Consider the following 56,482-nt stretch of genomic DNA (forward strand, 5'->3'; position numbering starts at 1 on the left):
AGAATACCAAGATAGAGCCAGGCCCAGACATTCCAGCTAATCAGTAACCGCTGCATCTGCCCGGGATGATCAGAGAGCAGAAAATAACAGATCAGTCCGGCAGTGATGGAGATCAGCAGTCTCAAACGAGCATAAAGCGTGGAGGTTAAAGATGTCGGCATCGTAAAACCATGGTGGTTTAATCGGAGTGATAACAACTGTAGTTAAAATCAGGTGAAAATCATGCACTAAGCATTAATTCTTACACTTTTAATGTACCGGTGTGGGTTCAATGCTGAATCATGAAAAGTGTCAAACAGGTCAGCGCAAAGTGTTATGCAGACAGTCGTCACCTGATGCTGAGATCAATAAATTATAGCGTTGTCTCTGACGCGCTTTTTAAGCGACTCTTTCAGGCTATTTGCATAGTTACACAACAATTAATAATCCGGAATCAGTGAGTCAACTCGCAAATAAAATACTGAATGCTTTAACAGTCATCTCTGAAACATTATTTCTGTGAAGCCAGCTGGCTCAGCAGAAGCTATTAATATTTTCCTCTAATGGAAGTAAGTAAGAAATGGCGGGCTCAGGCGTACTGTTTCCTGATAATTCTGAAAGTCAGTGTAAGATGTTGGAAATATAGCGCTGTGATTAAGTATGAGTCTGATTTGCTGTATAATTACGTATTCGTTTACACAAACGCGTTCTCTGTACATAACGGTTTGTGTTTTAATCCTTGAAAGTTGATGAGGCTCTGAAATTTTATGGATGATGTTGATCTGGCCCAGGAGCGCGAAGAAGCGCATCTCGCCGCTTCTCTGGCAGCCCGTAAGACCAAACTTATAAGTCCCAACGGTTTATGCGTCTGGTGCAAAGATGAAGCTGTCGTGGCCGAAACGGCTTTTTGCTCAGCTGAATGCGACGAGGATTATCATAAGTATCGCCGTGAGCAGAGTCAGCGTATTAGCTGATATTCCTGAGTGAGACATGCTCAAATTAGCACTGATCACATCTCTGTCCTTAACCCGACAGGGTGCCTTGCCCGTTATCCGTAAGGTCATCGTTGTCATGTCAGGCTGCATGTTTTTGCCGTAACTGTCGGCAGGACCTTTTCAGAGGGCAGAAAAGAGACCGGTGTTGATGCTAATTCCCGGTGGTGAAGGCATGCAGACACTGCATGCCTCACTGATTACTTACTCAGGTATTGATTGAAGAAGTCGGTCATCTTCGCAAATGGAATTTTACCCATACGATCGTATAAATCGACATGCGTTGCATCCTTCACGATCAGCAATTCTTTTGGCCGGCGTAACACCGCCTGTAACACTTTCCGGCCGGGGATCCGGACAAAAACAAAATGTCTGTAACACGGAAGAACTTAACCGGCAGGGACTGAATCGAGAGCGGCCTGCAGCCGGTCAGCGCTTGCCTGCTCGTCATTCTCCATAAAGAAAGCCACCAGTTCAGCAAGCTGAGACGGCGTGACTCCGACATTCATGCTCATATTCAGGTGCGCTTTCAGCTGCGGCTCAGTGCCGGACATGGCGGCCAGCATCCCTACGGTAGCCAGCTCGCGGCTTTTCAAGTCCAGGTTGTTGCGATTGAAAATATCACCGAAAAGATACGTCTTCAGATACGCGTCGGCAGCCGGAGCAAACCCGAACAGGGGGCCGCTGACCGCCTTTCCAGCCAGCGCAGCGCACAGCACGACAACGGAGCAGAGACCCCGTTTCATCAGGTTACGTTCATGACCTGTCTGCTGAGGCGTACTGCTCATCCGTGACCTGCTCCATCCAGTCAACGCCCTTGCCGTCCTGGGCTTCGGCGATGGCAATATGGGTCATGGCAGTCTCCGGTGCGGCCCCGTGCCAGTGCTTAACGCCGGTCGGTATCCACACCACGTCGCCGGGCCGGATTTCACGCACGGGACCACCCCACTCCTGCACCAGGCCAGCACCAGCCGTCACGATCAGCGTCTGACCAAGCGGATGCGTATGCCAGGCCGTGCGGGCAGAAGGCTCGAACGTCACGGTAGCCCCGCCGATACGCGCAGGCTCAGTGCCCTGAAAAGGGGAATCGATACGAACCGTTCCGGTGAAATAGTCTGGCGAACCTTTTACGGAGGGTTTTGCTCCGCTTTGCATAATCGTAATCATCGGGGTGATCTCCTTTGCGTAGGTGACTGAAACAGACAGTGCCAGGGACACTGCAGCAACGGCAAGTCTCTTCATGCAGGATCCGTTTTCCAGAGCTGGAAAAGCCGGACGCGGACATCACGCCCGGCACTTTTTAAGTGTAGGCCTGGCAGGATTGGTTGATAAGCCAGGTAAAACTGAATGCTTATGTGCAGGGCATGCAACAATGACAGCTCAAATCCTGACCGCGCACGATCACGCTATTGATTCCATTCTCTGGCCCCGACTAAAGCCTCTGCTGAAACGCTTTCCGGACATTCAGATAGAACTGAGTGTCGATTATTCGCTGACGGATATTGTGGCAGCAGTTTGATGCCGGCATCCGACCGCGTGATGCTCCAGCAGCGAGCTGCATAATCTGATGACAGCCTCTGCGGTGATCACCGCATGCGCCGTCTGTACGGCGGATTCACTGATGATTTGTACTTTATTCTGCACATTCAGCGCAGCCAGTGCCTGCGGCAATAAACCAGCAGCCAGTGCGGGCGTCGCAGCAATGCTGAGTGGACGATGCTGCTGATGCGCGATCGCCTGTGCGCGTAAGCGAATCTGGTGCAATGACAGCCGCGCTTTCTGCACATACTGATGCAGTTGCAACGCCTCTTCTGACGGATGGATACGCGGGCCATTGCGAATAAACAGCGGATAACCCAGCGACTGCTCTAATTCCTGAATCAGGCGAGAGACGGCGGGCTGCGAGCGGTTTCGTGCTTTGGCCGCCGCAGTGACGCTGTCCGCAGAAATTACGGCCGGGAAGGCTTCCAGCTGACGCAGATCGAGGTCATTTAATAAGGTCATAGCAAGAGTACTTCCCTAAGTCGTTGATCGTTCCCGATAATCACCCGGGAAAAATCCATCATAAAGAGAGTCAGGCAAATCAGCCACAGTGAAAAATCGCGAAGCCCCTGGCATTAATGACGGCATAACGTGACCGTCGGGTGGCCTTGCGTCTCCTGACTCCCACCCGTTTTTACACTCCAGATCGCGACACGCTAATCCAATGAGCTCAGTGGCATTTTCAGTCCAGGCTAGAATTCAATAGGTAAGCGTCAGTATAAAACCGAGTTAACGGCGCGACTCATCATAAAGAGGACGGAAATATGAAATTCGGTGTGATATTTGAAGATACTGGCGTCGAAGAGGAACATGATTTTGATTCCAAACCTGTTGCCGGCGATTTAGTGACGTTAACGCGCGACGGGGTTGGCAAAGATTATATTGTTATCATTGAGCCTGACCCGGACCACACCCATGATGACGGGCGTGACGGGCATCCAACAAAGGCCAGAGTCCGGCCCGCTTAGCGCACGGTAAGACGCTATTAACCGCCCTCTGAGGCGGTTTTTAGCCTGCTTGCATGGAATAAGGACGACTTGCTTACCTTAGCGGCTTTAGCGCTACATCAGCACGATACCACAGCGTTTCAGAAGCAAAGCCCAGAGTGCGAAAAGCAGGAGAGTGATAGCGCAGGAGATGAGCAGCGTCAGCCAGAAGCCGGTGCGCTGATAGAGAAAAGGGAACAGAATAAACATGGGCAGTATCGGCACCACATACCAGAAGGTGTACCAGGCATGAGCACTAATTTTTGCCTGGGTCTGTCCTTCTACCTTCATCCAGATAAGCATTAGCACGGTAACCAGAGGTCAGGCCGCAAGTAAGCCGCCCAGGCGATCGCTACGTTTAGCCGCTTCTGAAATCAGCACGACCATAAAAGCCGTGATAGCATATTTCGATATCAGCCAGAGCCTGATTGTTCTCAATATTCCTGTTCATCCGACACCTGAGTGCCGGACCGTTTACAATCGTCCCGCTCCGGGATGTCAGCAGACGCAGTTACGGCACCATCCTGCGCAGCGTGTCATCTTTCAGAAAATAGTGATGGAACAGCGCCGCCAGCGCATGCAGACCGATTAACCAGTATCCCAGCCGGGCAAGAGTCTCGTGCCAGCCAATCAGCATACTGGCCGTGGCAGGATCGGGCGATGTCGCCACAGGCATATTGATCCCAAACAGGGCCCACTCTTTGCCACGCAGGTAACGCGAGCTCAGCCCGAGAATCGGTAAGACCACAAACAGCGCATAAATCAGTGTGTGCACCAGATGTGAAAGACCGATCTGCCAGCGTGCCACGGGCGGCGTAATCGGCGGCGTTACAGCACGGGTACGCAGCCAGAGGCGGGCTATCATCAGGATCATGACACAGAAGCCTGCGGAAAAGTGGGTGATCATCACTGCATTTCGCTGCCAGGTTCCCTTCTCTGCCATCCAGCGCAGTTCGATGGTGGCATAGGCGACGATAATCAGTAAAACCGTCAGCCAGTGGAAAAGAATTTGCGAACCCCGGTATTTCTTCAGCATAGATAAACTTCCGTCACTATTTTTTTGCATCACTATACCAGTTATTTATTAGATGTTTATTAAGCGATTACTGGCGCGTTATGACAGGCCACACGGCTTAATGATACAGGCTGATAAGGACCAATCTGCCTCAAACGCAACGCAGGATCAGCTACGTGCCACAGAGATAGCCTGTGGTTAAGAGTGCCTGCCGCTGACATATTGCCTGCGGCGCTCAGCATTCGATTTCCTCTTGTCCTGCAGGCCCACTGAGCAATTTCATGCGTATGAATATCCCGTTAATCCCTAAGGCTAATCAGGCTTTTTAGTTCATTACGCCTTTAACATTCAGCGCTGTGGGTATAAGAAGTTTATGATTTAACACAGCGATAAATCTTAAACTTAACCTGATGTTCATCCTGTAAAATGGCGAAAGCATGCAGCTGACGCGCTGCGTGCCGCCATAAATACACTCCGCACTGGAACGATTAGCCCGCCCTGTGCGAATGTTTCTTTAAGTCAAATCCGCGCCCTGCCGCCATGACCCGCTTGCGCCTCGCTTAACTTTAGTACCAGCGTAAATAAGAGTAAAAATAACGCGCGTTACCGTAACCTTAGAACTCTACATTTCTCATGCAAAAACAGTAACTTCTCCTCTCATTAGAGTTCGCCTATGCTGGCTGCTCACGACATTTTGCGTCAGAGGGATTTGCTATGTTTAACGTACCCGCAACCTACAGTGCAGAGGCTGTTGAGTGCCTTTACGAAGTTATCGACATACTCAACCTGAACGGCGCACGATGCCACGTTATCTTTGATAGTCAGGCGTCCCGCGCCGCGGTGATCGAGGCAGATACAACAGAGCAACTTGGCGAAATGCGCTACCCTGTGCTGGCTGTGCTTGAGATGGAGCGCGTCACCAGCATTAATACCCTACTGCGTATTAAATCATTCTGGACCGATTCAGACGGTGCTCACCCTGAAATAGCGTCAGGCAGCCTGGCGAACGCGTTATATAAAGCGCTGACACTGAAAAAACATATTACGCTGGTGGGATTGTAAATCAGGCTAATAAGGAGCGCGCGCGTTGAGTTCCCCTGGAGCTCAGGCTGTTCAGACACGCGGCAAGAATGTCCTGGGCTGTTGAAGCACTGTGGGAAATATTCATAGAAGACCAAATCTGATCAGCAATGCTATCAGAGATAAATAAGTGCAAATAAATACGGGAACCGCAAACAAAGACTATATGCGCGCTTATTACAATCCGTTTTCCCCCATTTTACTGAAAGCGTTCTGAACTCGCGCGCATCATGATTTTGGTTATAAAGAGTGATTAAGTTCTCGTCAGCACCAAAGGTGTACAGCTACGTTGGATGAAAAACTACCCGGCATGCTCAGCAGAAAACGTCAGGTAATTTTCGGGTGTAATCAGCTGATAAGGCACCCAGTTAAGCGTCTCAACTTTCTTCTTATCCAGCAGCGCTTTGGTCACCTGGACCGCACCTGTGGCCTGTCCTCTGGCATCCTGAAAAATAGTCAGCGCCATCTTGCCGTTTTTAATGAACTGCTGACCGTCCGGTGTTCCGTCGATACCGGCCACGAGAATTTTTTCATTCTTCGCCTGGTTTAACGCCATGATGGCACCGATTGCCATCTCATCGTTATTTGCGGCGATGGCATCAATCGGACGCTGATTCAGCAGCCAGCCTGACACGACATCTACCGCTTCATTGCGCTGCCATTTCGCCGTCTGCTTCTCAATGACTTTCATGTTCTTATATTTGCTGATAACGGCTTCTACCGCGCGGGTACGTTCCCGAGCCTCTTCATTCGACAGCGCCCCCATAAGAATGGCCACATTGCCTGTGTAGTTCATTTTTTTTGCCAGTGCTTCCATCTGCATTTCGCCGCCCAGCGCCGAATCAGAGCCGACATACGCCATGTTTTCGGGCAATTTCACTTCCGGTTTTCGGTTCACAAAAACCAGCGGAATACCGGCCTTTTTTGCCGCATTAATCATCGGCAAGACGCCCTGGGTATCGACCGGATTAAGAATAATGGCGTCTACGCCCTGGTTGATAAAGTCATCTACCTGCTGCACCTGCAGCGCGACATCACCTTTGGCATCGACAAACTGGCTGTTGAGCTGGCTGGCTTTCAGCTCCTGTTGCATGCGGGTACGAAGTATAGAGACAAAGTTAAGGTCGAAGTTAGCCAGTGCGACGCCAACGGTAAGGGTTTTGGCGTTGCCACTGACACTAAACAGCAGGACGCATAGGCAAAGAAGGAGGTTTCTGATGTTCATAGTGTGTTCCTGTAGGGTTGAGGTTGTTATTGTTTTCATTAACTTTATTTTGCGTCGGGCAACAGGCAGATATCCGACGCACTGCGCTTACAACGTAAAGTGATCGCGGAACTGCTGGATAGCCGCTGTACTATCGCCACTGGCCCAGCCCTCCATAGCCACTGTGCCGCTGTAACCCATCTCCTGCAGCGTTCGGGCGATAGCACGGTAATTGATCTCCCCGGTGCCCGGCTGCTGGCGGCCAGGTACATCGGCAACCTGAATTTCTCCGATGGCGGAACCGCAGCGCCGCAGCAGTTCAATCAGATTGCCTTCGCCAATTTGCGCATGGTAGAGATCCAGATTCATCTTCAGCGCCGGGCTATTGATCGCCTCGACCAGCGCCAGCGTCTCAGACGCCAGGGCAAAGGGTGTGCCTGGATGATCGACCGGCAGGTTAAGGTTCTCGAGTGTGAAAACCCGTCCGGCTCGTTCGCCAAGAAGCGCAACCTGCCGCAGCGTATCGGCGGCCTTCAGCCACATTGCGCCGGTTACCGTTGTCACGGGTTTTACCGGCAGACCGCGATCGTCAAGCCCGGTGCCATGCAGATTCAGTACCGGACAGCCGAGACGTGCTGCTACGGCCAGCGACGCTTCAGCGCTTTGCAGCAGTTGCTGGATTTCCGTCTCATCCGTCAGATTACCGCTCAGATAACCGGTCATAGAGGTAAAGCGCGCACCGGTCGCGACCAGCGCATCGATATCCTTGCTGGCCCATCCCCAGATTTCGACGCCAAAACCCAGTTCGTGAATGCGTTTTACGCGCTCAACAAACGGCAGTTCCAGAAATACCATTTCAGCGCATACGGAAAGTTGATAAACGGCCATCAGCGAGCTCCCAGCTTAACCGGCAGGTTGCGCTGCACAGATTCGATACAGGCCAGCGCGATTTCCAGCGCGTTTCGCGCGTCTTCACCGGTGGCGCGGGGCGTTTCACCGCTGCGGATACAGTGAGCAAACTCACTCATTTCTGCCACGTACGCTTCGCGCAGCAGATCTGAATCCAGTCTTGACGTATCGACCGAAATTCCGCTGGCGGTATAACGCACGCAGTGATTGGCATTGATGTGGCCCGCCTGAAGCATGCCTTTGCTGCCAAAAACCTCGCCACGCACGTCGTAGCCGTACACCGCCTGAAAGTTTGCCTCAGCAATCGCGATGGCGCCGTTGTCGAAGCGAATAGTGACAACCGAGGTATCCAGCAGGCCTTTATCTTTAAAGTCTGGCCGCACCAGTGCATCGGCCAGCGCATAGACTTCAACCGGCTTCGCGCCGTGATTGAAGTGCAGCAGGGTGTCAAAATCGTGAATGAGGGTTTCAAGGAAAATTGTCCACTGCGGAATCGGGGCGGGATCGTTCAGGCCCGGGTCACGGGTTACCGATCGGCTGAGCTGCGTCGTACCATTCTCGCCGTTTTTCACCGCCGCAATCGCCGCAGCAAAGCCGGAATCAAAGCGGCGATTAAAGCCTACCTGTAACACCACGCTGGCCTGTTTTGCCGCCGCGATAGCGCGATCGGCCTCCTCCAGCGTCACTGCCATTGGCTTTTCACAGAACACATGTTTGCCGGCATTAGCCGCAGCGATCACCCACTCTGCATGTGTCCGGGCAGGAGCCGCAATCGCGATAGCGTCAATTTCATCATCCTGCAGCAGCGCATGCAGATCGCTGTACGCTTTGCTGACCCCAAGTCGGCTGGCGAGCTTTTCCGCCGCGCCAGGAAACGGATCGGCCACGGCTGCCAGGGTGGCGCCAGGCACGCGCCAGGCCAGATTTTCGGCATGAAAACTGCCCATGCGGCCTGCGCCAATTAAACCCACACGCACTGTTTGATGGTTCATAAAAACTCCTTATTATTTCGCTTTAGCCCAGGCGGGCGAGGACAGGTGTTGATGAGATCGTTGCGCATCAGCGGCGAAACGACGGGATTTGGAGAGCATCAGCGGCTCAATATGCTCAAGTGAAACGCCGCGGGTTTCCGGTAAAAAACGACGGACAAACCAGAACGCGATAAGACATCCCACCGCACACAGCATCAGCGGGAAGGCACCATGAAAGTGTTCCATCAGCACCCGGCTGCGGTTCATCATCGGGAAGCTTTGCGTAACGATAAAATTCGCGACGTACATTGAGGCAAACGCAAAGCCCATCGCTACGGCGCGGATACGATTAGGAAAGATTTCAGAGATCAACAGCCAGGCACCCAGGCTCCATGACAGGCCAAATATCAGCACAAAGGCTAATAGCCCCATCACTGGCAACATCCCTCCAGCATCGGCGATAAATGCCCAGGCGGTGAAGACCATAGAGAGCGCACATCCCAGTGCCCCCCAGCGCAGCAGCAGCGTCCGGCCCAGACGATCGATGGTACTCAGACAAACGGCCACGCCAGCCAGCAGCGCAAGTCCAGGGAAAATGCTGTGAAACAGGGAAGACTGGGTACTGCCGGTGATGTTTTGTAAGGGTGACGGCGCGTAATAGAGCAGGATGTTGATACCGGAGATCTGCTGCAAAATGGCAATGGCACAGCCAATCAGCAGGATATAGCGTGCCCGTGCATCCCGCAGAATGCCGGGCTGGCTGGCCCGGGCGTTGTCATGCTGATGTGACGTCAGGATCTCCTGTAACAGTCGCTCGGCGTGCCGGGCATTTGAAAGACGGGTCAGCACGTCGAGGGCGCGATCTTTTTTACCGTTCAGCGTCAGCCAGCGCGGCGACTCCGGCATAAATGGCACCAGCAGCAGGAATAGCGCACAGGGCACCACGCCGGAGGCCAGCATCCAGCGCCAGCCTTCACTGACAATCCACTGATGCGGCATACCGCGTGCAATCAGGTAATTCACGATATAGACCGTTACCTGTCCACCGATCATCAGCATCTGCTGCAGGCCGAGCATGCGGCCCCGCCAGTCTTTCGGTGAAACCTCCGCGATATAAAGCGGCGTAATCGCTGATGCCATCCCGACTGCCAGCCCACCTGTCAGCCGCCAGAGAACAAACCCGGTCAGAGAACTCGCCAGCGCAGCACCTACTGCGAAGAGCAAAAAAAGTATGGCGGTGAGGATCAGTGTTGATTTGCGGCCAATACGATCTGAAATGAAGCCCACGCCCCATGCGCCAACGATGCAGCCAGTAATGACATTCGATACTGCCCAGCCACTCTCCCACGGGGTTAAGTACAGATGTTCTGTCAGCGGCTCGATAACGCCGGAGATAACGGAAGCGTCATAACCCAGAATGACGCCACTGAGTGAAGCAATGGCGCAGATAAACAGAATCAGCCGTAAATTATGTTTGCACATAACAACTTATTTCCCTTCGCTTGTTTGGTTCAGGTAACTGCATCCACAGTTGCAAAGGTGATGCCAACCGAAATCCGGGAAATTTTGTGAGCGCTGCCACAGCCCCACCTCACAAATTGGCAACAAAATTTACATGTCAACTTAACATGTCCATAAAATGGGCATTTGATCCCGTGAGGTGGCGTGTGAGTCAGCAACTGTTATTACGCGATGAGAGCGAAGCAATTTTCAGCCTGCCGGACAGGGAAGACGCTGACGGCTGGGATGCGCTGTTATGGCAGAGCTGGCAGCGTTTCATTCAAGGCGAACAGCCACCTGCGCTGCGACAAACTATTCTGCATTCCTGGCAGCGTTCGCAGCAGTACGCTATCGATCCGCACTGCTTTATCTATACCGCCCCGCCAGCCAGTGAGCTGACGGCAATTCTCGAAAACAATGCAGAACTGATTCTTGTTGCGCGCAGCATCATGGAAAATTTGCTCGCCTATAATCCGGATGGGCACATTAACCTCACCGACGCACAGGGGGTAACGCTCCATTTTTGCGGGGCCGACCTGACACCGGTCGGCAGTATTCTGCGTGAAGAGGTATTGGGCACTAACTGTACCGCGCGCTGCCTCATTGAACAGCGGCTGGTGTACGTGCTGAGCGGTGAGAACTGGAAGTTTGATCTGCGCAAACGTCGCCGACAGTGCGCTGCGGCACCGGTCCGCAATGAAAATGGAGAGTTGATTGGTGTGCTGACCCTGACCGCCACGCCGGATAATTTTAACGCCCACACGCTGGGTACGGTTCAGGCGGCGGCGGAAGCTGTCGGGCAGCAACTGATGTTACGACGCCTGCTGGCTGAACAACAGTCCATTCTGGAGACGCTGAATGAAGGCGTTATTGTCTGTGATAAACAGGGACGCATCAAAACGCTTAACCGCTATGCGCGCCAGATTTTCAGCGGGCTGGAACCACGCGATACTCCGATTGATGAACTGCTGCGACCGCAGGCCGGATCGCTGCTGACCATGCCTTTCTGTAATGACCTTGAGCTGCAGTTCAGGCCAGCAGGCCTCGCTCCCCTCTCCTGCCTGATATCGTTAATGCCCGCTCCGGATGGCGGACGCGTGCTGTCACTGCGTGAAAATCAGCGTATCCGCGCGATTACACGACGTGTAATGGGTGTGAACGCCAGTTACACGTTTGAAATGATCCGCGGCCACTCATCACGCCTGCAGCAGGCGATCCATAAGGCACGCGTCAGCAGCCGTACCGACAGCACAGTGCTGCTCAGCGGCGAAAGCGGCACCGGTAAAGAGTTGTTTGCTCAGGCCATTCATAATGCGAGTCCACGCCATCAGGAAGCCTTTATCGCTCTGAACTGCGGCGCACTCCCGCGTGATCTGGTGCAAAGCGAGCTGTTTGGCTATGCCGATGGCGCCTTTACCGGTTCACGTCGTGGCGGTTCACCGGGCAAATTTGAACTGGCTGACGGCGGAACCCTTTTTTTGGATGAGATTGGTGAGATGCCACTTGAAGCGCAAACCAGCTTATTGCGTGTTTTACAGGAGAGCGAAGTGCTGCGTATTGGCGCTGCGCAGCCGGTGAAAGTTAATGTGCGCATTATCGTAGCAACCCACTGCAACTTACCTGAAGCCGTAGAGAAAAACGCGTTCCGGCGCGATCTCTATTATCGTCTGAATGTGATTTCACTGGAAATCCCACCATTGCGCGATCGTCGTGAAGACATTCCGGAACTGGTGAACATTTTCATTCAGGCACTCTGCACGCGTCTGAAGCGTATTCCACCGGTGGTCGCGCCCGAGGCAATGACATGTCTGCAATCCTGGGATTGGCCTGGAAATGTGCGCGAACTCGAAAATGTCATTGAGCGTGTCGTTAACCTGAGTGAAGGATTTGAAATTACCCGATCCGATTTGCCGGAATCGCTGCAGGAGAATTTACCCAGTGATGTGTCCGAAGATATGCCATCCTCACTGCAAAATCTTGAGCGTATGCATATTTTACAGGTTGTAAGTGATCAACACGGGAATCTGCGTCAGTCGGCCCAGTTGCTGGGCATTTCACGAACAGCGTTATACAACAAGCTGAATGGCTGGGAAATCGATTACCGTGCTTTCAGAAAAAACATGCCTTAATCTCTGCAATGGCCTGACTGATTAGCGGCATAAAATCGTACCCGCTGCTGGCCAGCAAAATGCCGCAAATCACCCAAATCACGATAAATACTCCCGCCGTTATGCGACTGACAGGACCTCTGCTGGCCGGCACTGCGCTTTCCCGATGCTCATGCATGACTTCGGCTGGAATGAGATGCACCACCAGCATGATGCCTGATGGCACGATGCTCAGGTCATCGAGATAGCCAATAATCGGAATGAAGTGGAGATCAAGTCGATGGGGGAAACGGCTTTACGCATCTGTATAGCTGCACCTTTTACACGCGTGCTGCGTGCTAAAAACGATCTTACTCATCAATTCTTAGCATCAGAGATATTCGCATCCCAGACTTTCATCACGGCGGATACTGCCGCATCCAGTTCTTTACCGCTTGCCCCATCCCGGGCTTCCGTTGACAGGCCGAGTTCAAAACTGTGGAGCGTTACCGCCAGCGCCCGCACGTCTGTACTGGCAGCCAGCTGTCCCGCCTCTTTCGCTCTCGTGACACATCGCAAAAATCCCGCCCTTGTCCGTTCGCGCTGCACAGTCAGAATTTCACGGATGTGATCATTAGCGGGTGAACAGGTATTCACGGACAGCGCAATCAGGCAGCCGCTGGGATGCCCCGGTTCTGTCTGCATTTTTGCCGAACGGCGCAATGCCAGTTCGACAGCTTCGCGAGGCTCAAACGTGTCATCCCACAGGCAATCGTTAACCTGGCCGTAAGTCGACGCATAGCATTCAACCACCTCCTCAAACAGCGCCTCTTTTGATCCAAACGCAGCGTAAAAACTCGGTGCGGTAATACCGTTACCAAGGTTCGACTTAAGCATGGCAAGCGAGGTGGACTCGTAGCCATACTGCCAGAAAAGGGTCATCGCCTGACGAATTGCCTCATCACGATCAAATGTCCGTGGACGTCCCATCTGAGCCATATCCGCTCCTGTTTTTACCTGTCAGATTTAAATACTAATCGATACATATGTGCTTGACAAGGCTCAGGCCGGTCTATAGCTTCAGATATATACCAATCGATACATTAATCAGAAAATTTTTTGCCACAAGGGTTTTCACGCTATCAACAATTTAAAAAGGGGCTCACGTGCACACCACTTCAGAATTCCATGAAACCACCCCCCAGCGGGGTCTGCCTCTGGCTTCCCTGCTGGCCTTTGCCATGACGGGCTTTATTGCCATCCTGACAGAGACACTACCGGCAGGTCTGCTTCCGGAAATCGGCGAAGGCCTGGGTGTTACTCAGGTGATGGCGGGCCAGCTGGTCAGTATTTATGCGCTGGGATCGCTGCTTGCGGCGATCCCGTTAACGGTGCTGACCGGTGCATGGCGGCGTAAAAAAGTTCTGCTGCTTGCCGTCGGCACCTTTCTGATTTTCAATACCATGACCACCCTTTCGTCCAGTTACTGGCTGACGATGGCGGCCCGTTTTATGTCGGGTGTGGCAGCCGGACTGGCATGGGGGATCCTGGCAGGCTATGCACGCCGCCTCGTTCCTGCTGCGTTACAGGGTCGCGCACTGGCTATTGCTATGGTTGGCATACCGGTGGCTCTGTCGCTAGGTACGCCGGCAGGCGCATGGCTGGGCAGCCTGATAGGATGGAGAGTGCCCTTTGGGATCATGGCAGCCCTGGCCGTGATTCTGTTCATCTGGACATGGATCGTGGTTCCTGATCTGCCGGGGCAGCAGTCAGGCCGTGGCCTCCCTGTGTGGAACGTTTTCCTGATGCCCGGCGTCACACCCGTTCTGGCGGTTATCTTTCTGTGGATGACGGCACACAACATTCTTTACACCTTTATTGGCCCGTTCCTGCAGCTGTCGGGACTGGCTGCAAACGTCGGACTTATCCTGCTGGTTTTTGGCATTGCGGCACTTATCGGCATCTGGATTACCGGAATGCTGGTAGATCGCTATCTGCGCAATCTGGTTCTGCTCAGCCTTGCGGCCCTGGCGGTTGTCTCTGTGGTGCTCGCCGCAGGCATGCGGCAACAGGTTCTCGTCTTTCTGGCCGTCATCGTCTGGGGATGGTCGTTTGGCGGCGCGTCAACTCAGATGCAGACGGCCGCTGCCGACTCGGCGGGCAATTATGTCGATGTCGTTCAGGCGATGGTGACTACCGCATGGAATCTGGCCATTGCCAGCGGCGGAGTCGTTGGCGGGCTGCTGCTCAATAATGCCGGTGCTGAGTCATTCCCCTGGGCGCTTCTGGCCTTTATGGCTGTTGCGTTTGTCATCGCGTGGCGTGCGAAAAAGCACGCCTTCAGGCCTGGTGTCAGAGGCAGTTCAGGGAAGTCGTAGCCGCGTAAATTGTCTGAAACCACACATTTCTCTAATTTGCTTTGCAATCTGCGACACGGATGTCCGCCTGAAGATGCTGAGCAAAATGGCGTTCCTGCATCGCATTGCGATGAGGAACCTTGCCTGAAACGGACTAACAAAACAGGTCACTTTTATTTCAGGAAAAGTTCTAAGGACATCACCTTTTGGCTGTCATCGGTGACGCTCACTTTTTGACGTCCGAAGATCGGGTTACTGAAGTGCTGGTTTTTATGAAATCTGACAACTTAGTACCTCGCGCGGCTACTACTCAGTCGTGGAAAAGCCGCGGGCGGCGGCAACGCTTCCGGGTCAGCAGGCACGTTGTTCAGCATCCGCAAAAATGACGCAGCCCAGTGATGGCTGTTGTGCATATGCAGGCCTTTCATCAGACGGGCGTGCAGACAGCGCCGTTCGTGTAACGGCATCTGCAGGGCGCGATGGACCGCACTGGCCATGGCATCAGGATCATAAGGATTGACGATGATGGCACCTTCCATCTGCCCGGCGGCACCGGCAAACTGCGACAGGATAAGTACCCCTGGATTTTTCGGGTCCTGCAGCGCGACGTACATTTTGGCCATCAGGCTCATGCCCGCCATGAGCGGCGTAACCAGCGCAACGCGTGAGGCACGATAGATACCGGCCTGCTCTTCCCGGCTGTAAGCGTGAGTCAGATAGTTCACCGGATACCAGTTCATGGTGCCATGCACACCATTGAGTTCTCCACATTGCGCTTCCAGAGCGTGACCGAGTTGTGACGCATCATGTGCGTGTCCGGCTGCCGGCGGCGCAAGCTGCAACAGCGTGATATTTTTCTGGTAGCAATCATGCCTCCGCAGCAGCACCTCCAGCGTGCTGATTCGATAAGGCAGTCCTGAACTCTCATCAAGATGGCCGCCGCTCAATACGCTATTTTCGGGCAGACTTTCGCGGCACTGCATTTCCATATAGGCGCAGCTGTTACTCTCACGCAGAGACTCAACATCGTCGAGGTCGATCCCGACCGGGAACACACCAACGTTGATGATCCGGCCATGAATGCGAAAGCTGTGCGCTTCCAGCCATTCCAGCCGGAATTCGCTCTCCAGCCAGACGAGGAAGTTATTCATATCCTGCACGGTCTGAAAGCCAATCAGGTCACAACACAACAGCGACTCTGTAAACCAGCGCCACTCGGGTATGGTTTCAAACATTCTGCCAGCCGGGAAAGGCTGATGCAGAAAGATGCCGACTGAATTGGGCAGGCCCTCTTCGCGGATGTAGCGGGCACAGCCCAGCAGGTGATAATCCTGAATCCAGATAACATCGTCTGGTGTGGCATTTTCACAGATGGCCCGCGCATAGGCTTTATTAATGTTTTTATATTCCTGAAAACCATTGGTGGAAAAACGGGCCATGTCCGGACGCTGGTGGAAAACAGGCCATAGCCCTTTATGAATGTAATTATGGTATCCCTCATTAAGCTCGCCCGGCGTATAGGGGAAGGTCACGGTTTCATACCGATCGTGCTGCTTCGCAACATCGGCTCTTGACGCATCCTGAGAGATAACCGTGCTTTCACCATTCCAGCTAATCCAGAGGCCGCCCAGCCGGGAGAGTATCCCGTCATAAACTGCAGTAAGCGTCGAGCGTTGCGATTGATTATGAGAAACAAGGATAAGGCCTGACATGGTGTGTTCCCTGATTGAAGGCTGTGGACAGGCGATCAAGCCTGGCAGCCTGCGGCTGTTAAGCTGAGGTCGGAGGATAAACTGGAGAAAACCGCTCATGAGTGCGCGCCCTGTCCGCTTAATGCCTGCTGGCGCTTCTGGCGCAGATTGAATCATTAATCCCATCGTGCAGAGTCGTCACCCAGACGCCAGGCAGTGAGGGAAAGGCGATGAATCCGTTACGCTCAAAAAAATCCGGCACGGGTTCACCCATTGCAATAATACGGCGGCAGCCTCTGGTGCCCGGATGAGAAACACAGCAGTGCAGCAGCCAGGATCCAAGCCCGACAAAGCGATACTCCGGCGAGATAAACAGATTCCGGATTACCCAGGTTTCAGCCATGTCAGTTACAACCCGGGCAAAACCGATTTGTCGGCCATTACGATAAAGCCCGAAGCACAGGCTGTTGTTGAGGGCCAGAATCAGCGCGCGGCTGTCGGGTATCGTTGTGCCCAGCCATTGCGCAACCAGGCGATAGTTCAGCAGTGACGGATCGGTACTGGCCTCAATAGCATCCCGGAACCACTTGCGGGGCGAAATGAGGCGAAGGCGCTGCTGCTCAGCAAGATCGGCTAATGCCGCCTCGCGGCAGCCCGGTATGGACCAGGGCTTATTAATGCATTTCATTCACGGCTTTCCGATAAGAGGCGCACAAGCGCCCGGTGCCGTCAATTAAACCGGGAGGCCCGTAAAAATGGCGTAAAAAGAGGCTGGTGAAGTGTAAAAACGCTGCAAAACAACTGCCGCCATGGCATTAGCGGGCGAGTACGGCGTGAAAGTCAGCGCTGGATGGTGGTGAGCTAACCGGGAACTGGCCTGGATCTGCCTCTCTCAGCAAAAGTATTGTTCAGAGAAACCTGTTTAAACGGGCATAAACAAAAGGCGCTAAAGGCTTTCAGGCAATGGCTGCTGGCGGAAATGCGTCGGGGAACATAACTCTACTTAACCGTGATCCTTAGTTCTCTGAGCGGCCCTGAATATGCTCACGGAGAAAAGCCCTCGGTCAGAGGGCTTTAATTAGTGTGCACTCAAACCATGACGCTTACAGACGAAAGGCATTCACTGCTTCACGTAACGAATGTGCCTGGGCTGAAAGTGACTGCGATGCCGAAGAGGATTCCTCAACCAGTGCAGCATTATTCTGCGTGACGCCATCCATCTCATTGACCGCAATACTGACCTGAGAAATGCCCTGCATCTGCTCTGCTGAGGCAAGTGAGATGTTGTCCATCGCGTCGGCCAGTTTTCCGACCATAGCATTGATATCAAGGATGCTCTTGCCTGTTCCGGTTGCGACAACAACACCACTTTCAACCTGTGCTACGGCTTCTTCAATCAGATGTTTGATATCTCTGGCAGCCGTGGCGCTGCGCTGAGCAAGCGTCCTGACTTCACCGGCAACGACGGCAAAACCCCGCCCCTGTTCGCCCGCACGAGCGGCTTCTACCGCAGCGTTGAGCGCCAGAATATTGGTCTGGAAGGCGATTCCTTCGATAACGGCAGTAATATCCCGGACTTTCACTGCGCTTTTGGAAATATCATTCATCGTCTCTGACATCCGCTGCATATCGTGCTCGCCCGACCGCGCCAGGGTAGCGGTTTCGCGTGCAGAGTCCGCAGTCTGCTGCGCACCCGCTGCATTGCTTTTTACCGTGACGGTGAGCTGTTCGATACTGGCGGCAGTTTCCTGTAACGCGGCAGCCTGCTGTTCTGTACGGGAGGAAAGTTCGGTATTGCCCTGGGAAATTTCATCAGCAGCCATGGCTACCGAAGCGGAGGAGTCTTTGATATGGGAGACCAACTTGCGCAGATTATTTTGCATGCTATCCAGGGACGCCATCATGCTGACGGTATCCCCCTGACGAAGTGTCACCGTCGTTGTCAGATCCCCTGCAGCAATCGCGGCGGCCAGGCCCTGCGCATGAGAAGGTTCGCCACCCAGTTGAACCTTGAGCCAGCGGGTAATCAGGCCACTCATCACAAACCCCAAAATGACAAACAGGGTCGTCAGAAACGCCAGCGTTACATAAACACCCGAGAGCGCCTGCGTTGAGGTTTCCGCCGTTTTACCTGTAACCCGCGCCTGATAATTCACCATGCCGTCCACTGCGATACGATATTGAGTAAGCGCAGGAATCAGTTCGCTCCGAAGCTTATCCCGGAACGCAATAGCATCTGGCGTAAACACATTCTGCTCAGCCTGACGAAGCGGACCTGATGCTACTTCAATTTTATTGAGTTGCGTGGAAGCCTCTTCAACTTCAGCAAGATTAATTCCAGGAATGCTTTTAGCACCGTTGATCAGCTGCCGGAAATGCGCAGTGGTATTGTCATTCGTGGTCTGTAAGACAAAAAACTGCGTTTTAAGTTTTTCTTCTGTCTGGGGCTGAGTGCCTGCAGCCGCAGAGACTAAAAGAAGCGCCTGCTGAGTCAGGTTATCTTTTAGCGTTTGAAGTGCCTGAAGATCGCCAAGGCGCGCGCGGGTCAACGCCTGCTGTTCGCTGGCGGTATTAAGTTTAAACCCGGCAAAACCTGTTACAAAAACGCCCGCTAAGATGACAGTGAGAAATGCTGCGGTGAGCATAACGCTTAATTTTGTTTTTTTGTTGCTCATCGCTGAACACTCCGACGTCTGATTTATTAAGTTATTACCGACGTTCCGCACCTGTGGCTCGCTGGTCCCTTCCGTCTTTATCGGCAGCGAGCATGAAAATTGCAGTAAGGAAGCATGCGAGGCGCAATAATTTCTGGGGAAGAGACTATTAGTAGAAGAGGGATGCCATAAGAGAGTGAGTTTTAGTAAGACTGAGCGCCAGAGATGTGAAAGATCTTTCACCTCTTTTTACGAAGTAAATTATGCAGTTTTTGCCCAAAAGGTGTATGGAAAGCGTGAGAATGGCGCTCTGGCGCGTTGTGCATTTGATTCTGTTACTTGCTTAATTATCTGGCCCTGAACTGGCAATTTTTTTCAAAGAGTCACACCCTGAAGTTTCGCAAAGGAGTCAGAAATTAATCACATGCGACCTGTCACCGCTAAAATAACGCGCAACATTATCAAATGCCGTTCTGAAATAGAGCGCATAGCTGGCCTTTTCAACATATCCCAGGTGCCGCGTACACAGTACATTGGGCATCTGCAGGTAAGGATGCCGGGTGTTGTAAAGCGGTTCCTCTTCGTAAACATCCAACGCCGCAAATCCAGGCCGCCCCTGTGTCAGGGCATTGTGCAACGCGCCGTCATGAACCAGTTCAGCCCGGCTGATATTGACGAATAACGCATCAGTTTTCATCAGCGCGAGATCGGCTGGCGTGATGTTGCCTTGCGTCGCAGCCACCAGCCGCTGGTGCACGGTTAACACATCGCGCGTGGCGAAAAATTGCTCCCGACTTTCGGGAACCGTCCATCCGTCTGCTCGTGCCTCTTCCTGCGCACGCGAACTTCCCCATACCTGCACCTGCACCTGCACCTGCATCCCAAAAACGGCAGCATAGGACGCAAGCCGTTTACCAATTTTCCATAGCCCAGAATGCCGATGACCTGATTGTGAATCGCAGATCCGATTTCTGTCTGCCAGTGCCCTTCGGCTATTGCATTCACCGACGAGACAAATTTTCGGCGGGAAGCCATGATTAACAACCAGGTTAGCTCAGCAGGCGCAACCGGTGAGGCACTCCCTTCCACAATGGCAACACCCGATCGCGTGCAGGCATCACTATCGACATTTCTCGTCAGCTTACCCGTCTGACTGATCAATTTAAGAGGTGGCGTGCGTCGCAGAAAGGCTTCGTCAATAACCGTCCTTTCGCGGATAAATATCAAAGCTTCAGCCGATAACAGCTATTTCTCTGCCATCGGGTCCATGCTGACATTGCCCAGAGCAGCGCAATGAAAGCTGTTATCACTATGTAGAAAATCCAGTTTTTGAGTGGCAAACTGATAATCATCTGGGATGACGATATGAATGGTCATTAAGAAACCTCATTATTTGACAGCTGTGCACACATTTAAACGTTAATGATTAAAAGCTTTATCAGTTTTACAACTTTGGGACTCATTACCTTTGCTAATATTCATTGTCAGCCTGTATCGTTATTTATCCTTTTATGACCACGAACATTACAGGTAACTTCCCCCACCTATCCTTATTCATCTGCTCTGAGCTAAGCGACCATTTTGAATGTGGGTTAATACCCACGTCGGTGTCATGCTATTACGATATAATGAAAAGTAAGTCGAAGCCGATAACGATAGTGAATTAGTAGTCTTACTCACCAGCATAAGATATGAACACACAGCAAATGTAATAAAATATTGCCCAATTAAACAGTAAGCCAGTATTGAGATAAGCCGTCATATGAAGCTGTTTATCTTAATGATTATGCTGGAAAAAAGATTAAACCAGTATGCGATTGTCGACAGAGTTCGCTGAGTTTATAAAGCCTGAATTGCAGAAAAATTTTCGTTAACAGGCTGAAAATTATGTATTTACGGGAATGAAATGAAACCTGGTGTAGAAAATGATGAAACGCGCGAACGTTTGCAACAGCGTATTAAGCTGGGCGAGTTTCGCCCGTTTTTTCAGCCGATAGTTTCTCTGGAAGATTTGCGCGTGATGGGGTTTGAGATGCTCGCGCGGCACATATCCCCGGAGGGTATCGTTACGCCTCCTTCAGACTTCATTCCGGCTATGGAGCGAAGTGGTCTGCTCGACGAGCTGATGCTCAGCCTTATGGCACAGGGTTTCAAAGTTGCTGCCACATGGCCAGAACAGCAGTTTATATCGATGAATGTTTCTCCTTCGCAGCTTGATGGCAGGTATCTTACTGAAATTATAAGGAATACAGCCAGTGAATTTCAGCTCGATCTTGCAAGGTTGAAGATTGAGATAACTGAAACAGCCCTGTTAAATGATATCAATACCGCCCGGACAGAGATTGAAGCCCTGTCACGTATGGGTTGTAAGATTGCAATGGATGATTTTGGAACAGGCTATTCCAGCCTCGCCTGGCTGATTCAGTTACCGGTTAACACGCTTAAAATTGACAGCAGTTTTATTCGCTCCATGCTGCACAAAAAAGACAGCCGCAAAATCATTTCCAGCGTCGCCGGTCTGGGCCGAAGCCTTGATATGGATGTGATCGCGGAGGGCGTTGAAACCGAAGAACAGGCTGAAATGCTCCGGGGTATAGGTTGCCTCTATGCGCAGGGCTATTTGTTCGGGAAACCTGTCTCAGGAGCGGAAAGCTGCCGGATGCTTAATGCAGTACCAGATAAAGGATCGCTGCGGCGGGTTGCGCGCCTTTCCCTCGATCAGCGAGCGCATCAGATTTCATCCATGTATGCGATTCCCGGCACGTCTATTTGTTTTCTTAATCCGGAACTGGTGATCGTTGATGCAAGTGACACGTTTGCCGAACGGGTCGGCTGGGCTCCGCAGGATCTTATCCATAAATATATTTATGAAGTTATTCCGTCTCAGGCTGAAAAACTACTCTGGCTGCAGGAATTCCGATTGAAAGGACTTCCCTATCCCCCTTATGAGGTTGTGCTGCCTGACGGTTCGTCCGATCTGGTCATGGTGACCCGGGTGGAAGATGAGGCCAAGGATTTACTGGGCTTTTGTGTATTTGGTGTGAAAATGAGTGACCGCAAGCGCCATTAAGCTGAACGTTTTTTTCAGCGTGATGACACTCATTAACGATCAACATGGCAGATTGCGGTGTGCCTATCTCACCTGCGCTTCATGTGCCTTCAGGATTTATCTCTTCAATAAGCATCTCGCCCTGATTATGGATATTACCGACTTTGGCTGAAACAGGGTGCCAGGTGAAATCCTGCTCGGGTAAGGCGGCCTCATGTGCAATGTCCTGTGCCCGACCGGGTGTGGTTTCAGCACCGAGCCATTCGCGTACCGCGTCCGCCCGTAAAACCAGTGGACGGCGGTCATGAATATCGACCATGCCTTTGTTGCTCGCCGCTGTGACGATAACAAATCCCTCATGTCCATGGTCTTTACCGTAAGGCGCCCTGCCGATCGCGGCGAAAAACAGCGGTTCCTTCGCTTTGTGGTGGATAAAATATGGCTGTTTCCTGTCACCCTCACGCTTCCACTCGTACCAGCCATCGGCAGGTACAATGGCTCGTCCCTGCTCCCATAACGGCTTAAACATACGCATACGGCCGGTTGGGGCTGTTTCACTCCGGGCATTGATTAGCGGCTGCTTATTCCACCACTCAGGATCGTAGCCCCAGTAAACCGGGTCCAGGTGAAGTTCATCATCCCGCTCATTGAGCAGCAGCACGTTGGTGCCTGGCGCAACATTGAAACGCCCTATAGGTTCCGGATCATAAATGATTTCATCGGGCTTCAGTCCCAGAGAGTCAAAGTAATCGTCTCTGCTACTGTACTGCGCAAACCGTCCACACATAGGTACCTCCTGGCATAAGGATAGACCGGTGTTGATTAAGTCATGATCAAAATATCAACTTTCTGGCTGAAGATATCGCGCCAGCTGTCGAGAATATAGTAAAGGGAATGCAGAGAACGGAATAACCTGAGCAGATCCGTGTTCACCTTTTCTGATGGCAAGCCAGGTTAAACAAACTTGCCTCTCTGCCCCGGACATAATTATTGATTGCTGACCCTGCCGACAGAAGAAGGGCGCTGAATCGATGTTACCCGGCGACTGCACTGTACAGCACATCATTAAGGCGCTGTGTGATTTCAGCTCTTAGTCACAGCGTGATATTTAACCATCAGGAAAATAACAAATGAGCCTCGTTTATATACCTGCCCTCATTCCACTCTTATTAAAAAAAGAGAATGAGAAAGGAAGCCCGCTTACAGAAGAGGAAGTCAGCAGTATCAGGGATAGCGCCACCTGTATCGAAGTGGCAAGCGATATTGCTTTTACAATGGCAGAATGCCGCGGATATTTTGATATCAACCCTGAAAAATGCTGGGATGAATGGCGAGTGTTCAGGAAGAAGGGTTTAGATTCTACTGGCGACAAATGATAACTGCATCGCGATAAACCTCTGCACCTCACGTTTTACGGGTCCGCATCTGATCGCAGTACTTCAGAGATCGACATAGTGATAGCATCAGTTCTGGCTGGCCGACGGCTTACTGCATATCGATCTGATATTCAACGCTTTCGATAGTCGTATAGGCTTACTGCGGGGCGAAATGTATCGGAAATTCGTCTTTCAGAAAGGCGAATCTCATTGGAAAAGTCTGAGCCTCTACAGCTTGTTTAATTGATTCAATAGCAGCCGTACACAGAGCGGGATCTCCGGCCTGAACGTCGATGCTTACCGGAGGCTCGCCTGCCGGCTGCCTGATCCTTACATCACATGTTTTACCGCGATAAGAATCTGCATCAAAAAAACGATATTGTATGGCTGTTACAGCCTGGCAGAGCCAGAGCTGCGTTTCACGCTCCTGAATATGCTGTGGTGTCTGAGCTTCGCACTGACTTTTAATCTCTGACGCATCTGGAGTCTTGATTCCCTGCTGTCGGATGTGATTTGTACTCATGTGGCATCCGGAAACTGCTAATACCGCAGTCAACGCAATTATTTTTTTCATCATTACATCCCTGTTGTTTGATCAAATTTTGTCCCATCAAGGCTAAAGACTTTATATCCACAACCGCCTGATAAAAATCCTGATTTCATCTAATCAGTCATCTGCGAACCTTCAAGAAAAGACACAGTTTGTCGAGCGCCTGCACTGCGGTTACCCGATCAAACGCATCTCTGTATAAACAGTAAATTTTTCTATCCTAAAATCAAATAAGCGGTCGTAGTTAAAAACGTTGTACCACATTTCCTGCGAGCGAGAATCTTCCCCTCTTTTCAAACCACTGCGTTAGCGTTACTATATACGAAACATATACGTTTCATATAAGGCTCATATGGGTATCGTAAAGATCTCCGACCTGATGCATGAAAATTTGCGCATCGCCAGTCAGGCGATGAGCCGTTCGATCAATGCACAGGCAGAACACTGGCTCAAACTCGGTATGCTGGCTGAACTCTATCCTCAGCAGACCCAACACCAGCTGGCACAGATGCTGGTCCGGCTTGAACTGGACGGCGGCGCTGATATCCGCACTATGCTCCAAAAAGAGCGCCTCACCACACAAGGAGACGTGTTATGAACACCGTTAAAATTCATACCGCCGCAGAGATTGAGATGGCGCGGGCAGCCGGACAGGCTGCCGCTCAGGTACTGGCGATGATTACACCGCACGTTCGACCCGGCATTACCACCGAAGAGCTGGATGATATCTGTCACGACTTCATTGTGAATGAACTGAAGGTGACACCCGCGAACATCGGCTACCACGGCTATACCCGCACGACCTGCACGTCGGTCAATCACGTGGTGTGCCACGGTATACCAGCCAGCAAAAAGCTTAAGGATGGCGATATCGTTAATATCGATGTGGCGGTTATTAAAGATGGCTGGTATGGCGATACCAGCCGGATGTATTTTGTCGGCACGCCGTCAGTACGTGCAAAACGTCTGGTAGAGATTACCTATCAATCGATGGTTGCGGGGATCAAAACGGTCCGTCCAGGCGCGACACTGGGTGATGTAGGTGCGGCAATCCAGCGTGTTGCAGAAGCTGCTGGTTTCTCTGTAGTGCGAGAATATTGCGGTCACGGCGTGGGTGAGATTTATCACACTGATCCACAGGTGCTGCATTACGGCACGCCAGGCGAAGGGCTGCCACTGAAGGCAGGAATGATCTTTACCATTGAACCGATGATTAATGCCGGTAAAGCCGGAACCAGCGTGCTGTCAGATGGCTGGACGGTCGTTACCAGGGATCGCTCGCTCTCGGCGCAGTGGGAACATACCATCGCCGTCACTGAAGAGGGTTTCGATCTGCTGACGCCGTGGCCTGAAGGCACTGGCGACTACCCGACAATTTGATCACTCAGCCTGAGGACGCGTCCCAGGCTGACTTCTTCATTTGCTCCTGACTGCACTGAGTATGTTCAGCGAGTCTGAATGCCATATCTTCACATTGTTGCGGCCGGCGCGCTTAACCTGATAAAGCACCTCATCAGCACATCTCAGCCACTCATGAATCGATGCCGCATCATGTGCTGCTGCAATCCCAATACTCACCGAACACTGAAATGTGGATGACGCTGGCAGCCGCAACAGGGCAATCCCCTGCCTGATCTGCTCTGCCAGCAGCAGGATGCTGGTTTCATCCGCATCCCGTACGATCACACACAACTCATCACCGCCAAAGCGGGCGGGCACATCTTTCAGGCCGACGCTGTCACGCAGCAGTGCCGAAATCTCTGTCAGCAGAAAGTCACCCGCTTCATGCCCATAGGTATCATTAACCTGTTTGAAGTGGTCGACATCCAGCAGCATTAACCAGGCTTTGCCCTCGCCTCGCTGCGTGCGCAAAAACTCACTTTCAAGCCGGCGCTCAAACAGCCGACGATTAGGGATTTTCAGGCCCGGATCCATTAGCGCAATGCGTTCCAGCTCGCGGTTCTTCTGGCGCAGACTCAGCGTCAGATTATATGACACCACGCTGAGTGCCAGCAGATACAGGCTGGCCAGCGGCAGTGTCAGCCAGACGGTTCGGGTACTGAACGTCAGCACCAGCGGAGCCTTTTCCGCTGACCAGACCAGCACAAAGGCAAACAGAAAGGCCTGCAGCGCAGATTTCAGTTGAACCCAGCCGCCTGCCGAGTAACGATCGGAGATCAGCACCGCCATGATAATAATTGAGGGCAATGGACTCAGGGCCATCGCAGCAACCCAGACGCCGCCAAAAGCGGCATCCAGTGTCAGATTCTTACGCTCAAAGCCGGTAGAGTCGCGTGATCGTAACGCCATTATGTAAGCGATATACGGCCAGATAAAGGCATTGGTACACAGAAGAGCACAAAGTGCCGTGCTTTTTCCCATCTCCATCAGAACAGACAGAATAGGCAAAAAACAGAGAACGGTGCCGAGTTGGCGCATCATGAACATACGACGCACAAATCGCATCGAGCGGTGCTTCAGTTGAACATCATCAGGAGTGTAATAATTCATAGGTGAACTGAAGCAGCGACAGGTAAGGCATTTTATCGGCATTAAGTAAAATAAGATAAACCTTTTTACAGAATGTTCTTATTGCCTGTCTGTTAAATTACCAGATCGTAATCATATTTCTTTGGAGCGAAGTTGTGGCGAAAAAATGCCGCGCGACTTGTTGCGCGCGGTAGCAGACTATCTGCGGCCTTTGACAATCGAGGCAGACCAGCTGAAATCACTGACTTCACTGGCGGTGAGTGACTCAGGTTTCTTTTTGCGAACCGGTTTTTTCTTCTCCTTTTCTGCCTTTGCTCTCTCCTTTTCCAGCTTGCTGGTCATCACCATCTGCCGGGCTTCGCTGTTGAATTCTTTCTCTTTTTTACTATCCGGTTCTTTACCGGTTCGCTGACGGTACTTTTCAGCCAGCCCTTTATAGGTTTGTTCGACGGCCAGACGTTCATCAGCATTGAACTGATCAATGGAAATCATCTTCTTATCGCTCATAGCGGCGTGTCCTGTGGCAAATTGTCCGCTCAAGTGTACCGCATCCAGGCCCCATTAACGCAGCAAATGGCAGGCTCATATTCCCTCACGTCCCTGCTATCAGGTAATTTCTCTGAAAGGCGCGCCTTAGCCCTGTTAAAAATAAGGTTATCTCTTAATATAAAACTAATGTTCATCAGGTTTACTGGTAGTGACCACGTACTGCCGAGGAGCTGAAGGAATGATTAAAGAGACCGATCGTCTGTCACAGGCGTTATTACGGCGGCATGGGATTGGCGTTAAGCAGAAACGTATACACTTTCGTGGCAGGGATTTATTGTTTCAACTGCATAATGCCCGCTATGAAGTTTTCAATGGCGATCGCTGTATCGCGACCGTTGAAACGAATAATATCAATGACGCGATTAAGCAGTTTAAAGCGCTGGACAACCCTGCGGAGAAATAAGCATGCCAGCTTACCGTCTGTTCCAGAAAAACCAGACAGTCAGGGCCGTGAATCATGTCAGCCAGGATCAGCAGGACCGGTTAGTAGCGGAAGGCTATAAAGAAGTATGGGACGTGGTCAATGCTGATAACGCTGATGCGGCGCTTTTGCGCTATCAGCAGTTGCGTCACGATGAGGGTAACGCTGCGCAGAACTTTGCAACGGATTCGCTGTTCAGCTCTCTTCTGGGTCTGATATCCCGCTGAGTCAGCATGGGGCTGCAGGTTTACGGGCGAAGTTACTGTTAATTCATGCTGTGCTGATTAGAATAGAGAAAATTTCCCGTACACAGGTTTCTGATGAAAATCACTATTCACAAAGAAGATGAGCTGTTTATGCACAACTTCTTTGCTGCACCCTGCGATACCTTTGATACAGACTCACTTGAGGCACAACACATTCAGCAATCGCTTCAGCTGGCCATCCAGCAGAAGAATGCAGAGGCAGACAGCGACTGGAAGCGCAGCCTGACTTTTCTGCTGTTGTTTCTCTTTTTATATGCTGCGCTGGGTGCCTCGCTGACGCTGGATCTTAGCACCAGAAGCGCTGCGCATAAGAGTATCGAATATGCGCTGGAAGCCATTCCGGTGCTCATCGCCTTCTCGGGCTTCTTCATCTCCATTCTTTATCTCTTCCTCACTCGCGCCAGCGCGCGGAAGCAGCGTAACTGGGAAAAAAGTATTCTGGTGCTGGAGAAGTACGCCATCGGTAATCTGTTTAAAGCAACGCATACTCAGGGTGGCGGCACCAGCAATTACTCTGTGTCCAGTCTTTCAATTTCGCTCGCACTGTTTATCTGTGTGACCTGGCTGGTGATTTATAACTATCTGACGTTTACCACCAGCGGCGTTTTTGGCAGTGTGATTTCGCTTTTCATCAGCACGATGGTTTATGTGATTCTGGATATCCAGCTGCTCAAGCCGTTTATTCATGTAGTTGAGCAGGATGAACCCGAAAAGAGTAACGCGGATAAAAAGCAGGATTAGCTGACAGCGTCAGGTAGCAATGCAGATACCCGGTCATCGAGCCGGGTATTTTTTTGCCCGGCTTTTGCTGTCAGATTAACTGAGTATCGGGGCTGATGCAGGCACGCTGTTAAGCTTACAATTAAAAGTATGTTGTAACTATAAACCTTACTTTTTTCGTGTTCACCTCTGCCGACGGAGGGAAAAAGACCCGCCTTTACGGCGGGCCAGGCGAATCACCAGCGGGTTTTCTGCATATCGATAACGAAACGATATTTCACATCGCTGGTCAGCATGCGTTCAAAAGCAGACTCCACCTCTTCACCGGTGATCATCTCTACGTCAGCCGTGATGTTGTGTATGCCACAGAAGTCGAGCATCTGCTGTGTCTCCTGAATGCTGCCGATCGAGGTTCCCGTAATACTCAGTCGGCGGAACACCATTGGCGTGACATTGGGTGACGGATGCGGTTGATCGGGTATCCCCACCAGCACCAGCTGACCGTTGGTCTTCAGCGTACTGAGATAAGGATCGAGGTCATGAGGGGCAGCAACACAGTCGAGGATAATATCCAGCGACGCCTGACATCCTGCCATCTGGGCTGCGTCTCGCGAGATCACGACGTTACTGGCACCCAGCCGACGCGCATCTGCCCCTTTCGCCGGAGAGGTCGTAAACAGGGTCACTTCTGCACCCAGCGCGCTGGCCAGCTTAACCGCCATATGGCCCAGTCCGCCCAGACCGACCACCCCTACACGATCGCCTGCTTTAACATTGAAGTGCTGTAAGGGTGACCAGACGGTCACGCCAGCGCACAGCAGTGGAGCCACCGCGTTCAGCGCCAGATTATCCGGCACTGCGACCACAAAATGCTGGTCGGCGATAACGTGCTGCGCATAGCCGCCAAACGTCGTGTTGCCGGTATATTTATCGGTGCCGTTGTAGGTCGGCGTGAAACCCGCCTCGCAGTACTGCTCTTCGTGCTGCTGGCAAAAGTGACACGTCCGGCAGGAATCGACCATCACGCCAACGCCAACCGTCTCTCCAACAGAGAATTTAGTGACGTTGTCACCTATTGCTATCACGCGACCCACAATCTCGTGACCGGGCACCAGCGGATAACGGCTGACGCCCCATTCATTGCGCGCCATATGCAGGTCAGAGTGGCAGACGCCGCAGTAGAGAATCTCAATTTTTACATCATCAGCCTGCAGATCGCGTAACTCAACCTCACCTGTCCGGAGCGGTTGATCTGCCTGAGTAGCGACCAGCGCGTTAATTTTCATCTGTTGCCTCTTCTTACCTGATGGTCGTAAAGAAAGCGGCACACTATAGACACACGGAACCGCTTTTGATAGTAGTTACCTTTTGGTTACCATGAAATGGGATGGCGATTATGCCGGTCTGGGTTGACGGGAAACTCTGTTTTTATGCGGACTCACCGCCGCGCCGCCTGCTGGAACTGTTTTCGGTGAAGTGGAGCACAATGGTGCTGCATGCGCTTTTTCACTGGCCGGACAATCGGGCGCGCACGGGCGAACTGGAGCGTAGTCTGCAGGGCATCTCGAAGAAGATGCTGATTCAGACGCTGCGTGAACTGGAACAACGCGGCCTCGTGTCACGCCATGTCTGGCAGGTGGTGCCGCCAAAGGTGGAATACAGCCTCACCGCGCTGGGCCATACCTTCGCACAGCCGATTGAGCAGATGTATCAGTGGGGACTGGAGAATCAGGCTGCGCTGGATGAAATGGAAAATCATGCGCGCAGCCATCAGGAGAGTGGCGGATAACACGCCGTCCGTTATGCAGGTTACCGCCTCTTAGTCGAACGGGAATTCACGCGCCAGCACGCGCGCAATCACATTCAGCGCGCCTTCATCATTGTTGCTCTGCGTCTGGTAGCGTGCCACGGCGGCGACAGCGTCGGCCGCATTCGCCATTGAGAAACTGAAGCAGGCCTGGCGCAGCATCTCGATATCATTCGCGCTGTCACCAATCGCCAGCACTTCACAATCACTGATGCCCCATTTTTCCTGTAACAGCGCGATGCCGTGGGCTTTATGGCAACCGGGAATGATGAGGTCAATAAAACCAAAGCCGCTGGAAACCGGATGCATGATATTTTCCAGCTCGCCCAGACGGGCATGCAGGCGTTGCAGCAGTGCCTCTACCCCTTCATGTTCCAGCTTAAGCGAAAACTTGAAGATGGTGTCGTCAATGGCATAGAGGTCATCCCGCTTTTCCAGACGATGATAGTGGTTTGCCAGCTGGTCCATCACCTCGTCAGAGGCAGAAGAATGCATATAGGCACCCTTCCGTCCACACACCACCACCGCGATGTCCGGTTCATGTGCCAGAATATCGAGAATCTTGTGCACCTTCTCCTGCGCTAACTCACCACAGAAAATCTCTTCATTGCAGTCAGAGACCCAGGCGCCATTTTCTGCCACGAAAGCGATCTCATCTTTGATGTCGGGAAAATAGCGCTGCAGCTGGTAATACTGATTACCACTGGCCACCACAAAACGGATGCCCTTCTGCTTCAGCAGCGCATACTGACGTGAAAACCGCTGAACGTTGTACTGCTTATTATCGTCCAGAAAGGTGCCATCCATATCCACCGCAATCATCTTAACCGCCATCTCGCCTGCCCCTTTACGTTCGCCGTTCTGTCCTGTCGGCTGATTGATTTGATTCATAAAGCTTACTCGCTGTGTGGATTAATGAGAATGCAAATAGTGACTTTGCTAACGGCTTTCAGAGCGTTCCGGTTAAGAAGTTGTGTTACAACGCACGTTTTTTATCGTTAAAAGGATGTTAACCTCGACCGTAAATTACGAATGAAGGTTATTTTAATTACATTCGTAACTCAACCCCAAATTGTGAGGAGTGTGAAATGCGTAATGAATCCCGAGCAACACCTTTGCCTGATGACGTTAAGCGCGCTATCCGCGAAATAAAACAGCAGTTACGCCAGCAAATCGGTGACGTGGACGCCCTTTTCCAGCAGGTGTGCGATAACATCACTGCTGCAATTGCTGAAGCAAAAGCGGACGAGACGCGAACCGGCACTGCCTGGCCGATCGTGCCGATGCAGGACATTACAGAAGGAAAGGTTTCGGATGAAACCCGTTCACTGATTAAATGTCGCGGCTGTGTCGTGATCAGGCAGCACTTCGATCGTGACCAGGCGCTGGCGTGGGATAAGTCGATGCTCGACTATCTGGATCACAACCGTTTTGATGAGCAGTACCGCGGTCCCGGTGATGACTTTTTCGGCACGCTCGCTGCCTCACGTCCCGAAATCTATCCGATTTACTGGTCACAGGCGCAGATGGAAGCGCGGCAGAGTGCGGCAATGGCTGATGCGCAATCTTTTCTGAACCGGTTATGGACAGTTAACTCTCAGGGCAAACAGTGGTTTGATCCCAATGTCAGCGTCATCTATCCCGATCGCATCCGTCGCCGTTTGCCGGGCACCACGTCGAAAGGATTAGGTGCCCATACCGACTCCGGTGCGCTGGAACGCTGGTTACTGCCGGCTTATCAGCAGGTTTTCAGCAAGCTGTTTCACGGTGATTTTGCCGCTTACGATCCCTGGGATGCGGCACATCGTACCGACGTTGATGAGTATGATCTGCCTGGCACGACTAAGTGTTCTGTGTTCCGCACGTTTCAGGGCTGGACCGCACTCTCCGATATGATCCCCGGTCAGGGTCTGCTGCATGTGGTGCCGGTGCCCCAGGCGATGGCGTATATTCTGCTGCGACCGCTGCTTTCCGATGTACCTGAAGATGAACTCTGTGGCGTCGCGCCGGGTCGGGTATTACCTGTCAATGCGCAGTGGCATCCGCACCTGATCGCCGGACTCTGTTCAATCCCGGCTCTGGAGGCGGGCGATTCAGTATGGTGGCACTGTGATGTGATCCATTCTGTTGCACCGGTGGAGGATCAGCAGGGCTGGGGCAATGTGATGTATATCCCCGCTGCGCCGATGTGCGATAAAAACCGCGCCTATGCCCGGCGGGTTGCGCAGGCACTGGAACAGGGACGTTCGCCGGATGATTTTCCGCCGGAAGATTATGAAGCCGGGTGGAAGCAACGTTTTAAGCCGGAAGATCTGAATAGTAACGGACGTTGTTCACTGGATTTAGACTGACCCTGACCCCGCGTTGTGCACCGGCGCGGGAGATTCCCTGATACACTGCTCCTTTTATTCCTGACGAAACCCAATTATGAATCCGCGACATCACCAGATTATTCAAATGGTTAACAGCCGGGGCAGCGTAACGGTTAGTGAACTGGCGCAGCTGACCGGTGTTTCTGAAGTGACGGTGCGCCAGGATCTCACGCTGCTGGAACGCGACCGGCTGCTGCGCCGGGTGCATGGCTCCGCGCTGGCGCTGGACAGTGACAATGTCGGCACCCGCATGAATACCCGCTATGCCACTAAGCAGGCGCTGGCGCAACACGCCGCCAGCCTGGTGCAGCCGGGTGAATCGGTGTTCATCGAAGGGGGCAGTACCAATGCGCTGCTGGCACGTGCGCTGGCTGACCGTGCCGATCTCACACTGATTACCGTCAGCCACTATATCGCCCAGCTTCTGCGGGACGCCACCTGTGAAGTGATTGTGCTGGGTGGATTGCTGCAGAAAAGCAGTGAGTCGGTGGTAGGCCCGCTGACGCGTTACTCTATTCAGCAGGTCCATTTTCACAGAGCGTTTGTGGGTGTGGATGGCTGGCACCCGGAGACCGGTTTCACCGGCCGCAATATGCTGCGCTGTGATGTGGTGGATGCCGTGCTGGCGAAAGGTGCTGAAAGCTATGCCCTGACCGATTCCTCTAAATTCGGGCAGATTCGCCCTTATCCGCTCTCATCCGGTTACCAGGTCGGCCATGTGATTACCGATGAGACGCTGGATGCCGGAACCATCGCACACCTCAGGGAACAGGCCATTGAGGTGATACAAATCGCGTCAAATTAAGCGGACCAGGGGCCTTTAGTAACGGAATCGCGCAGCATCAGGCTGGCCGTAAAAGGCGCCTGACTGTGCCAGTCACCGCCATCCAGCATGGTCAGCAGGCGGTTAATCGTTTCATCGATCATCTCCGTCACCGGCAGCTTCATACTGGATAAAGACGGCGTGATATAAGGTGCCAGCGGAATATCATCGAAGCCTATCACCGATACCCGATCGGGCACCGCGATGCCACATTCGGTCAACCGCTTGATGGCACCAATCGCCATCTCATCATTACTCGCCACCAGCGCAGTAAAGGGGACGTTGCGGTCCAGCAGACAGTCCATTGCCGCCATGCCGCTTTGCGCCGTCCATTTCCCAGCCACAATACGGCGGTCGTCGGCTTCAATACCTTTAGCAGCCAGCGCAGCGCGATAGCCGGAAAGACGCTCGACGCCGGTCGGGGAATCCAGCGAACCGGTGATAAACGCGATATCGCGATGTCCCTGACTCAGCAGATGGCTCACCGCTTTCGCGCTGCTGGTATGCTGATCGCTGTAAATGCAGTAGCTCTGGTTGACGCGTAGCCGCCGGTTAATGACCAGTATCGGCTGTTTATGGCGGGAGATAATCGCATCCAGCGCGTCGATACTCAGAAAGCGCGGGTAGATAATGATGCCGTCACAGCGCAGGTCGAGCAAAAACTGAATCGCCGCTTCTTCCTGCTCAGCGGTGTGTTTACCATCTGCCAGAATCAGCTGGCGGCCCTGCTGCTCCATGATGCGTGCGGAGTGCGCCATCAACTCAGTGAAATAGCTGCCGCTATAGAGCGTATTGGTGATCACCAGTCCGATGGTCTGAGACGTTTTAGTCGCCAGGTTGCGGGCCAGCAGATTGGGACGGTAGCCGGTTTCGGCAATCGCTTTTAACACCCTTTCACGCTTCTCCTGCCCGACATAGCCATTGCCAGAAAGCACACGTGACACTGTCGCTTTTGAGACGCCTGCTCTCTCTGCCACTTCCTGAATCGTTGCCATGGTGAATTTCCCTCGCTGCGTCGCTCTGCAGTCTACCCAAGCCTCTCAATATTGGAAATATTTACCCTGTCCGCTGGCGCAAATACCTGATTCGCTGGGAGTGATGAAGTTCACAAAAAAGAAATCTGGCTGATTTATCCCCTTGTCGGCTCAAAGAAAGCACTTCATGATTTTGTGAAATCGGTTTCCTATTTACCTGATAGCAGCCGCTAAAAACATAAAAATGCTAACCGATTTACCCTACAGAGAAGAACGATCATGCCCATGAACTATGCCGAGGTGTCACGCGCCATTGTCGATGCGCTAGGCGGCCTCACCAATATCGAAGCTGTCACTCACTGCATGACGCGTCTGCGGTTTGTGGTGAAAGATGAAACTCGGGTCGACTATCCCCGCCTCAAAGCGATTAAAGGTGTCATGGGTGTGGTGCACAACGACACGCAGTGCCAGGTGATCATTGGCAATAACGTCTCTCAGGCTTACCAGGCGGTACTGGCACTGGGATCGCCCGGTGCGGTAGCCCCTGAACCGGTGAAGCGCAAAATCACCCTGCGAAGCATCGGCGCGGGCATTCTGGATGCGCTGGTGGGCACCATGTCACCACTCATCCCGGCGATTATTGGCGGGTCGATGGTTAAGCTGCTGGCGATGATTCTGGATATGGCTGGCGTGTTTGAGAAAGGTTCGTCAACGCTGGTGATCCTCAACGTGATTGGCGACGGCGCATTCTTCTTTCTGCCTGTCATGGTGGCAGCCTCTGCGGCGCTGAAATTCAAAACCAATATGTCGCTGGCGATCGCGATTGCTGGCGTACTGGTGCATCCCAATTTTGTTGAGCTGATGGCAAAAGCGGCGCAGGGCCAGCACGTTGAATTCGCTTTCATTCCGGTGACGGCGGTGAAATATACCTACACGGTGATCCCGGCACTGGTGATGACCTGGATTCTGTCGCACATCGAGCGCGGCGTGGACCGTATTACCCCGGCCGTTACCAAAAACTTTCTGAAACCGATGTTGATTGTGCTGATTGCTGCCCCTATCGCGATTGTGCTGATTGGCCCGATTGGCATCTGGATCGGCAGCGGCATCTCTGCGCTGGTTTACACCGTGCATGGCTATCTTGGCTGGCTTTCCGTCGCGATTATGGGTGCCATCTGGCCGCTGCTGGTGATGACCGGGATGCATCGTGTGTTCACACCGACCATTATCCAGACCATTGCTGAAACCGGCAAAGAGGGCATGGTGATGCCGTCAGAAATTGGTGCCAATCTCTCGCTGGGCGGATCGTCGCTGGCAGTGGCGTTCCGCACCAAAAACCGCGAACTGCGTCAGACGGCACTGGCAGCAGCAGCGTCTGCCATCATTGCAGGCATTTCTGAACCGGCGCTGTATGGTGTGGCGGTTCGTCTGAAACGTCCGCTGATCGCCTGTCTGATCAGCGGTTTTATCTGCGGCGCGGTCGCGGGCATTGGCGGGCTGGCCAGCCACTCAATGGCCTCACCGGGTCTTTTCACCAGCGTTCAGTTTTTTGACCCCAGCAATCCCATCAGTATCGTCTGGGTCGGTGCGGTTATGGTGTTGTCGGTGGTGCTGTCGTTTGTGCTGACGCTGCTGTTAGGGTTTGAAGATATTCCTGAAGCGGAAACTGAAACGAAATCCGAATCCGCTACCGCCGCGCATCCCGCGCCGCTTACCGAACGCACCAACGCGATTAATAGCCACTAAAGGAAAGGGTCATTCTGACCCGGAAAAGAGGATTGCATGTCTGATTCAAGGTTCCCGCAAGGATTTTTATGGGGCGGCGCGTTAGCCGCCAATCAGAGTGAAGGCGGTTTTCGTGAGGGCGGAAAGGGCGCAACCACCGTCGATATGATCCCGCATGGCCCACACCGACTGGCGGTCAAACTGGGTCTGGAAAAGCGCTTTACGCTGCGGGATGATGAATTTTATCCCAGCCATGATGCCATTGATTTCTATCATCGCTATCCGGAAGATATTGCGCTGATGGCGGAAATGGGATTCAGCGTATTTCGCACGTCAATTGCCTGGAGCCGCCTCTATCCAAACGGTGATGAACTGACGCCCAATCCGGAGGGCATCGCTTTTTACCGTGCCGTCTTTGAGGAGTGCCGGAAATATAATATCGAACCGCTGGTTACGCTCTGTCATTTCGATGTGCCGATGCATCTGGTGACCGAATATGGCTCATGGCGCAATCGCAAAATGGTCGACTTCTTTGCCCGCTATGCCCGCAGCTGTTTCGAGGCGTTTGATGGCCTGGTGAAATACTGGCTAACCTTTAACGAGATCAATATCCTGCTGCACAGCCCGTTTTCCGGTGCGGGTCTGGTGTTCGAACCGGGTGAGAATAAGGAGCAGGTGAAGTATCAGGCGGCGCATCACGAACTGGTTGCCAGCGCGCTGGTTACGCGGATCGCGCATGAAGTGAATCCAGCGAATCAGATCGGCTGTATGCTGGCAGGCGGCAACTTTTATCCGTGGTCCAGTAAACCAGAGGATGTCTGGGCGGCGCTGGAGAAGGATCGTGAAAACCTGTTCTTCATTGATGTGCAGGCACGCGGTGCCTATCCGGCTTACGCCGCCCGCGTGTTCCGGGAAAAAGGCGTTACGCTTGAGATCGCTGATGGCGATGCCGATATCCTGAAAAATAGCGTCGACTTTGTCTCGTTCAGTTATTACGCCTCTCGCTGCGCCTCGGCGGAAATGAACGAACAGAACAGCAGCGCAGCCAATGTGGTGAAATCCCTGACCAATCCCCATGTGCCACGCAGTGAGTGGGGCTGGGGCATCGATCCACTGGGCTTACGCATTACTATGAATATGATGTATGACCGTTACCAGAAGCCACTTTTCCTGGTAGAGAATGGCCTGGGGGCGCGCGATGAAATCGACGCGAATGGCGAGATCAATGATGATTATCGTATCAGCTATCTGCGTGAACACATCCGCGCCATGGGCGATGCCATTGAAGATGGCGTGCCGGTGATGGGTTACACCAGCTGGGGCTGCATCGATCTGGTTGCCGCCTCAACCGGTGAAATGAGCAAGCGCTACGGTTTCGTCTACGTTGACCGCGACGACCTGGGTAACGGCACGCTGGCGCGCACGCGCAAAAAGTCTTTCTGGTGGTATAAGAAAGTGATTGCCAGCAACGGGGCCAATCTTGAGTGACATTGTTACTGAATAACGCGTACTGGTGTCGTTGTACTCCAGCAATAAATATCGTATAACGAATGTCTCCGAGGGGTGTCCTGTCATGGGCTGAGATGGCGCAAGCCGAACCCTTTGAACCTGATCTGGGTCATGCCAGCGAAGGGACGGGTCGGCAGATGTTCTGCCTCATCTCCTGCTTCATCCCCTGTTCCAGACCTTATGCCCGGATCTCCCTGTTACTGGAGATCCTATGTCACATCCGCTTTTCGAAACCGGTTTTTATGGTCGTCTGCGCCAGCAAGCGGGCACGCAATGGCACGATTATGTCAGGCACAATTTTGTGCAGCAGCTCGGTCAGGGTACGCTGCCACCCGCCGCTTTCCGCCACTATCTCACCCAGGATTATCTGTTCCTGCTGCACTTCGCCCGTGCGTGGGGCCTGTTGATCAGTAAGCTCTCTGAACCGGCTGCGTTACGCAGCGCGACGGCATCGCTGAACGCCATTATCAGCGAACTGCCGCTGCATCTGGCTTATTGCCAGCAATGGGGCATCAGCGAAGAGGCGGTGGCGAGCGAACCTGAGGCAATGGAAACAATCAATTATACCCGCTACGTGCTGGACGTGGGTCACACCGGAGATGCGCTGGCGCTGATGACGGCGCTGATGCCCTGCGTCGCCGGTTATGCGGAAATCGGCCTGAGGCTGCTGGACGATCCTGCGACCTGCTTTGAGGGGAATCCTTACGCGGCATGGATTGAGAATTACGGCGATGAGTCCTACCTGACGGGCGTCGGTTCCTCACTGTTGCTGTTTGAAACTTTGGCTCAGCAGCGCGCCGGTGAACAACGTATTAACTCACTGTCGGAGATTTTTACGACCGCAACCCGGCTGGAAGCGGCGTTCTGGCAGATGGGTCTTAATCATGCTGACGGTCTGCGGGGCAGCTCATGAAGCCGCTGAACGATGCCGTGCCGCCGGGTATTTCCGTTCGCCAGCTCTGCCTGACGCTGGATCAGCAGCCATTGTTCAGCGAGCTTAATCTGGAGATCGCGGGTGGTGCATTTACCGCTTTGCTGGGTGCCAGCGGCGTAGGTAAAAGCAGCCTGATGCGAGTGATTGCCGGTCTGACGCCGCCCACTTCGGGACAAATTAAGGGCAGCGATGGTCTGCCGCTGGCCGGGCGCATCGCCTGGATGGGGCAACAGGATTTGCTCTATCCCTGGCTGACGGTGGAACAGAACGTCTGCCTCGCCAGCCGCTTGAAAGGTGAGAAAGCCGATCGTGATCTGGTGCAGCATCTGCTGGCGCGGGTTGGCCTGAGCCACTGTGCCCGTGCGCGACCTGCGACACTTTCGGGCGGTATGCGTCAGCGGGTAGCGCTGGCGCGTACCCTCTATACCCGTCAGCCCATTGTACTGATGGATGAGCCCTTTTCGGCGCTGGATGCACTGACCCGGACACAGATTCAGACTCTGGCGGCAGAAGTGCTGGCCGGACATACCGTGCTGCTGATCACTCATGATGCCGCGGAAGCCTGTCGCCTCGGTCATCACCTGCTGGTAATGGGTTCAGCAGGCATTGAAACCTGCCCGCCACTCCAGGGCCAGCCACCACGGGCAGCAGACGATACCAGCGTGATCCAGAGTCAGGCCACCTTGCTGAAACAGCTAAGCAGGCTGGGCGGATGAGATTACGTTTCGCCGCGCTTCGCCGTGGAGTCATGCTCTCTGCCGGATTGATTACGCTGTGGTGGCTCGCCACACTCACTTCCGTTCCGGCCTTTCTGCTGCCCTCGCCCGCTGCGGTTGCTACCGCACTGTGGGACAACGCTGGCTATCTCGGCCATCACAGCCTGATCACCCTGACTGAAATCCTCATCGGTATGGCGCTCGGCGTGCTGCTGGGCGCGGTGCTGGCACTGGGCATGACCTTTTCGCCGTGGTTACAGCGCTGGATGATGCCGCTGGTGATCACCAGCCAGGCGATTCCGGTATTTGCCCTGGCACCGCTATTGGTGCTCTGGTTTGGCTTTGGCATGAGCGCCAAAGTCGTGATGGCGGTACTGGTGATCTTCTTTCCTGTTACCTCCGCTTTTTTTGATGGCCTGCGTCGCGTCACGCCTGGCTATCTCGATCTGGCTCGCACGATGGGCGCTTCACACATAGCACAACTGCGTCATGTCCGGCTGTTAGCCGCACTGCCCGCCCTGGGTTCGGGCTTACGGATGGCAGCGGCCGTCGCGCCGATCGGTGCCATCATTGGTGAATGGGTCGGATCGGCTGAAGGGCTGGGCTACGTGATGCTGAATGCCAACGCCCGGATGCAGAGCGACCTCTGTTTCGCTGCCCTGTTTATTCTGGTGCTGATGACGCTGACCCTCTGGCTTATCATCGACCTTCTGCTTCGCCGCCTGATTACCTGGATTCCCGAGCCACACTGACGACCCTACTGATGAGACAACCTATGACTAAAATGCCCCTGTTTGTCCTGCTGTTCAGCGCCTCCTTAGCCTCGCAGGTTCAGGCGATGGAAAAACTGACGCTGGTGCTCGACTGGTATATCAACCCCGACCATGCACCCATTATGGTGGCTCAGCAAACCGGTGCGTTTGCGGCAGAGGGTCTGGAGGTTAACATTGTGCCGCCTTCCGACCCTGCGCTGCCGCCGCGTCTGGTCGCCGCTAAGCAGGCGGACTTAGCGATAACGTATCAGACGCAGCTGCATTTTTTCGCCGACCAGGGCCTGCCGCTGATGCGTGTGGGCACGCTGATTAATACGCCACTGAATACGCTGATGACGCTGGACAAAACGGTGAAAAAACCAGCGGATTTGAAAGGAAAACGTATCGGTTATTCCGTCAGCGGCATTGAAGAAGCAACGCTGGCGACCATGCTGAGCCATGACGGCATTAAGGCCGATCAGGTAAAGCGGGTTAACGTCAATTTTCAGCTCACCAGCGCCCTGATGACCGGGCAGGTTGATGCGGTGATAGGCGGCTATCGCAATATCGAAGCTCTGGAGATGAAACTTGCTGGCAAAGATCCGGTGGTGTTAAACGTCGAGGATTACGGCGTGCCGGCCTATGATGAGCTGATTATCGTTGCTAACCGTGATGAGGCGCATGCAGAAAAAATTAAACAGTTTCTGCGGGCACTGAAAAAGGGGAATGCACAGTTGCAGGCTCACCCCGAAGAGAGCTGGCAGGCATTTGCACAGGCGCATCCTGAGCTGAATACACCGCTAAACCATCAGGCATGGCAGGCTACGCTGCCGCTGTTCGCCGCCGATCCGGCAAAACTGGATCGCGCACGCTATCAGACTTATGAGCAGTTTTTGTTTGATAATAAGCTGATTAAACACATCACTCCGGTTGAGCGTTACGCTATCGGCAGTGAGTGATAAGCGCGCCCGCAGCGAGTGCTGCGGGCGGGTTGACTAGCGTGACTTCTGATAAAGCCAGTGTTCAATGTCGCTGGCTGGCAGCGGTTTTGAAAAGAAGTAGCCCTGAATCTGATCGCAGCCGTAGGTTTTCAGCAGTCCCAGCGTGGCTTCTGCTTCCACACCCTCGGCCAGCACGGTGTAATTCAGCTCTTTAAGCATTTGGATAATGCATCTGACGATGATTTTAGATGCGTCGTCTTCGCCCATACGCGAGATCAGCGATCGGTCGATCTTAATCACATCCAGCGGGATATCCTGCAGGTAGCTGATATTGCTGTAGCCGGTGCCGAAATCATCCAGAGAGACCATAAAGCCGTGCGACTTCAGCGCTTCCAGCCCTTTGATCGCCACATCACTTTTGGTGATCAGCTCATTCTCAAGACACTCAATACCCATAATCGAGTTAGGTAACTGCGCTGCCGCTAATTTCGCCACCAGCTGATCGGCAAAATCGGGCCTGGCAAAGTCGCGTTCACTGACGTTGATCGAGACCGGAATCAGGTCGTACTCGCGATTCCAGCGCGCCAACTGCTCAACAGCGTGATCGATAACCCAGTTGGTCAGATCGGAGATCAGGTTGGTTTTACCGGCTAACGGAATAAATTCTGATGGGAAAAGCTCACCCCGCTCAGGGTGATTCCAGCGGATCAGGGCCTCCAGCCCGACCGTTTTACCGGTTTTGAGACACACTTTAGGCTGCCAGGCGAGATACAACTCTTCATCTTTATTCAGCGCCTGAGCCAGATCATTCATGATCAAAAAGTCTTCGGTGCGCCGCGAGTCGTAACTCTCATCAAACGACATCGCACTGATGTTCTCATCAATCGCTTCATGTAGCGCGCTAACGGCCTGACGTACCGTTTCGTTAGCATCCATCTGTCCCGGTACAAACTCTGTTTCGCCGGTAAAGACATCCAGATCGAGCGTGATATTTTCCGCCAGATCGGCCCGCATGCCTTTGAACAGATCGCTTATGTTATGCGCTGAATAACGGCCTGAGTAGGGCTGAACAAGGGCGAAACGGCCTGGGGCGAAAGTATAGAGCGTCTCATTCTCCGGAAGATTGAGCCGGTGTGCCACATCCTGCGCCATCTGCCTGAGCAATTTCTCCATCGGCGCAATACCCACCGCACGGGAAAGCTCATAGGCACGAATGATGTCGAGGCAGTCGATAAGAATCAGGCGAAAGCGGCTCTGCGGTGCGACAAGGGTAAGTTGCTGAATATCACGAATCAGGCGTGGGCGATTCGGCAGGTGCGTAATGACGTCGGCAAAACCCGCGTTGTTCCAGGCATCCAGAAAAGAGGTGACCAGCGTAGCCAGTGAGCGCAGCGTGGCGAGTTTCTCATCCGTAAAGGGATGTGGCTGGGTATCGGTGACGCAGAGCGTGCCCAGCACCGCACCGTCGAGGTTCTGCAGCGAGACACCGGCATAGAAACGAATATGCGGATCGCCTTTCACAAACGGGTGCGTGACAAAGCGCTCATCCAGTAAGGTGTCAACCACCACCAGATGTCCCTCACCATCAACGACGTGGCGGCAAAGAGATTCATCACGGGTCGATTGTTTAAGATCGAAGTTCCGTGACGCTCTTATGTATTGATTATTATCGTCAATAATCGAAATGAAGCTGCCTGAAATACCCAGCACCTGACTGGCGAGATTCACGAATCTCTCCAGCACCTTATCCCGGGTTTCATCCGGCGACAAAAGTGCCTTAATTGCACTCAGGCGTTTTACGTCGCTGCCGTTTTGCTCGTTATGCACTGAAACCTCTCCTTTGCAGGCGCAAAAATCGAAAATAATTTAGCTTAATAATGCTCAATTAGCGCCCAATTATCAGATAAATAGCGGCTCAATCTGACAGTACTTTCACAGTGAAACAGTGTCGCACGATATCTGATTGCTGTCGAAATCATTTAACGCACTTACTTCATACGCGCAACCTGTGGCGACTCCGTTCGGAAGCCCAGACCAATCAGACGACCCAGCACAAAACGCAGAAACGGCAGGCGTTGGATAATCGCGGGAACCTTGCTGCTTCCCGCAGGTTTTCTTCTGGCTTTATTACGGCTCATCTTGATCTGCAAAAACTGCGTGGCAACGGTAGGGAACTGACGGCGCTTCTGCACTTTTTCCAGGTCGCGCAGCTGCAGTTCTCCCCGCTTCAGAGGATCGGTCAAAAGATTCGCCGTCGCCACCGCATCCTGAATCGCCAGATTGACGCCAACCCCGCCAATCGGCGACATGGCATGCGCCGCATCACCAATGCAGAGCACACCGGGTTTCGCCCACTTGTTCAGGCGGTCGATACGTATCGACAACAGTTTGAACGCCTCCCAGCTCTCGATTTCCGTCATGCGCGCCGCCTCAAAAGGCGACACCGCCGCCACCTCTGCTTTAAACGCGTCGAGACCGGCGGACTGTTTCGCCTCAAACTCCCCTTTCGGAATGGTCAGACCGCACTGCCAGTAATCGCCACGATCGATAACAATAAAGTTCTGCTTCGGCCCTTTATGCCCCATGCCCAAATCGGGATCCTGCGCCTGCTTACTTAAGCGGAACCAGATGACATCGCGCGCGGCGCCAAATTCCTGTCCGATCAGCCCGGCCGCGTCGCGTACGCGCGAATGGCGACCGTAAGCACCGACCACCAGTTTGCAGCGGATATGCAACTGCTGATTGCCGCGTGAAGCCGTCACGCCGATGACCGTGCCATTTTCTTCAATCAGCGACCCGAAGGCAGTCGACTGCAGCAGACTGAAGCCCGGATAGCGGGCACTCTGCTCTGCCATATAGTTCAGGAAATCCCACTGCGGCATGAAGGCAATAAAACGACACTGAACAGGCAGACGTGAGAAGTCGGCCATCGTAATGCTTTGTCCTGCAATTTCCGCTTCCAGCTTTTCGGCACGCTGATGCGGCAGCGTCAGGAAAGATTCCAGCAGTCCGAGCTGATGCATGATTTCCAGCGTCGAAGGGTGGATGGTGTCTCCGCGAAAGTCGTGAAGAAAGTCAGCATGCTTTTCGATGACGACTACACGCACTCCCGCGCGGGCAAACAGATAACCCAGCATTAACCCGGCCGGGCCACCGCCGACGATACAGCAGTCAGCGGTAAGAATTTCAGTGGAATGTGGCTGCATGTCAGCTCCCTGTCGCGCCAGTATTACTATGATTATTGCGTCAACCGTGGCGACATTGCTGCACCCGGTCGATGGTGCTGTGCTCAGGCTAATCACTCAATGCGATTACACTCAACTGAAAACTGCCGAAGAGCCTTTCCTGTCCTCAGCAGTCAGGAGATCATCATGAACGTGATTCGCAATACGTTATTTATACTGCTTTCAGTCTGTCCCATGCTTGTGTCCGCCGGGCCTTATCAAAGGCTGCAGTTTACACTGCGTCAGTAGCAGATAACCGACGATCTGCGCCAGACGTGTCAGCTACCGCCAGCCTTCTCCGATGAAAAACTGCGCCAGACATTTCTCAATGACAAGCATAACCTGAAACAAAATCAGCTCACGCTGACCGCCGCGGCTCAGGCGCTGAAAAACCAGGACAATCCAGCCTACCGCGAACGCATGGCACAAGTGGTTTGTCCACCGCAGACCGATTAACTCATTTCCCGGCTGAAATTGATCCTGACGTTTGTTTTCACCTTATCACTCAGTAAACTGGCACGCTGGTCTGATTGAACAAAGATGCCTCTCAATGAATGAAGAATCACCGCAGCCGGTTTACGTTCCCCGTTCTATCGCGGCGCGCAGCCGGATGTTTCGCGCCCTGCTCTATCGTGACAAAACGCCGCTGGCGATGCTGTTTTGCGCCGCGCTGGTCGGTACGCTGGTCGGTCTGGCGGGCGTGGCGTTTGCCCGGGCCGTTGAAACAATACAGCAGTGGCGCGCCGCTACGCTTATCCCCGCACAGTTTCAGGGCTGGATGCTCTACGCCGCCGCTTTTGCCATTTCGGCCTTGCTCGCGATGGTCGGCTATTTTCTCGTCAGACGTTTTGCGCCCGAAGCGGGTGGTTCCGGCATTCCTGAAATTGAAGGGGCGCTGGAAGAGCTAAGACCTGTGCGCTGGTGGCGGGTGATTCCGGTAAAATTTTTTGGCGGCATGGGCACGCTGGGTGCCGGGATGGTACTGGGACGTGAAGGCCCGACAGTGCAACTGGGTGGCAATATCGGCCGCATGGTGATTGATGTTCTGGGGATGCGCAGCAACGAAGCGCGTCATACGTTGCTGGCAACGGGTGCGGCAGCAGGCCTGGCCGCCGCGTTTAATGCGCCGCTGGCAGGCATACTGTTTATCATCGAGGAGATGCGTCCTCAGTTTCGTTATAACCTGATTTCGATTAAAGCGGTGTTTACCGGTGTGATTATGGCAAGCATCGTGTTTCGCTGTTTCAACGGCGAACAGGCGGTGATCTCCGTTGGCAAACTGGCTGATGCGCCAGTGCAGACGCTGTGGATGTATCTGGTGCTGGGTATGATCATCGGCATGGTAGGCGTGCTGTTTAACCGCCTGATATTTATTACGCAGGACCTCTTTGCTCGCTTTTATGCCGGCAAAACGGCACGCGTAGTGCTGGCGGGTGCATTACTGGGTGGTGGCTGCGGTGTTCTGGCGCTGCTGTTCGCGCCTGGCGCAGGCGGCGGCTCAGAACTGATTCCACAGGCGGTTCATGGTGTATTTCCGTTCACCCTGCTGCTGCTCATCTTCATGGTCAGGCTGGTCACTACCCTGCTCTGTTTTGGCTCAGGTGCGCCGGGCGGTATCTTTGCGCCGATGCTGGCACTGGGAACGCTGCTCGGGACAGCTTTTGGGGTAGCGATGACGGATCTGTTCCCCTTATATCATCTGGACGCGGGAACCTTTGCTATCGCCGGGATGGGCGCACTGTTTGCGGCTTCGGTAAGGGCACCGCTAACCGGGATTGTGCTGGTGCTGGAGATGACCGATAACTATCAGCTGATATTGCCGATGATTATTACCTGCCTTGGGGCTACGCTGCTGGCGCAGTTTCTGGGGGGGAAACCACTCTATTCATCCATACTGGCCCGCACGCTGGCACGCCAGGCAGAAGCGACCCGCCCATAGCGGCGGGCCGTGCTATCAGTTACTTACCATCAAAATAGTCAGCAGGCATCTGCCCCGGTGCCTGATTAATGACTTCATCATTATCCGGCCCTTCGTTTTTCATGTAAGTCACTTTCGCAAACTCAGGAATGATCACATAAGGATAGGCCGGGCCTTCGTCGCGGAATCGGTGCATATCTTCAATGAAGTCATTCTGATAGCAGATGGTTTTTTCCGGATGCTGACCTTCTCCGGCAATCCACTGCGGGAAGAAAATTGTCCCGTGAAGCAGGGTACGATTGAGATCAAACAGCAGGCTGACGCAGGTGCCGGTGGGTTCATGCCAGTCTACTTTATAAATGCCGGGTGCAAACTGCACTGCGTGCATTTTCTGGTTAGTCACCCAACGACCGCCCACCAGCCCCTGATGAATACGATAGTCGCAGGTCGTTTCATTGCGGGCGTACCACTCATATTTCCAGCCATTATCGTAGGTATAGACAAAATGTGTGCCAACGAACTGGGAGAGATCGCCGGAGATATCTTCTAAAGATTCTGTAGACATTTTAACCTCTGTTAAATAGCGCATAACCTATGCGCCGATGGATTTAATAAAAGCTAAAGCGCAATTAATCGGTGAATATTGACTATGGCGCAGATTATCGATTTTGCCATAAGCGACCCGGCAGACATTTGATCGTCCCAGTGCTTATCGCTGTCCGTCATCACTCTGACTGGTTTTTAATCAGCGCATAGCGGTTCTGCAACTGAGTAAACTGCATATCGACCTGCGCCAGCTGTGCTGCTCTTCCTGATGTCGTACTTTCTGACTGCCCCAGCTGATAAAGCTGCTCTTCGAGTGGAACTGAACGGCTGAAGTTCTGTGTTATCGTGAACACCATCGATTTCAGTTCCGAGCCGGTGGATACCTGCCTTTGCGCTCATCAAGCATATTCAGGCGGTATGTCAGTGCCTGCAATCTTCCATCCCCTGATGCCAGCCGGATAATGATTCTGTGGGTGTGCATTTCCCATAAGGTGCTGCTGCCACTGCGCTTTAAGCGTCTCTGTCTGGACAGGTCCAGCTCTGGCGGCGAGCACAAAGCCATACACCTGTTGCCACAATGGCGGCAGCTGCGCCAGCGTTGTCAGTACGTGCGCATCGACGATAGCCGGTACGGGGCTGAGCGGCTGCGGGGCGACTTTTAGCAGCTTCACAGACCGCCCGCACCCAGAACCAGCATGGTCAGCATACCCGCAGCGAAAGTCCGCCATGCCCGCCGGAGAGACGCTATCGGGGGTATCACCAGGTTCGCTGACGTCACTGTCAGTGGGAAATGTTGAAAATGGCTTACCCTGCCATGACACATTTCTGATTTTAAACATTGAGTGATGAGCAGAACCGGGATCAGAAGCGAGTACATTCCATTTACTGACTGAATTATTAATGTTGTTAATTATTTTTGATTTTTACGGATCAGCGCTGGACGGTATTCGTCAAAGAACGCCTTGCGATGGTACAGCCGCATCTGCTCTGCCATATAGTGGATATGTCTTGTGATGAGTCAACGTGATGTTCATTGCTGATCTCAGCGATGAGGGTGTTGCGCCGAGTAAATGCCCGCAGTCATTCCAGATGACAGTGCTAAAGCCACACCTTGTGAATACTCTCAGCAGAGCAAGGAGCCCTGATGCGAAGCGATGGAGAGGATGCATGAATTGGAGTAAAATTAAGCATGCGCGAATGCGGCAGGTAGTGGTTAACGGGAAAGAATTCGAAAATGACAACGAATAATGAGACCCCTGAAAAATCTGACAGACAGGCTCAAATGATAAAAGCCCTGACTGAAATAGTCAGGGCTTTTAAGGTACTACAGATTTAGCATTTAACATTAACTAACTTAATTGATAGGTACTGCTTCGGTACTGCTATTTATGAACAGATCCTGCGGATAATAATGATCACGATACAGAAATGTCACTATTATTAGCGGTTTCAACCACCTGATAGTCTTTCAGGAGACAAAGACAGGTCAGGCCCGTATAAATCTGCACACCCCCATCGCGATATAGACTCTTTGATGCGTTGCCTTACTTTCATTACGACGTTTAAACCGCAATCGTATCCTGTCGTAACGTAACGTTCAGAACTACGAGGCCTTACATCATCGCGACGCGATACTACAAGCGTCCTGTTGCATGCTTTTTGCTATTAACATCCAACTACAGACTTCTTAAAGACTTACTTCGACTCCATTTAACAGGGTTATCATTAACTAACGAACAGTTTCAAAGAACAGTGTTTAACAGAACCACCGACAACTTCAACTGAAACATTTGTCGGCACCTTTACTCATAACGCCTTTGGTTTTTCAGTCTATCAGGGCAACTGCTTGCCGCTGATGAGTCCTACTTTACGGATATGAAAAATGATGTCAACACTGGTTTTAAAAACATGTTTATATTTTCAGTGGAACTCGAGGACTTATATTTTCGTCTGAAAACACATCTCAAATTTATTATCAATGTTAAGAAAAATAAAACCCTGATTTATTAAATACAAATAATTTACACCGTCACTATCAATCTTCTCACTTAATACCCGCAATAAAGAAAGGCGCCCACAGGCGCCCTCAGAACACAGCATGCTGTAAAACGCTTATTTCGCCAGTTTTGCCAGTAAAACTTTGGCAGTCTCGGCTGAAGAACCTGGGTTCTGTCCGGTAATCAGCAAACCGTCCTGCACAGTGTAGGATTGCCAGTCATCACCACGTGAGTAAAGACCGCCATTCTGTTTCAGCACATCTTCCACCAGGAAAGGCACGACGTCAGTCAGGCCAACGCCCTCTTCTTCGCTATTAGTAAACCCGGTTACTTTCCTGCCTTTTACCAGCGGTGTGCCATCGGCGTTATTCACATCACGCAGAACACCTGGCGCGTGACAAACCAGCGCCACCGGCTTACCAGCCTGCAGGGTTTGCTCAATCAGCGAAATGGAGTGTTTGTCGTTTGCCAGATCCCATAAAGGACCATGACCGCCCGGATAGAAAACGGCATCAAACGTTTCCTGATTAACCGTATCAAGCCTCACGGTCGAAGACAGCGCGGCCTGAGCTGCAGAGTCCGCATGAAAACGGCGAGTTTCATCAGTCTGAGAATCCGGCTCATCACTTTTTGGATCGAGTGGCGGCTGTCCGCCCTTCGGTGAAGCCAGGGTAATTTCAGCGCCCGCATCCAGGAATGCATAATAAGGTGCCGCAAGTTCTTCCAGCCAGAAACCGGTCTTCTTGCCAGTGGTGCCCAACTCATCATGCGAGGTCAAAACCATTAAAATTTTCATTTATGCTCCGTATAACAGTCAGTCGGTCTCACGTGTAAGGATAGTCAGAACCAGCGCGTGAACCGCTATCTTCTGTGTTGACCCGTTAATCATGGCGCGTTTCAGAATATTTATGAAATTTATTTCTTTAATTTTAGATATTCACATAGAATTATAACTTAATGAAATATGATCTGAATTTACTGCCAGTTTTGCTGGTTATGATAGAAGAGCGCAACGTCACTCGCGCCGCAGAGCGGCTGGGTATTACCCAGCCGGCACTTTCTAATGCATTAAACCGGCTGCGGGAAACGCTCAACGATCCCCTGTTTATCCGCGAGCGCTACGGTATGCGCCCGACACCGAAAGCGGAACAACTGGCCCAGGTGGTCGGTACTGCCCTGTCATCCATCGACAAGGTGATCCTTGGTCAGCAGGACTTTGATCCGCTGCACGCCACCCGACTCTTTACCCTCGCACCTAACAGCTATGTTGAATTCATCATGATGCCTGCCATTGTGGCGCGTCTTCATGACTGCGCACCCGGTATCAGGCTTCGCCTTACCCCTTTTGGCAACGACGTAACGGAAACCGGCGTAATTTCAGGCAATACTGATATGGTGCTGGGTCGTATCGTTGAACCTCCTGATAATCTGGTTGTGCAGCACCTGATGAATGAAGGTCTGGCATGTGTGATACGCGCAGATCATCCGCTGGTAGGCGAAAACCTCAGCGCAGAACAGTATGAGCAGCTCAAACACGTTAATGTCCTGCCGCCTGGCCGCATGCGCGCAGGTTTATATCAGGCACTTGAAAAGCGCGGCCTGCGTCGGCAGGTTGCCGTGTCAGTGACACATTTTCTGGCTGTACCGGAGATGATTGCGGTCACGGACTACTGCGCGACCCTGCCTCGCCTGATCTGTCAGCATCTTTCCCGAGATCAGCGGCTCAGAATTGTTCCCGCGCCTGTTGATCTCGGCATTTTTCCGGTTGAAATGGGGTGGCATGCGCGCTATCGCGACGATCCTGCACATCGCTGGTTCAGGGGTTTAATTGCAGAAACAGCCCACGCGCTGGCCGACCCTCAAATAAAGAGTTAGCACGCTCACCGCTTCCTGACTAATAGTTAATTTTGATAGGGTTAACAGGGGTTACTACTGTCCCCATCGGAGGCTAATACCCTTGACCTGCTCCCCGTTGATGAGTACACACCAATGTCAGTAATGTCTTCATACGCCACATGAGGACATCCCCATGAAGAAGCGTTTTTCCTGCGAACAGATCATCAGTATCCTCCGCGAAGCTGAAGCCGGGGTTTCTGCCCGTGAGCTCTGCCGCAAGCACGCCATTTCCGACGCCACCTTTTATACCTGACTCAGGAAGTATGGCGGTATTGAAGTGCCCGGGGTTAAGCGGCTTAGTCACCTGAAGACGAGAACGCCCGCCTAAAGAAGCGGCTTGCCCAAGCCATGCTGGATAAGGAGGCGCTTCAGGTGGCTCTGGGGCGAAAGTACTGACGACAGATCAGAAACGGGAAGCCGTTGAGTTTATGTGTGATGCGACCGGTCTGTCGCAACGTCGTGCCTGCAGGCTGACAGGTTTGTCCCTGTTGACCTGCCGTTATTCATCCCAGCGTCCGGCGGCTGATGCGCATTTATCAGGGCGCATTACTGAACTGGCACTGGAGCGCAGGCGTTTTGGCTACCGCCGCATATGGCAGTTACTGCGCCGTGAAGGGCTTCTGGTTAATCACAAGCGCGCGTACCGCCTTTATCATCTGAGAGGGCTGGGCGTAAAACGCAGACAACGTCGTAAAGGGCTGGCAACAGAACATCTGCCGCTGCTCCGCCCGGCGGCGCCCAACCTGACCTGGTCGATGGATTTTGTCATGGACGCGCTCGCCACCGGTCGCAGGAACAAGTGCCTGACCTGGGTGGACGATTTCACAAAGGAATGCCTGACGGTCACTGTTGCCTTCCGGATTTCAGGCGTGCAGGTCACGCGTATTCTGTCAGACAGGTCCACAACGCCGTTCGTCTGTGTCAACTTCCTGGCCGCGTGATTGGCAAGTCTGGCCAGCGCTTTGGTCGGTGCAAATCCCACGCCGATTATCAGCCCGGTTTCCTTTCAGATACGCTCGCGCATCTGCTGGCCGAATGTCTCGAGCGGGATAATGCCGCCAATCCCGATAACGTCCAGAAAAGACTCATCAATGGAGTAAACGTCCTGACCCGCAGCCATCTACCCCAGTATGGCCATCATGCGTGCTGACATGTCGCCGTTTATGTGGAATGGGAAATCTACTGAAATTATTGGTGCTTTAAAGTCCGCTATGCGTGAAAGCAGAAGCTCAGGCGTAAACGTTTAGAATTCAGTCAGGCCGGATTCAATCACTTATGCCATAGTGCTTCAGGCTTTGCATGCTCAGCTTTCCTGCTTCAAATACGTCGTGTTCCCAGGCATGTGGGCTGAGCCATTCAGGAGACCATACACCGTTGTAGCCCGTTTTACGTAAGGCTCTGACCCAGCTATCAATGTTCACTTCACCCTGGCCCGGTGCGTAATCACGAAGTACCCACTCATCCCATGCCTCGTCCTTACGAGCAGCGCGACCATCGCAGAAATGGACACCGTAAATCAGGCTGGGATCCATTTTGGCAACTTCGTCCGGATGAGTCTTACCGCCTGCGTGCAAGTGCCAGAAGTCAATAACCAGCCCCACATTATCCCTGCCGCATGCGGCAATTATGTCCAGACCTTGCTGTAATGAATTAAAGGGTGTGAAGGCAACAACTTCAATCTGAAATCTGATGCCAAGAGGTTTACCAATATCGGCTATGGCACAGATGTTATCGTGCAGGATGGTGTTGCGGTTTGTTTCAGTAAGTTCATTGATTTCATCAAGCGCCATGATCTGAACGACAGGACAGGCAAGCTCAGCAGCAGCATGACAAATCATCCTGGCCTCCTGTATAAGTTCAGCACGGGCCTGTGGTTGATAGCGACCGATACGTTTGAGAGCGTTAATACAGGTAATATCAATGCCGTTATCCTGCATCAGCTGACGATATTCTGCATAGCTGCCACCATTTTCCAGATAACGAAATATATGTTCAGGCAGTAATTCCAGCCCGGTAAAACCGGCCTCACGAGCAATACGTAATTGCGTCACTGCGTTGCTGTACCATACAGAAACTCCATGTAATGACAGTTTCATTGCATCTCCTCAATCAGAAATATGAAGATGTGAACGGCGAACGCGAAGCTCTCCTTTTTTCCAGAGACCGTCCGGATCCGATTTTCCCAACAGAAGCCGGTTCAGCGCCTCCTTTACAAGCAGGTCAAGACGCTGACTGTATGTAGTAAGTTGCCAGGCAGGGGCCGCAGCTTCATCAATGTCATCAAAACCAACGACTGCAACAGAATCTTTTCCCGAAACACCGCGCAACGCCTCCATCGCTCCCAGGGCGAGTATGTCATTCTCGCAGAACAGTGCCTCAATGCGTTCATGTACTGGCGTTTCAAGCAAATAATGCTTCATCAGGTCATAACCCAGCCGACGATCGTAATGCTCGGCGCTGAATTCGAGTGTCAGTCCAAATCCCTGTGAGGATAATGCATCATGAAACCCCTCCTTACGCTGCAGATGCCCCTCATTACTGCCCGGCCCGGCCATATAGCCAAATTTCTTATGACCCTGCTCCATAAGTAAGCGGGCAATGACCCGTCCGGCCTGGTAGTCGTCAATATTCACGACGTCTATTCCCTGACCCTCAGTATTGCGGCCTACCTGCACCAGCGGTATAGAATGCATATCCAGGGCGATGGCAATGAATTCGGGCGTCAGTGCTGTACCCATAAAAAGAATCCCATCAACCTGGAGCTGATCGGCCAGCGACATTACGGCACTGTAATTATTGCCGGTGATATTCAGAAGCAAAGCCATGTATCCAAAGCTCTGAAGCTGCCGTGTCACCTCGTCCAGCAATAGCATTGAGTGAGGATTTTTTAATTCATCGATCGCCACGCCTACGATGTGCGTACGCTTTTGCGATAACCCCCTGGCAAGTAAATTCGGGCGGTATCCCAGTTCCTGCGCAATCTCCAGAATTCTTCCGCGGGCCTTATCAGAAATGGAGGCACCCGGTGTGAAAGCGCGGGAAACCGTCCATTTAGACACTCCAGCGCGGGATGCTACGTCCCGTGCCGTTACCTTCTGACGCTTTGCTGCCTTATTTGTCATAAAAATCCGGTTGTTAAATGCATGCATGCAATTTAGAGATTAAGGAGAATTTAATCTTTTTCAAAGACGTGTGGTTTATCCAGAGTCTGGCTAGAAATTACACCGTAATCAAACTTAATGCACCCGATTGCAAAAAAAATGTGATCCCGTGTGAGTGTTTTTTAAAAGCTTGTTGACTAAATTTTCAGGCTCTTACACATTCTCTACATCTTCTTCAGCCATCATGCCAGGGTGAAAAGATTTTGCATCTGGATGCATTTTTGCACCCGAGAGCAAAATGATTATGGCTTTATCAGACGGCATACGCAGGAGCGGAAATTAACCTGAGCATAAAGCTGTCGCTCTTCACGTCAGGGACCGAACATACTAATTTGCTACAGGATTCAATCATGAAAAAGACTCTCGGTTTACTGATGCTGATAAGCCTGACACTGGCTACGGCGGTTCAGGCAAGAACGGCGCAGGTTGGCGTCGCGCTGGCAAATTTCGACCTTAACTTTGTGTCGATCCTTCGCACACAAATGATGCATGAGCTGGATACGCAGGGCATGAAAGGCCAGTTTTCTGATGCCAAAGGCGATGTTGCGCTCCAGGTACAGCAGATTGATGATTTTATTAATCAGGGGGTAGACGCCATCATACTTAATCCGGTCGACACTCAGGGTGTACTTCCAATGATCCAGGCGGCTAAAAATGCCGGAATCCCGCTGATTTTCGTGAATCGTAAACCAGAAGTGCCGCTGACAGGGGCAATGAGTTATGTGGGATCGGACTCTGCCCTGAGTGGCAAAATGCAGATCGAAGAACTGGCTAAGCTAATGAATTACCGAGGCAACATCGCCATTCTGATGGGTGCACTTTCGAATGAGGAGGCTCGCGAACGTACCCGCGCTGTTGAAGAGTTTGTTGCGCAGCATAAAAATATGAAGGTGATTGAGAAACAAACCGCAAAATGGCAGCGAAATGAGGCGGTAGACGTGGTCTCTTCATGGCTGCTTAACGGCAGGTCAATCAATGCGATCGTCGCCAATAACGACGAAATGGCCATCGGTGCCATTATGGCCCTGAACCAGGCGAAGAAAAAAGACGTGATGGTTGCTGGCATTGACGGCACTCCTGACGGACTGCAGTTTATTAAAAACGGTGAGATGGTTGTAACTGTTTTCCAGGATGCTAAAGCACAGGCTACCGGTGCCGTAAGAGTGGCAAATGCGCTGATTAATAAGCAGAAGACAGATAATTACCACTGGATCCCCTACCAGACTGTTACCAGAGCCAACTACGAACAATTTATCCAGCAGAACCAGAAGTGATTTTTATTAAACCCATCTTTGCACCCGGGTGCAAAGCGTTAATTCGGAGTATTTATGCTAAACGGTGAAAAAAGTATTTCCCGCCCACTACGCTGGGCCATGATTGGCGGCGGCCGGCTCAGTCAGGTTGGCTATAAACATCGTTCGGGTGCACTGCGCGATAACACTGCCTTCCGGCTTGTTGCTGGCGCATTTGACGTCGATGCCACCCGAGGCCGTGAGTTCGGCATCAACCTTGGCTTACCGGCCGAACGTTGTTATGAGAATTATGGACAGCTGCTATCTGAAGAAGCTAAGCGTGAAGATGGTGTTGAAGTTGTTACTGTTGCCACGCCTAATGGCACGCATTTTGAAATCACCAGAGCTGCGCTTAATGCCGGGATTCATGTTATCTGTGAAAAACCGCTGTTTTTTACCTCGGCTGAAGCGCAGGAAATTAAAGCACTGGCGGCGGAAAAAGGCCTGATCGTGGGCGTTACCTATGGCTTTTCAGGCCATCCATTACTGATGCAGATGCGCGCCATGATTGCTAAGGGCGAAATTGGTGATGTACGCATGGTTGAACTGCAGTACACACATGGATTTAGCGCAACTGATAACGCGGACAAGTTCAGCGATGCGCAGAAATGGCGCGTAGACCCTAAAATTGCCGGTCCGTCATTTGTGCTGGGTGACATCTCAACGCATACCTTTTACATCTCTCAGCTTGTACTTCCTGACCTGAAAATCAAAAGTCTGTTATGCGATCGTCAGAGCTTCATTCCGTCCCGGGCACCACTGGAAGATAACGCTATGGTGCTGATGCATTATGAAAACGGTGCCGTAGGACGCATGTGGGCCTCTGCAATAAATGCAGGCTCAATGGACAGCCAGAGTATTCGCGTTATCGGCTCCCGGGCCAGCCTGGAATGGAGCGATTATAACCCGGGAGAACTTAAATTTGAGGTTCAGGGCCAGCCTAACCAGATGCTGCATCATGGTATGCCCTACCTTGATGAAAGTGCCCTGGCCGATGAGCGCCTTGGGGCATTGCATACCGAAGGGCTGGCTGAATCATGGGCCAACATCTATCTCAAGTTCGCCATTGCCATCAGCGCGACTCAGCGCGGCGACAGTAAAACTCTTGAGGGGCTGGTTTATCCGGACATCAACGCGGGCGCCGAAGGCGTGCGCTGGATTGAAAACTGTGTGCGCTCGGCAGATAGCGGTTCCAGCTGGGTTAACTACGAATAAGGAATGACGATGAAACTCTCTTTCTGTACGGACAGTCTCGGCCACCTGCCTTATGAGCAGATGCTGGACAAGCTGCTTGAGCTGGGTGTTAACGGCGTTGAAATGACTACCGGAGGCTGGTCTTCAGCACCGCATGTCCCAACGGCTGAGCTTCTGGAAAGCGCATCAAAGCGTCAGCAGTTTCTTCACGCGCTTGAAAGCCGCGGCATGACCATCGCGGCTCTGAACGTTTCCGGGAACCCTCTGGATCCGGGAGATTTGGGGAAATGCCACAGACAGGATACTGAAAATG

At 52.6% G+C, this 56,482-nt stretch carries 53 protein-coding genes, 7 pseudogenes and 1 riboswitch (2 of these 61 cut by a window edge); of the genes and pseudogenes, 29 read left to right on the plus strand and 31 right to left on the minus strand.

Features of this window, described 5'->3' with window-relative positions; all coding sequences use genetic code 11:
• Window positions 1–161, minus strand: the 5' end (the start) of a protein-coding gene (locus tag N1689_RS08555; protein WP_161736497.1) for a DUF1345 domain-containing protein. It extends 499 nt beyond the left edge of the window; 161 of the gene's 660 nt are visible here — the first part of the coding sequence; its start codon is at window positions 159–161; its stop codon lies beyond the left edge, outside the window.
• Between the two features lie 585 nt (window positions 162–746).
• Here N1689_RS08555 and N1689_RS08560 point away from each other — a divergent pair.
• Entirely contained in the window at window positions 747–953 is a 207-nt protein-coding gene (locus N1689_RS08560; protein WP_222925786.1) for a hypothetical protein, read from the plus strand.
• 218 nt (window positions 954–1,171) lie between these two features.
• On the opposite strand, the pseudogene N1689_RS08565 reads toward N1689_RS08560, so the two are convergent.
• From N1689_RS08565 to N1689_RS08575, 3 genes and pseudogenes are all read right to left on the minus strand, one after another.
• Window positions 1,172–1,288, minus strand: a pseudogene (locus tag N1689_RS08565) (alpha/beta hydrolase); the annotation flags it as partial.
• Between the two features lie 72 nt (window positions 1,289–1,360).
• Window positions 1,361–1,759, minus strand: a complete 399-nt coding sequence (locus N1689_RS08570) for a carboxymuconolactone decarboxylase family protein (protein WP_260058574.1) — start codon at window positions 1,757–1,759, stop codon at window positions 1,361–1,363.
• Entirely contained in the window at window positions 1,728–2,213 is a 486-nt protein-coding gene (locus N1689_RS08575; protein WP_260058576.1) for a cupin domain-containing protein, read from the minus strand. Before N1689_RS08575 ends, N1689_RS08570 begins: the two co-directional genes overlap by 32 nt.
• Between N1689_RS08575 and N1689_RS08580 the strand changes: the two are divergent.
• A pseudogene (locus tag N1689_RS08580) lies at window positions 2,212–2,512 on the plus strand (LysR family transcriptional regulator); the annotation flags it as partial. The gene N1689_RS08575 and the pseudogene N1689_RS08580 sit on opposite strands and share 2 nt — an antisense overlap.
• On the opposite strand, the pseudogene N1689_RS08585 reads toward N1689_RS08580, so the two are convergent.
• Window positions 2,502–2,975 (minus strand): annotated as a pseudogene (locus N1689_RS08585) (LysR family transcriptional regulator); the annotation flags it as partial. The pseudogenes N1689_RS08580 and N1689_RS08585 overlap by 11 nt on opposite strands.
• Before the next feature lie 302 nt (window positions 2,976–3,277).
• Here N1689_RS08585 and N1689_RS08590 point away from each other — a divergent pair.
• Window positions 3,278–3,481 (plus strand): hypothetical protein, encoded by a 204-nt coding sequence (locus N1689_RS08590; protein ID WP_013196355.1) that lies wholly within the window; start codon window positions 3,278–3,280, stop codon window positions 3,479–3,481.
• A gap of 93 nt (window positions 3,482–3,574) precedes the next feature.
• Here the strand turns inward: N1689_RS08590 and N1689_RS08595 are convergent.
• Window positions 3,575–3,886 (minus strand): annotated as a pseudogene (locus N1689_RS08595) (DUF3147 family protein).
• A 124-nt stretch (window positions 3,887–4,010) separates the two neighbouring features.
• Window positions 4,011–4,535, minus strand: coding sequence for a cytochrome b561 (gene cybB, locus N1689_RS08600; protein ID WP_260058578.1), 525 nt, complete (start codon window positions 4,533–4,535; stop codon window positions 4,011–4,013).
• Window positions 4,536–5,228: 693 nt separating this feature from the next.
• Here cybB and N1689_RS08605 point away from each other — a divergent pair.
• A complete protein-coding gene (locus N1689_RS08605) occupies window positions 5,229–5,576 on the plus strand; it encodes a hypothetical protein (protein WP_161736492.1) in 348 nt (115 codons plus the stop codon).
• Window positions 5,577–5,895: 319 nt separating this feature from the next.
• Here the strand turns inward: N1689_RS08605 and N1689_RS08610 are convergent, their stop codons facing one another.
• The 4 genes from N1689_RS08610 to N1689_RS08625 all read right to left on the minus strand — a co-directional run bounded on the left by N1689_RS08610 (window position 5,896) and on the right by N1689_RS08625 (window position 10,160).
• Complete coding sequence (locus N1689_RS08610; RefSeq protein ID WP_260058580.1) at window positions 5,896–6,819, minus strand: substrate-binding domain-containing protein; 924 nt, start codon at window positions 6,817–6,819, stop codon at window positions 5,896–5,898.
• Window positions 6,820–6,906: 87 nt separating this feature from the next.
• Window positions 6,907–7,686: a TIM barrel protein gene (locus N1689_RS08615; RefSeq protein ID WP_161736490.1), complete on the minus strand. Its 780-nt coding sequence runs from the start codon at window positions 7,684–7,686 to the stop codon at window positions 6,907–6,909.
• On the minus strand, window positions 7,686–8,699 hold the full coding sequence (locus N1689_RS08620) for a Gfo/Idh/MocA family oxidoreductase (protein ID WP_260058584.1): 1,014 nt from the start codon (window positions 8,697–8,699) through the stop codon (window positions 7,686–7,688). Before N1689_RS08620 ends, N1689_RS08615 begins: the two co-directional genes overlap by 1 nt.
• A 12-nt stretch (window positions 8,700–8,711) precedes the next feature.
• A complete protein-coding gene (locus N1689_RS08625) occupies window positions 8,712–10,160 on the minus strand; it encodes a sugar porter family MFS transporter (protein ID WP_260058586.1) in 1,449 nt (482 codons plus the stop codon).
• A 185-nt stretch (window positions 10,161–10,345) separates the two neighbouring features.
• Here N1689_RS08625 and N1689_RS08630 point away from each other — a divergent pair, with 185 nt between their 5' ends.
• Window positions 10,346–12,307, plus strand: coding sequence for a sigma-54-dependent Fis family transcriptional regulator (locus tag N1689_RS08630; RefSeq protein ID WP_371876257.1), 1,962 nt, complete (start codon window positions 10,346–10,348; stop codon window positions 12,305–12,307).
• Window positions 12,308–12,643: 336 nt separating this feature from the next.
• Here N1689_RS08630 and N1689_RS08635 read toward each other — a convergent pair whose 3' ends face one another.
• Window positions 12,644–13,264, minus strand: coding sequence for a TetR/AcrR family transcriptional regulator (locus N1689_RS08635; protein WP_222925779.1), 621 nt, complete (start codon window positions 13,262–13,264; stop codon window positions 12,644–12,646).
• A gap of 167 nt (window positions 13,265–13,431) precedes the next feature.
• On the opposite strand from N1689_RS08635, the gene N1689_RS08640 reads away from it, so the two are divergent.
• Window positions 13,432–14,643 carry an MFS transporter gene (locus tag N1689_RS08640; protein ID WP_260058587.1) on the plus strand — a complete coding sequence of 404 codons (1,212 nt, stop codon included), beginning with the start codon at window positions 13,432–13,434 and terminating at the stop codon, window positions 14,641–14,643.
• 266 nt (window positions 14,644–14,909) lie between these two features.
• Here the strand turns inward: N1689_RS08640 and N1689_RS08645 are convergent, their stop codons facing one another.
• The 4 genes and pseudogenes from N1689_RS08645 to N1689_RS08660 form a co-directional block, all read right to left on the minus strand.
• A complete protein-coding gene (locus N1689_RS08645) occupies window positions 14,910–16,334 on the minus strand; it encodes a trehalose-6-phosphate synthase (protein ID WP_161736484.1) in 1,425 nt (474 codons plus the stop codon).
• Window positions 16,335–16,452: 118 nt separating this feature from the next.
• Window positions 16,453–17,001: a GNAT family N-acetyltransferase gene (locus N1689_RS08650; RefSeq protein WP_161736483.1), complete on the minus strand. Its 549-nt coding sequence runs from the start codon at window positions 16,999–17,001 to the stop codon at window positions 16,453–16,455.
• Between the two features lie 415 nt (window positions 17,002–17,416).
• Window positions 17,417–18,988, minus strand: a complete 1,572-nt coding sequence (locus N1689_RS08655) for a methyl-accepting chemotaxis protein (protein ID WP_260058589.1) — start codon at window positions 18,986–18,988, stop codon at window positions 17,417–17,419.
• A 388-nt stretch (window positions 18,989–19,376) separates the two neighbouring features.
• Window positions 19,377–20,344: pseudogene (locus N1689_RS08660) on the minus strand (D-2-hydroxyacid dehydrogenase family protein).
• Window positions 20,345–20,873: 529 nt separating this feature from the next.
• On the opposite strand from N1689_RS08660, the gene N1689_RS08665 reads away from it, so the two are divergent.
• Window positions 20,874–22,037, plus strand: a complete 1,164-nt coding sequence (locus N1689_RS08665; RefSeq protein WP_222925775.1) for an EAL domain-containing protein — start codon at window positions 20,874–20,876, stop codon at window positions 22,035–22,037.
• Between the two features lie 79 nt (window positions 22,038–22,116).
• Here N1689_RS08665 and N1689_RS08670 read toward each other — a convergent pair whose 3' ends face one another.
• Window positions 22,117–22,803: an SOS response-associated peptidase family protein gene (locus N1689_RS08670; RefSeq protein WP_260058591.1), complete on the minus strand. Its 687-nt coding sequence runs from the start codon at window positions 22,801–22,803 to the stop codon at window positions 22,117–22,119.
• Window positions 22,804–23,146: 343 nt separating this feature from the next.
• Here N1689_RS08670 and N1689_RS08675 point away from each other — a divergent pair, with 343 nt between their 5' ends.
• Window positions 23,147–23,392 carry a hypothetical protein gene (locus N1689_RS08675; RefSeq protein WP_161736698.1) on the plus strand — a complete coding sequence of 82 codons (246 nt, stop codon included), beginning with the start codon at window positions 23,147–23,149 and terminating at the stop codon, window positions 23,390–23,392.
• A 157-nt stretch (window positions 23,393–23,549) separates the two neighbouring features.
• On the opposite strand, the gene N1689_RS08680 is transcribed toward N1689_RS08675, so the two are convergent.
• On the minus strand, window positions 23,550–23,969 hold the full coding sequence (locus tag N1689_RS08680) for a cell envelope integrity TolA C-terminal domain-containing protein (protein WP_260058592.1): 420 nt from the start codon (window positions 23,967–23,969) through the stop codon (window positions 23,550–23,552).
• A 325-nt stretch (window positions 23,970–24,294) separates the two neighbouring features.
• Here N1689_RS08680 and N1689_RS08685 point away from each other — a divergent pair, with 325 nt between their 5' ends.
• Window positions 24,295–24,540, plus strand: a complete 246-nt coding sequence (locus N1689_RS08685; protein WP_161736699.1) for a ParD-like family protein — start codon at window positions 24,295–24,297, stop codon at window positions 24,538–24,540.
• Complete coding sequence (map, locus tag N1689_RS08690) at window positions 24,537–25,322, plus strand: type I methionyl aminopeptidase (RefSeq protein ID WP_260058594.1); 786 nt, start codon at window positions 24,537–24,539, stop codon at window positions 25,320–25,322. The genes N1689_RS08685 and map overlap by 4 nt, the downstream gene beginning before the upstream one ends.
• 36 nt (window positions 25,323–25,358) lie before the next feature.
• Here map and N1689_RS08695 read toward each other — a convergent pair whose 3' ends face one another.
• On the minus strand, window positions 25,359–26,453 hold the full coding sequence (locus N1689_RS08695) for a sensor domain-containing diguanylate cyclase (RefSeq protein WP_260058596.1): 1,095 nt from the start codon (window positions 26,451–26,453) through the stop codon (window positions 25,359–25,361).
• A 177-nt stretch (window positions 26,454–26,630) separates the two neighbouring features.
• Window positions 26,631–26,939: a hypothetical protein gene (locus tag N1689_RS08700; protein WP_161736702.1), complete on the minus strand. Its 309-nt coding sequence runs from the start codon at window positions 26,937–26,939 to the stop codon at window positions 26,631–26,633.
• A gap of 220 nt (window positions 26,940–27,159) precedes the next feature.
• On the opposite strand from N1689_RS08700, the gene N1689_RS08705 reads away from it, so the two are divergent.
• The 3 genes from N1689_RS08705 (at window position 27,160) to N1689_RS08715 (ending at window position 28,409) form a co-directional block, all read left to right on the plus strand.
• On the plus strand, window positions 27,160–27,384 hold the full coding sequence (locus N1689_RS08705) for a hypothetical protein (protein ID WP_161736703.1): 225 nt from the start codon (window positions 27,160–27,162) through the stop codon (window positions 27,382–27,384).
• 2 nt (window positions 27,385–27,386) lie between these two features.
• Window positions 27,387–27,629, plus strand: coding sequence for a hypothetical protein (locus tag N1689_RS08710; RefSeq protein WP_161736704.1), 243 nt, complete (start codon window positions 27,387–27,389; stop codon window positions 27,627–27,629).
• A 93-nt stretch (window positions 27,630–27,722) separates the two neighbouring features.
• Window positions 27,723–28,409: a hypothetical protein gene (locus N1689_RS08715; protein ID WP_161736705.1), complete on the plus strand. Its 687-nt coding sequence runs from the start codon at window positions 27,723–27,725 to the stop codon at window positions 28,407–28,409.
• A gap of 215 nt (window positions 28,410–28,624) precedes the next feature.
• Here the strand turns inward: N1689_RS08715 and N1689_RS08720 are convergent, their stop codons facing one another.
• The gene (locus tag N1689_RS08720) at window positions 28,625–29,674 is read right to left on the minus strand and encodes an NAD(P)-dependent alcohol dehydrogenase (RefSeq protein ID WP_260058598.1); all 1,050 of its coding nucleotides are present in this window, start codon (window positions 29,672–29,674) and stop codon (window positions 28,625–28,627) included.
• 110 nt (window positions 29,675–29,784) lie between these two features.
• Here N1689_RS08720 and N1689_RS08725 point away from each other — a divergent pair, with 110 nt between their 5' ends.
• The gene (locus N1689_RS08725) at window positions 29,785–30,177 is read left to right on the plus strand and encodes a helix-turn-helix domain-containing protein (RefSeq protein WP_150037431.1); all 393 of its coding nucleotides are present in this window, start codon (window positions 29,785–29,787) and stop codon (window positions 30,175–30,177) included.
• A gap of 30 nt (window positions 30,178–30,207) precedes the next feature.
• On the opposite strand, the gene N1689_RS08730 is transcribed toward N1689_RS08725, so the two are convergent.
• On the minus strand, window positions 30,208–31,029 hold the full coding sequence (locus N1689_RS08730) for a Cof-type HAD-IIB family hydrolase (RefSeq protein ID WP_222925796.1): 822 nt from the start codon (window positions 31,027–31,029) through the stop codon (window positions 30,208–30,210).
• A 254-nt stretch (window positions 31,030–31,283) separates the two neighbouring features.
• Between N1689_RS08730 and N1689_RS08735 the strand changes: the two genes are divergently transcribed.
• Together N1689_RS08735 and N1689_RS08740 are read left to right on the plus strand one after the other, a co-directional pair.
• On the plus strand, window positions 31,284–32,546 hold the full coding sequence (locus N1689_RS08735) for a DUF1479 domain-containing protein (protein WP_260058600.1): 1,263 nt from the start codon (window positions 31,284–31,286) through the stop codon (window positions 32,544–32,546).
• Between the two features lie 76 nt (window positions 32,547–32,622).
• Window positions 32,623–33,372 carry a DNA-binding transcriptional regulator YciT gene (locus N1689_RS08740; RefSeq protein WP_161736708.1) on the plus strand — a complete coding sequence of 250 codons (750 nt, stop codon included), beginning with the start codon at window positions 32,623–32,625 and terminating at the stop codon, window positions 33,370–33,372.
• On the opposite strand, the gene N1689_RS08745 is transcribed toward N1689_RS08740, so the two are convergent.
• On the minus strand, window positions 33,369–34,385 hold the full coding sequence (locus N1689_RS08745) for a LacI family DNA-binding transcriptional regulator (RefSeq protein WP_222925769.1): 1,017 nt from the start codon (window positions 34,383–34,385) through the stop codon (window positions 33,369–33,371). The two genes, N1689_RS08740 and N1689_RS08745, sit on opposite strands and share 4 nt — an antisense overlap.
• Window positions 34,386–34,643: 258 nt before the next feature.
• On the opposite strand from N1689_RS08745, the gene ascF reads away from it, so the two are divergent.
• The 6 genes from ascF to N1689_RS08775 all read left to right on the plus strand — a co-directional run bounded on the left by ascF (window position 34,644) and on the right by N1689_RS08775 (window position 40,959).
• Window positions 34,644–36,110, plus strand: a complete 1,467-nt coding sequence (gene ascF, locus N1689_RS08750; RefSeq protein ID WP_161736710.1) for a PTS cellobiose/arbutin/salicin transporter subunit IIBC — start codon at window positions 34,644–34,646, stop codon at window positions 36,108–36,110.
• Between the two features lie 36 nt (window positions 36,111–36,146).
• Window positions 36,147–37,577 carry a 6-phospho-beta-glucosidase gene (locus N1689_RS08755; protein ID WP_222925768.1) on the plus strand — a complete coding sequence of 477 codons (1,431 nt, stop codon included), beginning with the start codon at window positions 36,147–36,149 and terminating at the stop codon, window positions 37,575–37,577.
• A 61-nt stretch (window positions 37,578–37,638) separates the two neighbouring features.
• A riboswitch (TPP riboswitch) is annotated at window positions 37,639–37,741 on the plus strand.
• A 68-nt stretch (window positions 37,742–37,809) separates the two neighbouring features.
• Window positions 37,810–38,511, plus strand: coding sequence for a TenA family protein (locus tag N1689_RS08760; protein WP_161736055.1), 702 nt, complete (start codon window positions 37,810–37,812; stop codon window positions 38,509–38,511).
• Entirely contained in the window at window positions 38,508–39,248 is a 741-nt protein-coding gene (locus N1689_RS08765; protein WP_161736054.1) for an ABC transporter ATP-binding protein, read from the plus strand. Before N1689_RS08760 ends, N1689_RS08765 begins: the two co-directional genes overlap by 4 nt.
• A complete protein-coding gene (locus tag N1689_RS08770) occupies window positions 39,245–40,000 on the plus strand; it encodes an ABC transporter permease (RefSeq protein ID WP_161736053.1) in 756 nt (251 codons plus the stop codon). Before N1689_RS08765 ends, N1689_RS08770 begins: the two co-directional genes overlap by 4 nt.
• A 23-nt stretch (window positions 40,001–40,023) precedes the next feature.
• A complete protein-coding gene (locus N1689_RS08775) occupies window positions 40,024–40,959 on the plus strand; it encodes an ABC transporter substrate-binding protein (RefSeq protein ID WP_260058602.1) in 936 nt (311 codons plus the stop codon).
• A gap of 36 nt (window positions 40,960–40,995) precedes the next feature.
• On the opposite strand, the gene N1689_RS08780 is transcribed toward N1689_RS08775, so the two are convergent.
• Window positions 40,996–42,768, minus strand: a complete 1,773-nt coding sequence (locus N1689_RS08780; RefSeq protein WP_161736051.1) for an EAL domain-containing protein — start codon at window positions 42,766–42,768, stop codon at window positions 40,996–40,998.
• Between the two features lie 161 nt (window positions 42,769–42,929).
• Window positions 42,930–44,147 carry an FAD-dependent oxidoreductase gene (locus N1689_RS08785; protein WP_260058603.1) on the minus strand — a complete coding sequence of 406 codons (1,218 nt, stop codon included), beginning with the start codon at window positions 44,145–44,147 and terminating at the stop codon, window positions 42,930–42,932.
• A gap of 270 nt (window positions 44,148–44,417) precedes the next feature.
• Here N1689_RS08785 and N1689_RS22085 point away from each other — a divergent pair, with 270 nt between their 5' ends.
• Together N1689_RS22085 and clcA are read left to right on the plus strand one after the other, a co-directional pair.
• Entirely contained in the window at window positions 44,418–44,621 is a 204-nt protein-coding gene (locus N1689_RS22085; RefSeq protein WP_311202147.1) for a YicS family protein, read from the plus strand.
• A gap of 154 nt (window positions 44,622–44,775) precedes the next feature.
• Window positions 44,776–46,104: a H(+)/Cl(-) exchange transporter ClcA gene (gene clcA / locus N1689_RS08790; protein ID WP_253418353.1), complete on the plus strand. Its 1,329-nt coding sequence runs from the start codon at window positions 44,776–44,778 to the stop codon at window positions 46,102–46,104.
• 19 nt (window positions 46,105–46,123) lie between these two features.
• Here clcA and N1689_RS08795 read toward each other — a convergent pair whose 3' ends face one another.
• The 4 genes and pseudogenes from N1689_RS08795 to N1689_RS08810 form a co-directional block, all read right to left on the minus strand.
• Entirely contained in the window at window positions 46,124–46,648 is a 525-nt protein-coding gene (locus N1689_RS08795; RefSeq protein WP_161736048.1) for a phenolic acid decarboxylase, read from the minus strand.
• 160 nt (window positions 46,649–46,808) lie between these two features.
• Window positions 46,809–47,009: pseudogene (locus tag N1689_RS08800) on the minus strand (VasL domain-containing protein); the annotation flags it as partial.
• 18 nt (window positions 47,010–47,027) lie between these two features.
• Window positions 47,028–47,300, minus strand: coding sequence for a hypothetical protein (locus N1689_RS08805; RefSeq protein ID WP_260058606.1), 273 nt, complete (start codon window positions 47,298–47,300; stop codon window positions 47,028–47,030).
• 1,441 nt (window positions 47,301–48,741) lie between these two features.
• Window positions 48,742–49,422 carry a type 1 glutamine amidotransferase domain-containing protein gene (locus N1689_RS08810; RefSeq protein WP_260058607.1) on the minus strand — a complete coding sequence of 227 codons (681 nt, stop codon included), beginning with the start codon at window positions 49,420–49,422 and terminating at the stop codon, window positions 48,742–48,744.
• 161 nt (window positions 49,423–49,583) lie between these two features.
• Here N1689_RS08810 and N1689_RS08815 point away from each other — a divergent pair, with 161 nt between their 5' ends.
• Window positions 49,584–50,501, plus strand: coding sequence for a LysR substrate-binding domain-containing protein (locus N1689_RS08815; RefSeq protein ID WP_161736045.1), 918 nt, complete (start codon window positions 49,584–49,586; stop codon window positions 50,499–50,501).
• 154 nt (window positions 50,502–50,655) lie between these two features.
• Window positions 50,656–51,412 (plus strand): annotated as a pseudogene (locus N1689_RS08820) (transposase); the annotation flags it as partial.
• A gap of 375 nt (window positions 51,413–51,787) precedes the next feature.
• On the opposite strand, the gene N1689_RS08825 reads toward N1689_RS08820, so the two are convergent.
• Window positions 51,788–52,618, minus strand: a complete 831-nt coding sequence (locus tag N1689_RS08825; RefSeq protein ID WP_260058609.1) for a sugar phosphate isomerase/epimerase — start codon at window positions 52,616–52,618, stop codon at window positions 51,788–51,790.
• 9 nt (window positions 52,619–52,627) lie between these two features.
• The gene (locus N1689_RS08830; RefSeq protein WP_161736044.1) at window positions 52,628–53,644 is read right to left on the minus strand and encodes a LacI family DNA-binding transcriptional regulator; all 1,017 of its coding nucleotides are present in this window, start codon (window positions 53,642–53,644) and stop codon (window positions 52,628–52,630) included.
• Window positions 53,645–54,033: 389 nt separating this feature from the next.
• On the opposite strand from N1689_RS08830, the gene N1689_RS08835 reads away from it, so the two are divergent.
• The 3 genes in view from N1689_RS08835 to N1689_RS08845 are tightly spaced (at most 54 nt apart) and all read left to right on the plus strand, a layout consistent with a single transcriptional unit that may run on beyond the window.
• Window positions 54,034–54,957 carry a substrate-binding domain-containing protein gene (locus N1689_RS08835; RefSeq protein WP_122889438.1) on the plus strand — a complete coding sequence of 308 codons (924 nt, stop codon included), beginning with the start codon at window positions 54,034–54,036 and terminating at the stop codon, window positions 54,955–54,957.
• Window positions 54,958–55,011: 54 nt separating this feature from the next.
• Entirely contained in the window at window positions 55,012–56,190 is a 1,179-nt protein-coding gene (locus N1689_RS08840) for a Gfo/Idh/MocA family protein (RefSeq protein ID WP_122889439.1), read from the plus strand.
• A 9-nt stretch (window positions 56,191–56,199) separates the two neighbouring features.
• Window positions 56,200–56,482, plus strand: partial view of a sugar phosphate isomerase/epimerase gene (locus N1689_RS08845; RefSeq protein ID WP_161736043.1) — the 5' portion only. 659 nt of this gene lie beyond the right edge of the window; 283 of the gene's 942 nt are visible here — the first part of the coding sequence; the start codon lies at window positions 56,200–56,202; its stop codon lies off the right edge, out of view.

Origin of the sequence: Pantoea sp. XY16 (genome assembly GCF_025153065.1) — a bacterium.
Lineage (GTDB): Bacteria > Pseudomonadota > Gammaproteobacteria > Enterobacterales > Enterobacteriaceae > Pantoea > Pantoea alfalfae.

Coding starts and splice junctions, on each gene's coding strand:
- ascF (WP_161736710.1), top strand. CDS start 34,644: ATGCCCATGAACTATGCCGAGGTGTCACGCGCCATTGTCGATGCGCTA.
- N1689_RS08635 (WP_222925779.1), bottom strand. CDS start 13,264: ATGGCTCAGATGGGACGTCCACGGACATTTGATCGTGATGAGGCAATT.
- N1689_RS08760 (WP_161736055.1), top strand. CDS start 37,810: ATGTCACATCCGCTTTTCGAAACCGGTTTTTATGGTCGTCTGCGCCAG.
- N1689_RS08685 (WP_161736699.1), top strand. CDS start 24,295: ATGGGTATCGTAAAGATCTCCGACCTGATGCATGAAAATTTGCGCATC.
- N1689_RS08775 (WP_260058602.1), top strand. CDS start 40,024: ATGACTAAAATGCCCCTGTTTGTCCTGCTGTTCAGCGCCTCCTTAGCC.
- clcA (WP_253418353.1), top strand. CDS start 44,776: ATGTTTCGCGCCCTGCTCTATCGTGACAAAACGCCGCTGGCGATGCTG.
- N1689_RS08745 (WP_222925769.1), bottom strand. CDS start 34,385: ATGGCAACGATTCAGGAAGTGGCAGAGAGAGCAGGCGTCTCAAAAGCG.
- N1689_RS08695 (WP_260058596.1), bottom strand. CDS start 26,453: ATGAATTATTACACTCCTGATGATGTTCAACTGAAGCACCGCTCGATG.
- N1689_RS08835 (WP_122889438.1), top strand. CDS start 54,034: ATGAAAAAGACTCTCGGTTTACTGATGCTGATAAGCCTGACACTGGCT.
- N1689_RS08710 (WP_161736704.1), top strand. CDS start 27,387: ATGCCAGCTTACCGTCTGTTCCAGAAAAACCAGACAGTCAGGGCCGTG.
- N1689_RS08815 (WP_161736045.1), top strand. CDS start 49,584: ATGAAATATGATCTGAATTTACTGCCAGTTTTGCTGGTTATGATAGAA.
- N1689_RS08705 (WP_161736703.1), top strand. CDS start 27,160: ATGATTAAAGAGACCGATCGTCTGTCACAGGCGTTATTACGGCGGCAT.
- map (WP_260058594.1), top strand. CDS start 24,537: ATGAACACCGTTAAAATTCATACCGCCGCAGAGATTGAGATGGCGCGG.
- N1689_RS08575 (WP_260058576.1), bottom strand. CDS start 2,213: ATGAAGAGACTTGCCGTTGCTGCAGTGTCCCTGGCACTGTCTGTTTCA.
- N1689_RS08655 (WP_260058589.1), bottom strand. CDS start 18,988: ATGAGCAACAAAAAAACAAAATTAAGCGTTATGCTCACCGCAGCATTT.
- N1689_RS08720 (WP_260058598.1), bottom strand. CDS start 29,674: ATGAAAATTAACGCGCTGGTCGCTACTCAGGCAGATCAACCGCTCCGG.
- N1689_RS08645 (WP_161736484.1), bottom strand. CDS start 16,334: ATGTCAGGCCTTATCCTTGTTTCTCATAATCAATCGCAACGCTCGACG.
- N1689_RS08625 (WP_260058586.1), bottom strand. CDS start 10,160: ATGTGCAAACATAATTTACGGCTGATTCTGTTTATCTGCGCCATTGCT.
- N1689_RS08840 (WP_122889439.1), top strand. CDS start 55,012: ATGCTAAACGGTGAAAAAAGTATTTCCCGCCCACTACGCTGGGCCATG.
- N1689_RS08810 (WP_260058607.1), bottom strand. CDS start 49,422: ATGAAAATTTTAATGGTTTTGACCTCGCATGATGAGTTGGGCACCACT.
- N1689_RS08700 (WP_161736702.1), bottom strand. CDS start 26,939: ATGAGCGATAAGAAGATGATTTCCATTGATCAGTTCAATGCTGATGAA.
- N1689_RS08590 (WP_013196355.1), top strand. CDS start 3,278: ATGAAATTCGGTGTGATATTTGAAGATACTGGCGTCGAAGAGGAACAT.
- cybB (WP_260058578.1), bottom strand. CDS start 4,535: ATGCTGAAGAAATACCGGGGTTCGCAAATTCTTTTCCACTGGCTGACG.
- N1689_RS08665 (WP_222925775.1), top strand. CDS start 20,874: ATGAAACCTGGTGTAGAAAATGATGAAACGCGCGAACGTTTGCAACAG.
- N1689_RS08715 (WP_161736705.1), top strand. CDS start 27,723: ATGAAAATCACTATTCACAAAGAAGATGAGCTGTTTATGCACAACTTC.
- N1689_RS08570 (WP_260058574.1), bottom strand. CDS start 1,759: ATGAGCAGTACGCCTCAGCAGACAGGTCATGAACGTAACCTGATGAAA.
- N1689_RS08560 (WP_222925786.1), top strand. CDS start 747: ATGGATGATGTTGATCTGGCCCAGGAGCGCGAAGAAGCGCATCTCGCC.
- N1689_RS08795 (WP_161736048.1), bottom strand. CDS start 46,648: ATGTCTACAGAATCTTTAGAAGATATCTCCGGCGATCTCTCCCAGTTC.
- N1689_RS08730 (WP_222925796.1), bottom strand. CDS start 31,029: ATGGCGGTTAAGATGATTGCGGTGGATATGGATGGCACCTTTCTGGAC.
- N1689_RS08610 (WP_260058580.1), bottom strand. CDS start 6,819: ATGAACATCAGAAACCTCCTTCTTTGCCTATGCGTCCTGCTGTTTAGT.
- N1689_RS08765 (WP_161736054.1), top strand. CDS start 38,508: ATGAAGCCGCTGAACGATGCCGTGCCGCCGGGTATTTCCGTTCGCCAG.
- N1689_RS08740 (WP_161736708.1), top strand. CDS start 32,623: ATGAATCCGCGACATCACCAGATTATTCAAATGGTTAACAGCCGGGGC.
- N1689_RS08785 (WP_260058603.1), bottom strand. CDS start 44,147: ATGCAGCCACATTCCACTGAAATTCTTACCGCTGACTGCTGTATCGTC.
- N1689_RS08605 (WP_161736492.1), top strand. CDS start 5,229: ATGTTTAACGTACCCGCAACCTACAGTGCAGAGGCTGTTGAGTGCCTT.
- N1689_RS08680 (WP_260058592.1), bottom strand. CDS start 23,969: ATGATGAAAAAAATAATTGCGTTGACTGCGGTATTAGCAGTTTCCGGA.
- N1689_RS08825 (WP_260058609.1), bottom strand. CDS start 52,618: ATGAAACTGTCATTACATGGAGTTTCTGTATGGTACAGCAACGCAGTG.
- N1689_RS08735 (WP_260058600.1), top strand. CDS start 31,284: ATGCGTAATGAATCCCGAGCAACACCTTTGCCTGATGACGTTAAGCGC.
- N1689_RS08755 (WP_222925768.1), top strand. CDS start 36,147: ATGTCTGATTCAAGGTTCCCGCAAGGATTTTTATGGGGCGGCGCGTTA.
- N1689_RS08670 (WP_260058591.1), bottom strand. CDS start 22,803: ATGTGTGGACGGTTTGCGCAGTACAGTAGCAGAGACGATTACTTTGAC.
- N1689_RS08770 (WP_161736053.1), top strand. CDS start 39,245: ATGAGATTACGTTTCGCCGCGCTTCGCCGTGGAGTCATGCTCTCTGCC.
- N1689_RS08620 (WP_260058584.1), bottom strand. CDS start 8,699: ATGAACCATCAAACAGTGCGTGTGGGTTTAATTGGCGCAGGCCGCATG.
- N1689_RS08830 (WP_161736044.1), bottom strand. CDS start 53,644: ATGACAAATAAGGCAGCAAAGCGTCAGAAGGTAACGGCACGGGACGTA.
- N1689_RS08725 (WP_150037431.1), top strand. CDS start 29,785: ATGCCGGTCTGGGTTGACGGGAAACTCTGTTTTTATGCGGACTCACCG.
- N1689_RS08650 (WP_161736483.1), bottom strand. CDS start 17,001: ATGAAATGCATTAATAAGCCCTGGTCCATACCGGGCTGCCGCGAGGCG.
- N1689_RS08615 (WP_161736490.1), bottom strand. CDS start 7,686: ATGGCCGTTTATCAACTTTCCGTATGCGCTGAAATGGTATTTCTGGAA.
- N1689_RS08675 (WP_161736698.1), top strand. CDS start 23,147: ATGAGCCTCGTTTATATACCTGCCCTCATTCCACTCTTATTAAAAAAA.